Origin of the sequence: Actinophytocola sp. (assembly GCF_035634895.1) — a bacterium.
Lineage (GTDB): Bacteria > Actinomycetota > Actinomycetes > Mycobacteriales > Pseudonocardiaceae > Actinophytocola.
In genome coordinates, this window is sequence record NZ_DASQCC010000211.1 from 1 (window position 1) to 55,583 (window position 55,583).

At 71.3% G+C, this 55,583-nt stretch carries 54 protein-coding genes, 1 tRNA gene and 2 pseudogenes (1 of these 57 running past the window's edge); 30 read left to right on the forward strand and 27 right to left on the reverse strand.

The features are described 5' to 3' along the window. Window positions 1-282, reverse strand: a 282-nt coding sequence (locus VET29_RS32035) for a hypothetical protein (protein WP_324927665.1), incomplete at its 3' end; no start/stop codon positions are given. Between the two features lie 280 nt (window positions 283-562). On the opposite strand from VET29_RS32035, the gene VET29_RS32040 reads away from it, so the two are divergent. Next, window positions 563-2,143 (forward strand): amidase, encoded by a 1,581-nt coding sequence (locus VET29_RS32040; RefSeq protein WP_414636674.1) that lies wholly within the window; start codon window positions 563-565, stop codon window positions 2,141-2,143. Here the strand turns inward: VET29_RS32040 and VET29_RS32045 are convergent. Then, window positions 2,107-2,313, reverse strand: coding sequence for a hypothetical protein (locus VET29_RS32045; protein ID WP_324927667.1), 207 nt, complete (start codon window positions 2,311-2,313; stop codon window positions 2,107-2,109). The genes VET29_RS32040 and VET29_RS32045 overlap by 37 nt on opposite strands. A 246-nt stretch (window positions 2,314-2,559) precedes the next feature. Between VET29_RS32045 and VET29_RS32050 the strand changes: the two genes are divergently transcribed. The 5 genes from VET29_RS32050 to VET29_RS32070 all read left to right on the forward strand — a co-directional run bounded on the left by VET29_RS32050 (window position 2,560) and on the right by VET29_RS32070 (window position 6,430). Next, window positions 2,560-2,787, forward strand: a complete 228-nt coding sequence (locus tag VET29_RS32050) for a DUF397 domain-containing protein (RefSeq protein WP_324927669.1) — start codon at window positions 2,560-2,562, stop codon at window positions 2,785-2,787. A 114-nt stretch (window positions 2,788-2,901) separates the two neighbouring features. After that, on the forward strand, window positions 2,902-3,759 hold the full coding sequence (locus VET29_RS32055; RefSeq protein WP_324927777.1) for a helix-turn-helix transcriptional regulator: 858 nt from the start codon (window positions 2,902-2,904) through the stop codon (window positions 3,757-3,759). A gap of 23 nt (window positions 3,760-3,782) precedes the next feature. Beyond that, the gene (locus VET29_RS32060) at window positions 3,783-4,655 is read left to right on the forward strand and encodes an SAM-dependent methyltransferase (RefSeq protein ID WP_324927671.1); all 873 of its coding nucleotides are present in this window, start codon (window positions 3,783-3,785) and stop codon (window positions 4,653-4,655) included. Between the two features lie 87 nt (window positions 4,656-4,742). Then, window positions 4,743-5,579 carry an SAM-dependent methyltransferase gene (locus VET29_RS32065; protein ID WP_324927673.1) on the forward strand — a complete coding sequence of 279 codons (837 nt, stop codon included), beginning with the start codon at window positions 4,743-4,745 and terminating at the stop codon, window positions 5,577-5,579. Then, complete coding sequence (locus VET29_RS32070) at window positions 5,579-6,430, forward strand: oxygenase MpaB family protein (RefSeq protein ID WP_324927675.1); 852 nt, start codon at window positions 5,579-5,581, stop codon at window positions 6,428-6,430. The genes VET29_RS32065 and VET29_RS32070 overlap by 1 nt, the downstream gene beginning before the upstream one ends. Window positions 6,431-6,526: 96 nt before the next feature. On the opposite strand, the gene ligA is transcribed toward VET29_RS32070, so the two are convergent. Together ligA and VET29_RS32080 are read right to left on the reverse strand one after the other, a co-directional pair. Beyond that, window positions 6,527-8,512 (reverse strand): NAD-dependent DNA ligase LigA, encoded by a 1,986-nt coding sequence (gene ligA / locus VET29_RS32075; RefSeq protein WP_324927677.1) that lies wholly within the window; start codon window positions 8,510-8,512, stop codon window positions 6,527-6,529. A gap of 40 nt (window positions 8,513-8,552) precedes the next feature. Further along, window positions 8,553-9,617: a cobalamin-independent methionine synthase II family protein gene (locus VET29_RS32080; RefSeq protein ID WP_324927679.1), complete on the reverse strand. Its 1,065-nt coding sequence runs from the start codon at window positions 9,615-9,617 to the stop codon at window positions 8,553-8,555. A 112-nt stretch (window positions 9,618-9,729) separates the two neighbouring features. Between VET29_RS32080 and VET29_RS32085 the strand changes: the two genes are divergently transcribed. The 5 genes from VET29_RS32085 to VET29_RS32105 all read left to right on the forward strand — a co-directional run bounded on the left by VET29_RS32085 (window position 9,730) and on the right by VET29_RS32105 (window position 12,796). Beyond that, window positions 9,730-10,200: a helix-turn-helix domain-containing protein gene (locus VET29_RS32085; protein WP_324927681.1), complete on the forward strand. Its 471-nt coding sequence runs from the start codon at window positions 9,730-9,732 to the stop codon at window positions 10,198-10,200. A 77-nt stretch (window positions 10,201-10,277) separates the two neighbouring features. Further along, window positions 10,278-11,486, forward strand: a complete 1,209-nt coding sequence (locus VET29_RS32090; RefSeq protein ID WP_324927683.1) for an ABC transporter ATP-binding protein — start codon at window positions 10,278-10,280, stop codon at window positions 11,484-11,486. After that, window positions 11,375-12,043 (forward strand): ABC transporter ATP-binding protein, encoded by a 669-nt coding sequence (locus tag VET29_RS32095; protein ID WP_324927686.1) that lies wholly within the window; start codon window positions 11,375-11,377, stop codon window positions 12,041-12,043. Before VET29_RS32090 ends, VET29_RS32095 begins: the two co-directional genes overlap by 112 nt. 16 nt (window positions 12,044-12,059) lie before the next feature. After that, window positions 12,060-12,494, forward strand: coding sequence for a MarR family winged helix-turn-helix transcriptional regulator (locus VET29_RS32100; protein WP_324927688.1), 435 nt, complete (start codon window positions 12,060-12,062; stop codon window positions 12,492-12,494). A 59-nt stretch (window positions 12,495-12,553) separates the two neighbouring features. Further along, window positions 12,554-12,796 carry a hypothetical protein gene (locus VET29_RS32105; RefSeq protein WP_324927691.1) on the forward strand — a complete coding sequence of 81 codons (243 nt, stop codon included), beginning with the start codon at window positions 12,554-12,556 and terminating at the stop codon, window positions 12,794-12,796. A gap of 35 nt (window positions 12,797-12,831) precedes the next feature. Here the strand turns inward: VET29_RS32105 and VET29_RS32110 are convergent, their stop codons facing one another. Beyond that, window positions 12,832-13,203 (reverse strand): PASTA domain-containing protein, encoded by a 372-nt coding sequence (locus tag VET29_RS32110; protein ID WP_324927693.1) that lies wholly within the window; start codon window positions 13,201-13,203, stop codon window positions 12,832-12,834. A gap of 46 nt (window positions 13,204-13,249) precedes the next feature. Further along, window positions 13,250-14,362, reverse strand: a complete 1,113-nt coding sequence (locus VET29_RS32115; protein ID WP_324927694.1) for a low temperature requirement protein A — start codon at window positions 14,360-14,362, stop codon at window positions 13,250-13,252. A gap of 227 nt (window positions 14,363-14,589) precedes the next feature. Here VET29_RS32115 and VET29_RS32120 point away from each other — a divergent pair, with 227 nt between their 5' ends. Then, entirely contained in the window at window positions 14,590-16,545 is a 1,956-nt protein-coding gene (locus VET29_RS32120; protein WP_324927696.1) for a methyltransferase domain-containing protein, read from the forward strand. 28 nt (window positions 16,546-16,573) lie between these two features. Here VET29_RS32120 and VET29_RS32125 read toward each other — a convergent pair. The 4 genes from VET29_RS32125 to VET29_RS32140 form a co-directional block, all read right to left on the reverse strand. Next, window positions 16,574-16,650, reverse strand: a tRNA-His gene (locus tag VET29_RS32125). A 317-nt stretch (window positions 16,651-16,967) separates the two neighbouring features. Beyond that, window positions 16,968-18,458, reverse strand: coding sequence for an FAD-dependent oxidoreductase (locus VET29_RS32130; RefSeq protein ID WP_324927698.1), 1,491 nt, complete (start codon window positions 18,456-18,458; stop codon window positions 16,968-16,970). A gap of 137 nt (window positions 18,459-18,595) precedes the next feature. After that, window positions 18,596-19,054, reverse strand: coding sequence for a roadblock/LC7 domain-containing protein (locus tag VET29_RS32135; protein WP_324927700.1), 459 nt, complete (start codon window positions 19,052-19,054; stop codon window positions 18,596-18,598). A 102-nt stretch (window positions 19,055-19,156) separates the two neighbouring features. Next, complete coding sequence (locus tag VET29_RS32140) at window positions 19,157-21,223, reverse strand: ATP-binding protein (protein WP_324927702.1); 2,067 nt, start codon at window positions 21,221-21,223, stop codon at window positions 19,157-19,159. A gap of 129 nt (window positions 21,224-21,352) precedes the next feature. Between VET29_RS32140 and VET29_RS32145 the strand changes: the two genes are divergently transcribed. The 4 genes from VET29_RS32145 (at window position 21,353) to VET29_RS32160 (ending at window position 25,081) form a co-directional block, all read left to right on the forward strand. Then, window positions 21,353-22,456 carry a sensor histidine kinase gene (locus tag VET29_RS32145; RefSeq protein WP_414636675.1) on the forward strand — a complete coding sequence of 368 codons (1,104 nt, stop codon included), beginning with the start codon at window positions 21,353-21,355 and terminating at the stop codon, window positions 22,454-22,456. After that, window positions 22,453-23,121 (forward strand): response regulator transcription factor, encoded by a 669-nt coding sequence (locus tag VET29_RS32150; RefSeq protein ID WP_324927706.1) that lies wholly within the window; start codon window positions 22,453-22,455, stop codon window positions 23,119-23,121. Before VET29_RS32145 ends, VET29_RS32150 begins: the two co-directional genes overlap by 4 nt. Window positions 23,122-23,151: 30 nt before the next feature. Then, complete coding sequence (locus VET29_RS32155) at window positions 23,152-23,367, forward strand: EF-hand domain-containing protein (RefSeq protein WP_324927708.1); 216 nt, start codon at window positions 23,152-23,154, stop codon at window positions 23,365-23,367. A 316-nt stretch (window positions 23,368-23,683) separates the two neighbouring features. After that, a complete protein-coding gene (locus VET29_RS32160) occupies window positions 23,684-25,081 on the forward strand; it encodes an alkaline phosphatase (protein ID WP_324927711.1) in 1,398 nt (465 codons plus the stop codon). Window positions 25,082-25,145: 64 nt separating this feature from the next. On the opposite strand, the gene VET29_RS32165 is transcribed toward VET29_RS32160, so the two are convergent. Both VET29_RS32165 and VET29_RS32170 read right to left on the reverse strand, forming a co-directional pair. Then, a complete protein-coding gene (locus tag VET29_RS32165) occupies window positions 25,146-26,264 on the reverse strand; it encodes a hypothetical protein (RefSeq protein WP_324927713.1) in 1,119 nt (372 codons plus the stop codon). Window positions 26,265-26,410: 146 nt separating this feature from the next. Continuing rightward, window positions 26,411-27,109, reverse strand: a complete 699-nt coding sequence (locus VET29_RS32170; RefSeq protein ID WP_324927715.1) for an SDR family NAD(P)-dependent oxidoreductase — start codon at window positions 27,107-27,109, stop codon at window positions 26,411-26,413. Window positions 27,110-27,210: 101 nt separating this feature from the next. Here VET29_RS32170 and VET29_RS32175 point away from each other — a divergent pair, with 101 nt between their 5' ends. Together VET29_RS32175 and VET29_RS32180 are read left to right on the forward strand one after the other, a co-directional pair. Then, window positions 27,211-28,059 carry a helix-turn-helix transcriptional regulator gene (locus VET29_RS32175; protein WP_324927717.1) on the forward strand — a complete coding sequence of 283 codons (849 nt, stop codon included), beginning with the start codon at window positions 27,211-27,213 and terminating at the stop codon, window positions 28,057-28,059. A 243-nt stretch (window positions 28,060-28,302) separates the two neighbouring features. Then, window positions 28,303-28,938: a DUF4232 domain-containing protein gene (locus VET29_RS32180; RefSeq protein WP_324927719.1), complete on the forward strand. Its 636-nt coding sequence runs from the start codon at window positions 28,303-28,305 to the stop codon at window positions 28,936-28,938. 48 nt (window positions 28,939-28,986) lie between these two features. Here the strand turns inward: VET29_RS32180 and VET29_RS32185 are convergent, their stop codons facing one another. Continuing rightward, window positions 28,987-30,681, reverse strand: coding sequence for an alpha/beta fold hydrolase (locus VET29_RS32185; protein WP_324927722.1), 1,695 nt, complete (start codon window positions 30,679-30,681; stop codon window positions 28,987-28,989). Window positions 30,682-30,835: 154 nt separating this feature from the next. Here VET29_RS32185 and VET29_RS32190 point away from each other — a divergent pair. After that, window positions 30,836-31,676: pseudogene (locus tag VET29_RS32190) on the forward strand (IS701 family transposase). Next, window positions 31,673-31,837 carry a hypothetical protein gene (locus VET29_RS32195; RefSeq protein ID WP_324927724.1) on the forward strand — a complete coding sequence of 55 codons (165 nt, stop codon included), beginning with the start codon at window positions 31,673-31,675 and terminating at the stop codon, window positions 31,835-31,837. Before VET29_RS32190 ends, VET29_RS32195 begins: the two are co-directional and overlap by 4 nt. 58 nt (window positions 31,838-31,895) lie before the next feature. Here the strand turns inward: VET29_RS32195 and VET29_RS32200 are convergent, their stop codons facing one another. From VET29_RS32200 to VET29_RS32215, 4 genes are all read right to left on the reverse strand, one after another. Continuing rightward, window positions 31,896-32,723, reverse strand: coding sequence for an alpha/beta hydrolase (locus VET29_RS32200; protein WP_324927726.1), 828 nt, complete (start codon window positions 32,721-32,723; stop codon window positions 31,896-31,898). Window positions 32,724-32,822: 99 nt separating this feature from the next. Then, on the reverse strand, window positions 32,823-33,737 hold the full coding sequence (locus tag VET29_RS32205) for a sulfite exporter TauE/SafE family protein (RefSeq protein WP_324927728.1): 915 nt from the start codon (window positions 33,735-33,737) through the stop codon (window positions 32,823-32,825). Between the two features lie 172 nt (window positions 33,738-33,909). After that, window positions 33,910-34,266, reverse strand: a complete 357-nt coding sequence (locus VET29_RS32210) for a cupin domain-containing protein (protein ID WP_324927730.1) — start codon at window positions 34,264-34,266, stop codon at window positions 33,910-33,912. After that, window positions 34,263-35,111 (reverse strand): alpha/beta hydrolase, encoded by an 849-nt coding sequence (locus VET29_RS32215; RefSeq protein ID WP_324927732.1) that lies wholly within the window; start codon window positions 35,109-35,111, stop codon window positions 34,263-34,265. Before VET29_RS32215 ends, VET29_RS32210 begins: the two co-directional genes overlap by 4 nt. 214 nt (window positions 35,112-35,325) lie before the next feature. Here VET29_RS32215 and VET29_RS32220 point away from each other — a divergent pair, with 214 nt between their 5' ends. Beyond that, complete coding sequence (locus VET29_RS32220) at window positions 35,326-35,682, forward strand: response regulator transcription factor (protein ID WP_324927734.1); 357 nt, start codon at window positions 35,326-35,328, stop codon at window positions 35,680-35,682. Further along, complete coding sequence (locus VET29_RS32225; protein ID WP_324927736.1) at window positions 35,675-36,355, forward strand: response regulator transcription factor; 681 nt, start codon at window positions 35,675-35,677, stop codon at window positions 36,353-36,355. Before VET29_RS32220 ends, VET29_RS32225 begins: the two co-directional genes overlap by 8 nt. 80 nt (window positions 36,356-36,435) lie before the next feature. Here the strand turns inward: VET29_RS32225 and VET29_RS32230 are convergent, their stop codons facing one another. The 3 genes from VET29_RS32230 to VET29_RS32240 all read right to left on the reverse strand — a co-directional run bounded on the left by VET29_RS32230 (window position 36,436) and on the right by VET29_RS32240 (window position 40,665). Then, on the reverse strand, window positions 36,436-38,598 hold the full coding sequence (locus tag VET29_RS32230; protein ID WP_324927738.1) for a GAF domain-containing sensor histidine kinase: 2,163 nt from the start codon (window positions 38,596-38,598) through the stop codon (window positions 36,436-36,438). Window positions 38,599-38,890: 292 nt separating this feature from the next. Beyond that, entirely contained in the window at window positions 38,891-39,628 is a 738-nt protein-coding gene (locus VET29_RS32235; RefSeq protein ID WP_324927740.1) for an NADPH-dependent F420 reductase, read from the reverse strand. Window positions 39,629-39,633: 5 nt separating this feature from the next. Continuing rightward, window positions 39,634-40,665, reverse strand: coding sequence for an LLM class flavin-dependent oxidoreductase (locus VET29_RS32240; RefSeq protein ID WP_324927742.1), 1,032 nt, complete (start codon window positions 40,663-40,665; stop codon window positions 39,634-39,636). A gap of 83 nt (window positions 40,666-40,748) precedes the next feature. Between VET29_RS32240 and VET29_RS32245 the strand changes: the two genes are divergently transcribed. Then, window positions 40,749-41,240 (forward strand): MarR family winged helix-turn-helix transcriptional regulator, encoded by a 492-nt coding sequence (locus tag VET29_RS32245; protein WP_324927744.1) that lies wholly within the window; start codon window positions 40,749-40,751, stop codon window positions 41,238-41,240. A gap of 142 nt (window positions 41,241-41,382) precedes the next feature. Next, a complete protein-coding gene (locus VET29_RS32250; RefSeq protein ID WP_324927747.1) occupies window positions 41,383-43,002 on the forward strand; it encodes a hypothetical protein in 1,620 nt (539 codons plus the stop codon). Window positions 43,003-43,054: 52 nt separating this feature from the next. On the opposite strand, the gene VET29_RS32255 is transcribed toward VET29_RS32250, so the two are convergent. Beyond that, window positions 43,055-44,257: an oxygenase MpaB family protein gene (locus VET29_RS32255; protein ID WP_324927749.1), complete on the reverse strand. Its 1,203-nt coding sequence runs from the start codon at window positions 44,255-44,257 to the stop codon at window positions 43,055-43,057. Between the two features lie 280 nt (window positions 44,258-44,537). Here VET29_RS32255 and VET29_RS32260 point away from each other — a divergent pair, with 280 nt between their 5' ends. Then, complete coding sequence (locus VET29_RS32260; RefSeq protein ID WP_324927751.1) at window positions 44,538-45,701, forward strand: TetR/AcrR family transcriptional regulator; 1,164 nt, start codon at window positions 44,538-44,540, stop codon at window positions 45,699-45,701. Between the two features lie 169 nt (window positions 45,702-45,870). On the opposite strand, the gene VET29_RS32265 is transcribed toward VET29_RS32260, so the two are convergent. Further along, window positions 45,871-46,416, reverse strand: coding sequence for a helix-turn-helix domain-containing protein (locus tag VET29_RS32265; protein WP_324927753.1), 546 nt, complete (start codon window positions 46,414-46,416; stop codon window positions 45,871-45,873). A gap of 99 nt (window positions 46,417-46,515) precedes the next feature. On the opposite strand from VET29_RS32265, the gene VET29_RS32270 reads away from it, so the two are divergent. Continuing rightward, window positions 46,516-47,355, forward strand: a complete 840-nt coding sequence (locus VET29_RS32270; RefSeq protein ID WP_324927755.1) for an aldo/keto reductase — start codon at window positions 46,516-46,518, stop codon at window positions 47,353-47,355. A gap of 57 nt (window positions 47,356-47,412) precedes the next feature. Here VET29_RS32270 and VET29_RS32275 read toward each other — a convergent pair whose 3' ends face one another. Both VET29_RS32275 and VET29_RS32280 read right to left on the reverse strand, forming a co-directional pair. Next, window positions 47,413-47,880: a hypothetical protein gene (locus VET29_RS32275; protein WP_324927756.1), complete on the reverse strand. Its 468-nt coding sequence runs from the start codon at window positions 47,878-47,880 to the stop codon at window positions 47,413-47,415. A gap of 111 nt (window positions 47,881-47,991) precedes the next feature. Then, window positions 47,992-51,051, reverse strand: a complete 3,060-nt coding sequence (locus VET29_RS32280; RefSeq protein WP_324927758.1) for an AfsR/SARP family transcriptional regulator — start codon at window positions 51,049-51,051, stop codon at window positions 47,992-47,994. 291 nt (window positions 51,052-51,342) lie between these two features. Between VET29_RS32280 and VET29_RS32285 the strand changes: the two genes are divergently transcribed. Next, entirely contained in the window at window positions 51,343-51,858 is a 516-nt protein-coding gene (locus VET29_RS32285) for a DUF5994 family protein (protein ID WP_324927760.1), read from the forward strand. Between the two features lie 34 nt (window positions 51,859-51,892). Continuing rightward, a complete protein-coding gene (locus VET29_RS32290; RefSeq protein WP_324927762.1) occupies window positions 51,893-52,750 on the forward strand; it encodes a slipin family protein in 858 nt (285 codons plus the stop codon). Window positions 52,751-52,770: 20 nt separating this feature from the next. On the opposite strand, the gene VET29_RS32295 is transcribed toward VET29_RS32290, so the two are convergent. Continuing rightward, window positions 52,771-52,956: a DUF1707 domain-containing protein gene (locus tag VET29_RS32295; protein WP_324927764.1), complete on the reverse strand. Its 186-nt coding sequence runs from the start codon at window positions 52,954-52,956 to the stop codon at window positions 52,771-52,773. A gap of 83 nt (window positions 52,957-53,039) precedes the next feature. On the opposite strand from VET29_RS32295, the pseudogene VET29_RS32300 reads away from it, so the two are divergent. Together VET29_RS32300 and VET29_RS32305 are read left to right on the forward strand one after the other, a co-directional pair. Further along, window positions 53,040-53,411 (forward strand): annotated as a pseudogene (locus VET29_RS32300) (hypothetical protein); the annotation flags it as partial. Window positions 53,412-53,578: 167 nt separating this feature from the next. Continuing rightward, complete coding sequence (locus VET29_RS32305) at window positions 53,579-54,478, forward strand: universal stress protein (RefSeq protein ID WP_324927766.1); 900 nt, start codon at window positions 53,579-53,581, stop codon at window positions 54,476-54,478. A 23-nt stretch (window positions 54,479-54,501) separates the two neighbouring features. Here VET29_RS32305 and VET29_RS32310 read toward each other — a convergent pair whose 3' ends face one another. Together VET29_RS32310 and VET29_RS32315 are read right to left on the reverse strand one after the other, a co-directional pair. Beyond that, window positions 54,502-54,648 carry a hypothetical protein gene (locus VET29_RS32310; protein WP_324927768.1) on the reverse strand — a complete coding sequence of 49 codons (147 nt, stop codon included), beginning with the start codon at window positions 54,646-54,648 and terminating at the stop codon, window positions 54,502-54,504. Between the two features lie 76 nt (window positions 54,649-54,724). Continuing rightward, window positions 54,725-55,583, reverse strand: partial view of a hypothetical protein gene (locus tag VET29_RS32315; protein WP_324927771.1) — the 3' portion only. 812 nt of this gene lie beyond the right edge of the window; the window shows 859 of its 1,671 coding nt (coding positions 813-1,671); its start codon lies off the right edge, out of view; it ends in the stop codon at window positions 54,725-54,727.

A 55,583-nucleotide genomic window follows, 5' to 3' on the forward strand; every position in this document is an offset into this window, starting at 1 on the left:
GGTGGCCGGCGTGGTGGTGGCCGGCGTGGTGGTGGCCGGCGTGGTGGTGGCCGGCGTGGTGGTGGCCGGCGCGGCCGAGGCGGGACCGGCGGGCGCCGGCACGGGATCCGGGCCGAGGTGCAGACCGCCACCGAGTTGGCGTGCGACCGTCGTGCCCCCGGCGGGAGCCGGGACCGGACCCGTCGGGCCGAGGTCGGCGAGCGACCGGTTGCCCAGTGCCCGGTACAGGCCCCGCACGGGGTCCGGTGCGGGGCCGCGCACGGGTTCGAGATCGGGTGCCACCGCCCCCTCCCGCTCAGCGGCATGTGTAACACCGAAAAACGCCATGTCCTGCCTTCCCGCCAGTGACCCCCCGGGGGGGTATCGAGACACGCCGGCGCCATATAAGGGCTCGTTACGCAGGTGTGACCATGCCCGCCTTTCGTCCACAATGGACCGTATGGCGTGGTTCAGGCCTGCCGCGACGGGAGTCGGCAAGCTCGCCCGGCCGGGACCGGTCAGGCCATCAGCTGGGCAGGAATCCTGCGAATGGGGCTAGCTTTGCGCTCTCCGGTGGAGTGGCATGGCTGGCATGCCTCGAATGCGTCTGCCGGTCGCCGTCGTCGCTCTCGTCGTGCTCGCCGTGCTGCCCGAGGCGGCCACCGCGGAGGATGACCACGCCGGTGGACCGCTCGGGTTCGACCTCAACGCGGCCACCATTCCCGACCTGCAACAGCGGATGGCTCACGGGCGCCTCACCTCCGTCGAGCTGACCACCGCCTACCTGCACCGGGCCGAGTCGGTCGAGCCGAAGGTGCACTCGATCGTCGCCGTCAACGGGCACGCGCTCGCCGAGGCCGCGGCCAGCGACGCACGCCGGCGCGCGGGACACCTGCGTGGACCGCTCGACGGCATTCCGGTGCTGCTCAAGGACAACATCGACACCCGCGACCTGCCCACCACCGCGGGTTCGCGGGTGTTCCACGGCAGCCGCCCCCAGGCCGACGCTCACCTCGTCGCCCGGCTTCGCCGGGCCGGGGCCGTGGTCCTCGGCAAGACCAACCTCTCCGAGTGGGCCAACTTCCGCTCCACCCACTCCACCTCCGGCTGGTCGGGTGTCGGTGGTCAGACCAACAACCCCTACGTACTGGACCGCAACCCCTGCGGCTCCTCCTCCGGCTCCGGGGCCGCCATCGCCGCCTCGCTCGCCCAGGTCGCAGTCGGCACCGAGACCGACGGCTCCATCGTCTGCCCGGCCGGCGCCAACGACATCGTCGGGCACAAGCCGACGCTCGGGCTCGTCAGCCGGACCGGTGTCGTCCCGATCTCGGCCGAGCAGGACACCGCGGGGCCCATGACCCGCCACGTGGTCGACGCGGCCATCACCCTGTCTGTGCTGCAGGGACGCGACCCCGCCGATCCGGCGACCCGGAATATTCCCGCCGGCCAACCCACGGACTACGCAGCCCTGCTGCGGCCGGGTGCCTTGCGCGGCAAGCGGATCGGTGTCTGGCGGCTGTCCGGCGTCGACGCCGGCGTCGACCGGGTGGTCGGCGAGTCGGTCGCCGTGCTGACGGCCCGGGGCGCCACCGTCGTCGACGTCGACCTGCCCTACCAGGACGTGGTCAACGACAACGAGCTGCCCGCGCTGCTCACCGAGTTCCGCCGCGACCTCGGCGGGTACCTCGCCGCCCGGCCCGGCGCCCCGGACACGCTCGCGGACGTGATCGCCTTCAACGAACGGGATCCCGTCGAGCTGTCCAGGTTCGGGCAGGAGCTGTTCGAGCAGGCCGAGGCCGCGCCCGCGCCGACCGACCCCGTCTACCTGGAGCGACGCCGGACCGCCACCGACGCCGCGCGCCGGTCCATCGACGAGACGATGGACCGGCACGACCTCGACGCGATCATGGCGCCGACCAACGGCCCGGCCTGGCGAACCGACTACGCCACCGGCGACGCGTTCGAACTCGGCTCGTCGACACCGGCCGCCGTCGCGGGATATCCCAACGTCTCGGTGCCCGCGGGATACGCCGGCCCGCTACCGATCGGCATCTCGTTCTTCGCCGAACGTTGGGCCGACGCCAAGGTTCTCGCCCTGGCGGCGGCCTTCGAGCGAGCCCATCCGGCCTACCAGCCGCCCGCGTTCATCCCCAGCATCGGCTGAGACCGGCCCGTCAGCACGCACCGCTCGCACGGCATGCCGGCGAACCGCGGCAACCACTGAAGATCACCGGCGACCAGTGCGACACCGCAGCGCGCCCGCACCACGGCGTCGTGCAGCAGGTCTGTCACCAGCGCGAACACGTGCACGACCCGACGGGTCTCGGACGCCATCCCTGGCTTGAGCCGACCGAGGACTATTACCTCCTCGGAATAATCATTCGGTGGCGCGGCGGCTCTGCTCGGGCAGGTCCTCGGCTTCGCGATCAGTTCCCCGTAACCGGCAGGCCCGACATCGACTGTCAGGTGCCCTGCGACGTCTACCACCTCGCGTCACCTCCCCGACTCTTGATTCGAGATTAATCTTGGTGCACGATTAATCCTGCGTCAAGGGGAGAGTTGATCATTGGGGAGTGCGACATGACCATGCACGATGCCTTGCCCGACAACACCTGGAAGACGGCGACCTACTGCGGACCCAACGGCGGCAACTGCGTCGAGGTGAACCTCGGCGGTGCGCCAGGAGTGGTCGGGATCCGCGACACCAAACCGGAAGCGAGCCCGGTCCTGGTCTTCGGCGACGCGAGCTGGGGCGCGTTTCTCGCCGTGACCAGGACCGGCACCGGTCCGACCGCCCGAGGTCTCTAGGTCGGCGATTATTCTGTGGGAGACGCCGGCACGACCGCCTGAACTACTGTGGTGGCGAGGGTGGACTAAGGTGATCCACTCGTTGGCCCCATGAGCGGAGAGCGGGAGACGCCGGTGTCGAGCACGGTGACGTCGCGGCGCAGACAGCTCGGCAACGAGATTCGTCGTGCGCGGCTGGCGGCCGGCATGACCCAGCAGGAAGTCGCCGAGCTTCTCGGCTGCGGGCAAGGGAAGATCAACAAGATCGAGGCGGGGGCCGTCTCGGTCAAGCAGGCCGACCTCAAGCAGATGCTGGATGCCTTCGGGGCCAGCAAGACCGAGGTCGACATGATGACCGAGCTCGCACGCTCCAGCGTGCAGCGCGGCCAGTGGGCCGGGTACCGGTCCGCTGTGCCGCACTGGTTCCGCACGTTCACCGACCTCGAACCCGCCGCCTCGGAGATCCTCAGCTGGCACGGCGAACGCATTCCCGGACCGTTGCAGTCCGAGCACTACATGCTCAAGCAGTTCAGCGAGGCCCGCGCGACCGACGTCACCGCGCTGGTCCGCAACCGGTTGGAGCGCAGGCAGGTCTTCGACCTCAAGCGGCCGCCGTTCTACCGGTTCATCCTCGGTGAGGCCGCGTTCCGCCGGATGCCCGGCGGCCCGAACGCCTCGGTCGCGCTCGACCAGGCCCAGCACCTGCTCGACCTGGAACAGCGCTACCAGCGGACGTTCGTGCACATCCTTCCGTTCGACACGAAACTCTCCTTCGTCCCGAACGACTTCACGATCATGCGGTTCTCCGACGCCACCAAGGACTTCGTCTTCATCGAGCACGCCGCCGGCGGCACCTACATCGACGACGAGGGTGACTTCGAGCTGTTCGTCGACGCGTGGGACCGGCTGCGCGGCGCGGCACTGGAACGCGGCGAGACCGCGGAGTTCCTGGAGAAGATGAGCCAGGAGCTCCGCACCCGGATCCGGGTGTGACAAGCAGGAGGGAAGGACCAGAAGTGACCGACGCCGAGCAGGACGACCCTTTCCCGCCCCAGGGAGTCGACCTCGAGCGCCCCAGCGTGGCCCGCGTGTACGACTGGTACCTGGGCGGCACCGCGAACTGGGCGATCGACCGCGAGTTCGGTGAGCGCGCCGTGTCCATGTTTCCGCTGCTGCGCCAGATCGCGGTCGCCAACCGGCTGTTCCTGCACAAGATGGTGCGACACCTCGTTGGCAAGGGGGTCAGGCAGTTCGTCGACATCGGCGCCGGCGTGCCGACCATGGGCAACACCCACCAGGTCGCCGACGAGGTGGCGCCGGAGTCGAAGGTCGTCTACATCGACAACGAGCCGGTCGCGGTCGCCCACTCCCAGGTGCTGCTGGAGGAGAACGGCGACCCCAACCGGCACGCGGTGATCAACGCCGACCTGCGCAACCCGGACCGCCTGTGGCAGCGGGTCATCGAGACCGGTGTGATCGACATGGACCAGCCGATCGCGCTCATGTTCATCGCCGTGCTGCACGTACTGCAGTTCGACACAGACGGCGTGGACGTCACCCAGCGCGCGTTGGCACGGTACCGGGAGCTGCTGCCCGCCGGCTCGTACCTGGCCATCTCCCACGGCACCGCGGACGGCGTGCCCGACGACATCGCCGAGCAGCTCGCCGAGCTCAAGCGGATGTACGACACGTCGAGCAGCCCGGTGCTCTGGCGCCCGCGGGACGAGATCCGCAAGTACTTCGGCGACTTCGAGCTGCTGTCACCGGGTATGAGCTGGTCCCAGTCCTGGCACCCGGAGGAGGCCGGCCCGAACTCCCCGGTCATCGAGTTCGACCAGCCGAACCAGGCCGTGATCTGGGGCGGGGTGGGCCGCAAACCCCAGCACTAGGCCCCGTCCCGGGAGACACCCCACCGCGCCACCCCCGTACCATCGCCGGGACGCGACCCACACACAGAACTCCGGGGAGGCGGATCGATGGACGCCATGCGGAGCCTGGAAGGCAGTCTGGACCGCCCGTCCGCGGCGCGGGTGTACGACTACTTCCTCGGCGGCACGCGCAACTACGCGATCGACCGGGTGTTCGCGGACAAGGTGCGCGCCGCCCTGCCGATCATCGCCCCGGCGGCCCGTACCTGCCGCCAGTTCCTGGGCCGTGCCGTGCACCACTGCGTCGACGCCGGGATCCGCCAGTTCGTCGACCTCGGGTCCGGACTGCCGACCGAGGGCAACGTGCACGAGGTGGCGGACACGGCGAGCGGCGCGGGCGACACCCGGGTCGTGTACGTCGACAACGAGCCGGTGGCGCTGGCCCACTCCCAGATCCTGCTGGCCGAGACGGCCGATCCGACCCGGCACCACGCCATCGCCGGCGACCTCCTGCGGCCCCGGGAGCTGTGGAAGGAGATCCGGAAGACCGGCCTCGTCACCCCGGACGAGCCGGTCGGGCTGGTGATCAACGCGGTCCTGCACTTCATCGACGACGACCAGGACCCGGCCGGCGCGCTGGACTACTACCGCGCACAGCTGCCACCGGGCTCGATGCTCGTGCTGTCGCACATCACCACGCAGAACCCCGTCGACGACGCGGAACGCGAGGCGATGGACTACGTGGCCGCACAGTACGAGAGCACCACCAACCCGGGGCTGAGCCGCACGGCGGCGCAGTTCGCGCGGTTCTTCGGGGACTGGCCGCTGGAGGAGCCCGGGGTCGTGTACGCGCCCGCGTGGCACCCGGACGACCGCACGCTGTTCGCCGACGATCCGCCGCGCACGCACGTGCTCGCCGGTGTCGCCAGGAAGACCGCCGCCTGATGCTGGGGCGGTACCGGCGCGCGCGGTACATCCAGACCCTGGACCCCGAACGCGACCACGCGGAGATCTGCCGGCTCGTCACCCGCTACGAGTTCCCGTGGGACTATCGCGTGGGTTTCCAGTTCTCCGTCATGACCGACCTGCTCATCCCGTCGATCAGCCACGTGCTGGCCAAGAGCCGCAACTTCGCCGACGAGGGCCAGAAACGCTTCGACGACACGATGTTGGCGGAGTACGAGATCAAGCGGCACGGTCCGGACAGCCCGCACGGGCGGGACACCGTGCGGGTGGTCAACAACATCCACCGCAGCTACCGCATCACCAACGACGAGTTCCTGTACGTCCTGGTGTCCCAGACCCTCTCCCCCATCGACTGGATCGACTCCTACGCCTGGCGGCGGCTGTCCGAGAAGGAGATCGAGGCGCTCGTGCACAGCGCGCGGCGGCAGGGCGAGCTGATGGGGATCAGCGGGATTCCGGAGGACTACGCGGGTTTCCGGCGGCTGCTCGAGAAGACGCGTGCCGAGCACGCCGTGTTCGACCCGGTGAACCGCGAGGTCGCCGACCACATCCTCGCCGTGATCGTCGGCTGGTTCCCCGCGCCGCTGCGGCCGCTCGTCGGCCGGATCGTGCCGTACGCGATCGCCGCGTTCCTGGACCCGCCGCTGCGCACGGTGCTCGGGCTGCCCGCCCCGCGCCGCTGGTTCGTCCAGCTGGTGCGCGGGACCATGCGGGCACGCGGACTGCTGTTCCGGCAGCTGCCACCCCGGCGGGAGAGCCGGCCCTACCTCCCCCGCCCGCGCAGCTACCGCCGAGGGTGGACGATCCAGCACCTCGGCCCCAGCCGCTAGGACCTCTCGACGGCGGCCGGCGGTTTCCGCCAGGTGCTCACCCGGTGGCGCCAGAACTTCCAGAACCGGTTCGGCTTTCGCGACACAGCGCGAGTTCTAGGCTATGCCGGCCGCGATCAGCTGTTGCCAGATCTCGCCCTGGTCGACGACCTGGACTCCCAGTTTCTCGGCTTTGGTCAGCTTGGCGGCGCCGACGTCGGCGCCGGTGATCAGCAGGTCGGTGTTCGCAGAGACCGACGTCGCGGTGGTCGCGCCGGCCTTCTCGCACAGCCGCTGGAAGGTCGGGCGGGGCACCTTCTCACCGGAGCGGGGGTCGTTGATCGCGCCGGTGACCACCACCGTCCTGCCGGCCAGCGGGGCGTCGGACGCCACGACCGGCGGGAGGTCCTCCTCGCGCACGTCCAGCGAGACGCCCCGCGCCCGCAGCCGCGCCAGTTCCGGGCGCAGGCGCGTCAGGTGCTCGATCAGCGACGCGGCCACCTTCGGACCGATGTCCTCCACCGCGACGAGTGCCTCCTCGCCCGCGTCGGCCACCTCCTCCAGTGAGCCGAAACCCGCGCGGCACAAGCGGGTCGCGGTGCCCTCGGACGCCATCGGGATCGCCAGCCCGATGAGCGCCCGGCGCAGGCCGACGGCACGGCTCACGTCGATCGACTCGATCATGCGTGCGGCCGACACCTCACCGATGCGGTCGAACTCCAGCAGCGTCTGCGCGGTCAGCGTGTAGAAGTCCGACGGGTGCTCGAGAATCCCGGCCTCGGCGAGCCGTTCGATCCACACGCCACCGACCGCCTCGATGTCCGCCGCCGCCCGCGACGCCCAGTGGATCAACCGGCGCACGGTCTGGGCGGGACAGGCCACGTTGGTGCAGAACAGTTCGCGGCTGTTGCCCTGCTCCGTGAGATGGTGCGCGCACGACGGGCACGTGCTCGGCGGCACGATCTCCCGCTCCGCACCCGTGCGCCTGGACGCGTCCAGCACCCCGGCCACGAACGGGATCACGTCACCGGCGCGGCGCACCAGCACCGTGTCCCCGATCCTGATGCCGCGGGCCCGGATCACCTCCTGGTTGGCCAGCGTCGCCCTGGTGACCGTGGTGCCGCCCACGAACACCGGCTTCAGGTGGGCGACCGGCGCGATCTTGCCCGTCTTGCCGACGTCCCAGACGACGTCGTCCAGCACGGTCGTCTTCTCCTCGGCCGCGAACTTGTACGCCAGCGCGCCCCGCGGCGACGAGGATCGGGTCCCTGCCGCCGCGAACGCGTCCCGGTTGGCCAGCCGCAGCACGGCGCCGTCCAGGTCGTAGTCCAGGTCGTTCCGCCCGGCCTCGATCGAGGCGATCACCGTCTGCGCGGCGGCCGCGTCGGTGCGGTGCCGCATGTCCGCGACCGTGAACCCGAGCGTCGACAGCGCCTCCGCCAGGTCGCTCCCGGCGCCGTCCGAGGACAGGTCGAAGGCGAAGAACCGCAGGCGCCGCTCGGCGACCGTGGCCGGGTCCTTCGCCCGCAGGGTGCCGGCCGCGGCGCCCCGCGGGTTGATCAGCGGCCGGTCCGGGTGCGCGGCGTTGTAGGCCGCGAACGTCGAGCGCAGCATCACCGCCTCGCCACGCACCTCGACCCGGCCCGGCGCGCCGATCCGCCCCGGGATCCCGTCGGTCAGCGCCCGCACCAGGACGGTCACGTCCTCGCCGGTCGTGCCGTCGCCGCGGGTGACCGCCCGGACGAGCCGGCCGTCCTCGTAGACCAGCGCCAGCGACAGCCCGTCCAGCTTCGGCATCACCACCACCGGCTGGCCGGGGAAGCGGTCGAAGAACGCCACCACCTGCTCGGGGCGGGTCGCCTTCTCCAATGACAGCATCGGCCGCGAGTGGCGGACCGGCGCGTGCAGCACCGCGGGCGCGCCCACCTGGTCGAGCGGGTTCGGGTCAGGCGCCAGGTCAGGGTGCGCCGCGATCAGCCCACGCAGCTCGTCCTCGATCGCGTCGTACTCGGCGTCCGCCACGGTCGGCGCACCCTGGTAGTACGCGTCCCGCAGCGCGACCACCTGGCCGGCGAGCTCCTCAATCCGTTCCCGAGCGTTCACGGCGCACACGTTACCGACCACCACCGACAACCGAGCCGGGTCAGACCCCGAGCGCCGCCGCGGCGAGACGGGTGCCCTCGATGCGGGCCTCGATCTTGGCGAAGGCGGTCTCGCGTGAGGTCGAGACGTCGTCGGCGAACGGGGCGAACCCGCAGTCGTCGCAGGTGCCGAGGCGTTCGACGGGGATGTAACCGGCGGCCTCGACGACCCGGTCGCGCACCTCCTCCGCGGTCTCCACCCTCGGGTCGATCGGGTCGATCACGCCGACGAAGATCCGCTGGTCCGCCCGGGAGTGCTCCTTGACGATGCCGAGCACCCGCGCCCGGTCCGGCTCGCTGGCGAGCTGGAGGTAGAAGGTGCCGGCGTGCAGCCGGAAGAGGTCCGGCAGCAGCTCCGCGTAGTCGACGTCCAGGCTGTGCACCGAGTCCTGGTCGCCGCCGGGACAGGTGTGCACCCCGATCCTGGCGCGTTCCGCCGCGGTGAACCGGTCGAGCACCGTGTTGTTCAGGTCGACGAAGTCCCGTAGCACGCCCTTGGACGGGTCGAGCTTGACCGACAGCCGGCCCTCCGTGAAGTCGAGCTGGACCGAATCCGCTCCCCCGGCCAGGCACTGCCGGATGTCGGCCTCCGCCTGGTCGGCCAGGTCCGCCAGGAACGCCTCGCGCGGGTAGCCGTCGATCCCGTCCGCCGGGTACAGCAGGCTCAGCGCCGACGGCGCGATCACCGGCTGCTTGACCGGCCGGGTGGCGATCTTCCGCGCCGCGGCGAGGTAGGACGCCGCGAACTCGCCGTACCGGAAGGGTCCCGCCGTCAGCCGGGGCAGCTGCCGGGTGTGCCCGTCCGCGAACGGGATGACCACGCCGTCCGGCGCGAGGGCGCCGAGCCCCCGCAGCGGGTAGGTGGCGAAGCTGGGCTTGGTCTGTTCCCCGTCGGTCACCACCGGGGAGCCCAGGGCCTCGAGTCTCTCGATGGTGTCGGTCAGTGCCCGCGTCGCCAGTGCGTCGAGACCGGCCGGGTCCAGTTCCCCCGCGGCGGCCCGCGCCATGCCGTCCAGTAGGTAGTCGGGTCGTGGAATGCTGCCGATCAGCTCGGTGGTGATGGACATCGACGTCCCTCCCGGTAGTCACCCTCTCCTCAACCGTAACCACCTGATCGCGAGGACGGCATCCGCCGAGAGTGGGGTGTCTGACTTGCATCACACAAGTACCATGGTGTCCATGTTGGGTCGGCTGTACGAACGCGAGAACTGCTCGGCGGCACGCGCGCTGGAGCTGGTGGGCGAGCGGTGGAGCCTGCTGATCGTCCGCAACGCCGTCTTCGCCGGGATGACCCGTTTCTCGGAGTTCGAGCGCCGGCTCGGCATCGCGCCGAACATCCTCGCCAAGCGGCTGGAGGGGTTCGTCTCCGCCGGACTGATGAGGCCGCGCCCGACCGGCGACGGGGCCAACGAGTACGTCCTCACCAGGAAGGGACGCGAGCTCGGGAGCGTGATCATGGCCCTGACGGAGTGGGGCGACCGCTGGGAGGCCCCGGACGGCCCACCGATCCTCTTCGAACACGGCGAGTGCGGTGGCGCCGTCCACGTGTCGACCAGCTGCGCGGCATGCGGAGAGTCCCCGGAGATGGCGGACGTCCTCGCGGTACCCGGCCCCGGCGCGACCCCCGAGAGCGAACGGCTACCGCACTAGTAAACACATATTGACCAAATCCGCCACTTTGACAATCCGCTAGCAGCTCACTGAGCGTGATTAGTACGCTCATGTTTATGACTTCACTCGGCGAGGCGAAGCAGGACGCGGACCAGCGCGTGCCGCTGAACCGGATCCTCGCGTTGTTCCGGCCGTACCGGGCGCGGCTCGCGGGACTGCTGGCGCTACTCCTGCTCCAGGCCGGGCTCGGTGTGGCGTCCCCGTTGTTCCTGCGGGAGATCCTGGACACCGCGCTGCCGCGACAGGACACCGTGCTGCTGAGCCTGCTGGCCATGGGGATGCTCGGCTCGGCGCTGAGCAGCGGCGCGCTGAGCGTCGCGACGACCGGGGTGGCCAACACGATCGGCCAGCTGGTCATGAACGACCTGCGCACGTCCGTGTACGGCCACCTGCAGCGGATGCCGCTCTCCTTCTTCACCAGGACGCGGACCGGCGAGGTCCTCTCGCGGGTGTTCAACGACGTCGGCGGCGTGGACAACGTCGTCAACACGACGGTCAGCTCGGTGGCACAGAACGGGTTCACGACGCTGGCCATCGCGGTGACACTGCTGATCCTGGACTGGCAGCTGGCGGTCCTCGGCCTCGTCGTCGTGCCGCTGTTCCTGCTGCTGACGCTGAGGCTCGGCCGCAGGCGCCGGGCGCTGGCCGGCAGCCGGCAACGCATGCTCGCGCGGCTGACCACGCTGGTCGAGGAGTCCCTGTCGGTGGCCGGCATCCTGCTCACCAGGACCACCGGCAACGCGCGGGCGCTGCGGGACCGGTTCGCCGGCGAGTCACGCGAGATCTCCCGTGTCGCGCGGGAGGCGGCGCTCGCCGGGCGGTGGCAGACGGCGTCCCGGCGCAGTGCGCTGACCGCCGTGCCGGCGCTGGTGTACTGGGTCGCCGGCCTGGCGCTGGCCTACGGCGCGAACCCGGCCAGCATCGGCACGATCGTGGCGTTCACCAGCATGTTGAACCGGCTGGTCGGTCCGGCCACCGCCATGCAGTCGGTCGGTCAGGAGTTCGCCGTGTCGACCGCCCTGTTCGCGCGGATCTTCGAGGTGCTGGACCTGCCCGTGGAGATCGACGACCGCCCGGCGCGACGGAGCTGGCGGTTCGGGGTGGGACGGTGCGGCTGGCGGGCGTGTCGTTCCGGTACGAGGACGCGTGGACGTTGCGCGACATCGACCTGGAGATTCCGGCCGGCACGACGACCGCGCTGGTGGGCGCCACCGGGTCCGGGAAGACGACGCTCGCGTACCTGGTGGCGAGGCTGTACGAGGTGACCGAGGGCGCGGTCCTGGTCGACGGCGTCGACATCCGGGACGTCACGCTGGACTCGCTCGCCGCCGCGGTGGGCCTGGTGTCGCAGGAGACGTACCTGTTCCACGCGAGCGTGCGGGAGAACCTGAGCTTCGCCAGGCCGGACGCGACCGACGAGCAGATCGAGGCCGCCGCACGCGCGGCGCACGTGCACGACACCCTCGTCGCGCTGGACGACGGCTACGACACCATCGTCGGTCAGCGCGGCTACCGGTTCTCCGGGGGCGAGCGGCAACGCCTGGCGATCGCCAGGATCCTGCTGCGCAACCCGCCGATCCTGATCCTGGACGAGGCGACGAGCGCGCTGGACAACCGGACGGAACGCTCGGTGCAGGCGGAGCTGGACCGCCTGGCCGCACGCCGCACGACGATCACCATCGCGCACCGGCTGTCGACGGTCGTGAACGCGGACCAGATCGTGGTGCTGGACGCCGGGCGGATCGTCGAGCGCGGGACCCACGAGGAGCTGCTGGTACGGGACGGGCACTATGCCCGGCTGGTCCGGGGCGCGACGACCTGACGGCTAGATTCGGACCATGCGCCCCGAACAGGATCTGGCCGAGCTCTCGCGACTGGTTCGCGAGGGCGTCGGGAGGCTGAACTGGCGGATGCGTGCGGCGCGCGAGCGCGGCGGTCCGAGCCCGCTGGAGCTGGCGGTGCTGAGGCGGCTGCACCGGGCGGGCACGCACACCCCGAAGGCGCTGGCGGAGGCGGAGCGCATCCATCCCCAGTCGCTGACCCGCGTACTGGCGGCGCTGGACCGGGAGGAGCTGGTCACCCGCCGCCGCGACCCGAGCGACGGGCGGCAGATGCTGGTGGAGATCAGCACGACGGGCCTGCGGACGCTGCGCGCGTACAGCGAAGCGCGAGAGCAGTGGCTGGCGGCGGCGATGGCCGAGACCCTGAGCGAGACGGAGCAGGAGCTGCTGGGCCTGGCGGCGAAGCTGATGATGCGGGTGGCCGACTCGTAATCGAACAAGAGTTCGGTATACTGGGGTGAGGTACCGGCACAGCCGGAAGGACATCCCGTATGAAGAGCGACCGAGTGGAGATCGTGGTCGACGCCGGCGACGCGACCCGAACCTACGACGTGGTGGCCACGAGAGCGGGCCGCCGGGTGGAGGTGACGATCGGGCGTGGGGTGGTCGAGGTCGCGGAGGTCACCCGCAACGGCACCCCGGTGCGCACCGCCCGCTTCATGGCCAGCAAGATCCTGGCGCTGGTCGAACACCCGGCGGACGCCCACCCGCTGCCCGACGAACGAGACTCCTGAGCGACCCGAAGCCACGGACCGGTGAACGCGGGCCGTCAGGGGCAGGACTCGCCGGTCTTGACGACGCCGAAGTCGATCTTGGCGGTCATGGTGACCGCCCCGCCTGGCGCGATGTTCTGGGTGCAGACCTTCCAGTTGGCGTCCACCACCTGGTTCCGGCCCTGGCCGGAGAGGTCGTGGGACCTGGTGTAGAAGACCCGGTCGCCGGTCAGCTTCTGGATCTGGTCCTGCGCGTCCTGCAGGTCCTTGCCGACCAGGTCGGGCATCGGCCACTGCCTGGCGGCCGGTGTCGCCGAGCCCGGCGACGACGGATCCGGCGACGGGTTCCGGAACGGCGTGGTCTCGCAGCCGGTCGTCACCGCGGCGACGACGCAGGCGACCGACACGATCGTCGCGATGGTTCGCACCTGGTCCTCCAGTGGGCAGCCGGTCGACCCAGTATGACGGGCGGCGCTAGGCGTGTGCGCTGCGGCGGACTCGGTACAGCTCAACGACATTGAGGACGACCAGCGCGGCGGCCAGCAGCAGGATCGCCGCCGGCGCCGGCAACAGCCAGGCGACCGACAGCAGGGCCAGCACGACGACCGCGGCGACGAGCCTGGTCGTCGACACCAGGTGGAACATCATCCAGCGGGTGTAGCCGAACGTCGCCAGGAACATCGCCGCGCCGCCGTACAGCAGGCCCAGGTACCCCCAACCGAGCCGGTGCGTCGGCTCGGCGACGGTCTCCGCCATGCCGACCGCGATCGCCACGATCGAGCCGATGAACACCACGTGCCCGTACGACAGGACGTGCCGGGTGATGGTCAGCTGCACCGGGGCGACGGTCAGCGCGTGCCGCATGGCGTCGTTCGCGAAGTGGAAGTACACCCACCACAACGCACAGCACAGCAGGAACGCGGCACACGCCGCACACAGTGTCGCCACGCCGACCGGCTCGCCCGAGTTGGCCACCGGCGCGCCGACCGCGACCACCGACTCCCCCAGCGCGATCAGGACGAACAGTCCGAACCGCTCGGTCAGGTGCGCGGCGTCGAAGTGCATGCTGGCGAGCCTGCGCCGCAGCAGCGACGGCATCGCCAGGTCGACCAGGGCGCCGGCCAGCCACAGGATCTCCCGTGCCGGGCCGTCCAGGAACGCACCCACCAGCAGCACGGGTCCGGTGAAGGCGATGCTCACCGAGAACGGCTGGAGGTACCGCAGTTCCCGGCGGAAGACGAACACGCCGTAACCGATGCGCGCGGCCCAGTATGCCCCCGCGAACAGCAGCCCCCGGTTGTCGTACGCCTGCGGCACGGCGAACGCCATCACCAACCCGCACAACGCGACGAAGAAGATCGCGATCCGCTCCGCGGGCTGTTCGAGGTCCCGCCGGTTGGCCTGCATGGTCGTGCCGACCCAGACCCAGTAGATCGGCAGGAACAGCACGACGGTGGCGCCGACACCGTGCCACCCGTGGTCGTGGTGCACGAACGCGGCAAGCTGCGTGATCGCGAACACGAACACCAGGTCGAAGAACAGCTCCGCCCAGCTGACCCGCTTTCCCTCGGCCTCCGGTTCACTCACGCGGTCAGCCTAGACAAGCGGATCTCCGCCCGGCCGCATGCCGGTCCGCCGCGGCGCGGGTCGGCACTCACGGCCCCGAGCGGGCCTCCCGCAGCTCCAGGGAGAAGTGGCCGCGGGCGGAACGCCAAGCGGGCGCCGGAGTTCCCGCCGCGCCGAGCCGCACATGCCGCTGCCCCCGGCGGTCAATGGTTGGATTGGCGTCACCAGTGGCGCGGGGAGGGGGGTCGATGACCGTACTGCTGCCGTTCACCCCGGTCGATGAGCTGGGCTGCCACGTCGACAGCGCGGCCGAACCCAACGGCATCCACCTCGAGGTGCGGGTCGACGGGCACCTCGACGCGGCCCGGCTGCGCGCGGCCGTGCTGGCCTCGCTCGCCGCGCACCCGCTGGCCAGGGCGCTGCGGGTGCGGTGGCGTGGCTGGCACCGGCGGTTCACCTGGGCGATCGCCGACGCGCCTGCGGTGGCGCCGCTCGACGAGGTGCGGTGGCGGACCGAGGACGACCTGGCCGGGCACCGGGCGTCGCTGCTCGCCGCGGCGCCGCCGCTCGACCTGGGTCCGCCGTTGCGGTTCCGGCACGCGGTCGGTCCGGACCAGGACGTGCTGTTCCTCAACGTGCACCACGCGGCCATGGACGGGATGTCGTGCCTGCGCCTGCTGCGCTCGGTCGCCCGCCGCTACGCCGGACTGCCGGACCCGCCCGTCGCCGATCCACTGGCCGTCCGGGCGGTGGCCGGCAGAACCGTGACCGCGCAGCACACCCGGTACCCACGGCAGGCCACCCGGATCGCGGTGGACACCGCCGCCCCGGGGCCCGGCAGCGGTTTCCACCTGACGTCCCTGCCGCTCGGGGTCCGAGACGGACTCACGAAGTCCGCCACCGTCAACGACGTCCTCATCGCCGCGCTCGTGCTGGCGGTCGAGACGTGGAACCGGGAACACGGTCACGACGCCGGGGCGGTCCGGATCACCATGCCGGTCAACGCACGCGCGACGCCCGGCGCCGAGGAACCGTTGGGCAACCTGTCCAGGCTGACCGTGGTCACCGGCATGCCGCCGGCCGAGGGGCGCTCGCCGGACGGGCTGCTGGCCGACATCACCGGACAGACCGCCGCGACCAAACTCGGCGGCGGACCGCAGATCGACGCGGTGAGCCGGTTGTTCGCCACGCCGTGGCTGCCGGTCGCCGTGAAGGCACGGCTGCTGGCGCTGGCCCGGCGGCTGATCCCGGTCGGCGACACCGCCATGCTGTCCAACCTCGGCCGGATCGGCGGACCACTGGACTTCGGTCCCGGCGCGCCGGCCGTCGGAGTGTGGTTCTCCCCGCCGGTCCGGCTGCCCGCCGGCCTGGCCGTCGGCGTGGTCACGCTCGACGGCCGGCTCAACCTGTGCTTCCGCTACCGGCACGCCCTGTTGGACCCGCGGACCGCCGCCCGGTTCGCGGAGACCTTCCGCACCGCGCTCGACTCACTCGACGACCCCCGGCTCGCGACGCTGAGGCCGTCCGGCGCCGACTGTTCACCCGGGACCGAATCCTGGAAAGGCATCCACACCATGATCGACGATCCCGACGCGCACGCCCGTGGGCTGGCCGCCGCGAGCGACAGCCCGACCGGTTGGTTCGAACAGCTCTACAGTCAGGCCGAGCGGGGTGACGCGATCGTCCCGTGGGACCGCGGCACCCCGCATGCCCTGCTGGCCGACTGGGCACGGGACCGCGACGGCACCGGCCAGCGCGCGCTCGTCATCGGCTGCGGCCTCGGCAGGGACTCCGAGTACCTCGCGTCGCTGCGCTACGACACCGTGGCGTTCGACGTCTCCCCCACCGCGGTCGAGTCGACGAGGAACCGCTTCCCCGAGACGGTGGTCGACTACCGGGTGGCGGACCTGCTCGACCCACCCGCCGAATGGCACCACGCCTTCGATCTGGTCGTGGAAAGCCTTACCGTGCAAGCACTTCCGCCCGACCTGCACGATGCGGCCATCGAAAGTGTGACGTCACTCGTCGCACCCGGCGGCACCCTGCTCGTCATCTCGGCCGCCGGCGACGGCGACCCCGCCGCCCAGGGCCCACCGTGGCCACTGACGCGGGCCGAGATCGAGTCCTTCGCGACCGGCGGCCTCACCATCCACGCCATCGACAACGACGAGTCCCGCTGGCGCGCGGAGTTCCGCAGGTCGTGACGGCGGATCGGGTGCCGCGCAACGGAGATGGTGTGGCCGACCGGACTCGCACCGGCTTCGCCTGGATTCACGGTCCAGGGCCTCGTCTACCTCGGCTTCGGCCACAGTCGTCCCGCCAGGGGTTGAACCTGGGACCTTTGTTCCGGCCCGCTGGTTTCTCCGCTATCCCTTTGCCTTTCCTCCGGGAAGGGCGGCCAGGAGCGTGCCGAGGCCCCGCACACCCAACTCGACGAGCCGGGCGCGGGCGAGAATCGCGGCGGTCTCCCCGCGTCGGCGCACGGTGCGCAGGTCGCGCCTGGCCTGCCGCTGGAGGCGTTTGAACTCGCGCTGTGCACTGCCGCGACGACGCTCGGCGTCGTGGCGAACGACGCGGGATGATCAGTCCGAAGTGGACATTGGATTTCTCGATTCCGTCTCGGGGTTCAGGAGGTCCGAACGCCGACGCGCCGGAGGTAGGCCTCGACCGCCGCCACGCGGTCGGTGACGCCCGCGACATACCCGTCCGGGCGGACGAGCACCCACTCGCCCGGTTCGAGGCCGTAGGTGTCGCGGACCTGGCCGTCGGTGTCGCGGAGGTCGCCGCGGGCGGCGCCGATCAGGTGGATGTGCAGGCCGGCCCGCGCCGCGGGCGCCGACTCGCGGTCGGTCTCGTAGCCGAGCAGGGTCCAGTGCGGGCCCTGGAAAAGGCTGAACAGCCGGGTGGGCAGGCCGCCCGCGCCGGTGACGGGTGCGTCCGGGGCGCGGTCGCCGGCCAGCACACCCTTGTTCCGGTCCGGGTCGGCCGCGGCCAGCGACGAGTGCGGGTAGCCGAGGTCGAGCTGGCTGCCCTCGCGGCCGCGGACCATGCGCTCCCGGTCGGTGCGCAGCAGCCGGGCGGACAGCCCGAGGACCTCCTCGGCGACCGGCTTGCGCTCCTCCTCGTACGTGGCGAGCAGGGACTCGTCGGCGCCGCCGAGCACTGCCGCGAGCTTCCAGCCGAGGTTGTAGGCGTCCTGGAGGCTGGTGTTCAGGCCCTGCCCGCCGGTCGGCGGGTGCACGTGTGCGGCGTCGCCGGCCAGGAGGACCCGACCCTGCCGGTAGGTGTCGGCCAGCCGCGCGTTCATGGAGAACACCGACGCCCACGACACGGACGTGATCGTGACGCCGTCGTTGCCGCTGCGCTCACGCAGGAACGCGGTGAGCCCCGCCGCCGACAGGTCGAAGTCCACGTCGAACGGGACCGGCGCCTGCAGCTGGAACATCTCGGTGCCGTACAGCGGGCACATCGACACCTGCGACGGTGTGTCGTCGCCCCACCGGTGCCAGACGTCCGCGCCGAGGCCCTCGGCGTACACGTCGGCCACGATCGCCCGCACGCCGAGTGTCCTGCCCTCGAAGCCGATGCCGAGCCCTTTACGGACGAAGCTCGATCCGCCGTCGGCGCCCACCAGGTAGCCGGCGTGCACGGTCAGCTCGCCGTCCGGGGTCGTCAGTCGGGCGGTGACGCCGTTCTCGTCCTGCGCGAAGCCGGTGATCTCGTGGCCGTAGCGTGGGGCGTGGCCCAGCTCGGCCAGCCGGTCGCGCAGCACGCGTTCGGTCAGGAACTGCGGCACCAGCAACGGGATCTGGTACGGCTCGGACGGCGTCGCCAGCGACAGCTCCACGGTCGGCCGGTCCACCGTGCCGTCCTCGGTGTAGTACCGCTGCGGCGGGTACTCGCCGCCGGCGGCCACGATCCGGTCGATCACGCCGAGGTCCTCGAAGACCTCCTGGCTCCTCGGCTGGATGCCCTTGCCGCGGGACCCGACGAACGGCCGCGACGCCTTGTCGACCAGCACGAACGGCACCTGCCTGCGGGCGAGGTCGATCGCCAGCGTCAGCCCGGCCGCGCCCGCGCCGCCCACCAGCACCCCGGTCTCCAGAACGTCCGCCATGACTCCTCCAGCTCGCTCAATTATGTGCGTATTGCACACGTTATCGAGCAAGCTTCTCGGCGTCAACGGTGCGGGCATGTCAAGGCGATCGAATATGCGTGCAGATTGCACATTCGATCCGCGGTGTGGAACGTCTGCTACGCAGGCACGTCGACGATCTCCGCGCCATGGCGGTCCGCGAGGCCGGCCGGCGCCCGCTCACCGCCGAAGTCACGCGCGGGTGGGGCGAGCATGCGGCCGACCTGGTCGACGAGCAGCGTCATCTCGTAGGCGATCTCGCCGAGGTCGTGGGCGGCGTCGGCGAGCACGGTGAGGCTCGAACCGTCCCCCAGGGACATCACGAGCATCACGCCCGCGTCCATCTCCACGATCGTGTCGTGCACCTCGCCCGCGTCGAAGCAGCGTGCCGCGCAGTCGGTCAGGCTGACCAGACCGCTGGTCAGGGCGGCGAGCTGGGCTCTCCCCTCGGCCGGCAGGCTGTCCGACGCCGCCAGCACCAGGCCGTCGGCGGACACGGCCATGCCGTGCACCACCCCGGGCACCCTGCCGGCGAAGTCGTCGATGAGCCAGCCGTACCTGTCGTCGCTCCCCCGCATCGCGCTCGCACTCCTTTCGACCGGTTCCGGTCCACAGTTACCCGCCGGCCGGCCTCGCGGGTGGTGTTCTGGACGTTTGGTCAACGACGGTGCCCGAATGGCTCAACCCGGCGGTAACCGGTCGAGCGCGGCAAGTGCCTGGTCACGACGGCCGGCCGGCGCCGCGTCGCCGTAGGCGTCCAGTGCGTACCGCACACATTCCCGTGCCAGGGCGTGCTCCCCCGCCGCCAGCCACGCCTCGCCCTCGTTGAGCGCCGCGTCCGCGTCCTGGCCCGCGGCGCCCATGGCCACCAGCACCTCGCGGGTCTCGCGGAACGCCTCCGCCGCGCGCCGCCACTCCCCCTTCGCGAACAGGCAGCGACCGACCTCGACGCGGGTCAGCGTCGCCTGCCACCGCCGCTGCTCCGCGGAGACCTCACCACCGCGGGTGAGCGTGTCCGCGAGCAGGACGCTGTGCACGACGAACGCCTCGTCCCACCGGCCCAGCGCCTGGAAGATCCGGCCCAGCCGGTTGCGCACCGGCACCTGCGCCACCCAGAAGCCGAACTCCCTGGCCAGCGTGCTCGCCTGCCGCACGTGGTCGAGCGCGGCGTCGAGCCGGCCCTGGCGGCGCAGCACCGACGCGAGGTGCGCGTGTGCCCAGGCCTGTTCGAGCCGGTCGTCCGCGACCGCCAGCGCCTGCCGGTGGGTGCCGAGCGCGGCGTCGGGGTCGGCGTCGCAGACGAGCTGGGACCAGCCGAGGAGGTTGAGCAGCCGCGCCTCGTCGCCGCGGTCGCCGAGCGCGCGGGCGGCGGACACGCCGAGGCCGAAGATCTCGGTCCACGGCGGTCCCGTCCACCGGGTGTCGGCGTACCGGTGCAGGGCCTTGGCCAGGTCCACCACCTCGCGGTGCCGGCCGAGGACGGCCGCGTGCCGAAGCGCGGCGACCCAGCTCGACTCCTCCCGCACCAGCCAGTCGGCCGTGTCGTCCCCGGACTCGGGGGCGACCGCCCGGCCGGCCGCCGTCGCGGTGGCGAGCAGGTGGTCGAGGACGGCGTGCGCCGCCTTCTCGTCCTCGTCCGACCGGTTCTCGGTCGCGAAGCCGCGGACCAGGTCGTGGCACCGGTACCGGCCCGGAGCAGGTGTCCGCTGGAGCAGACCGGCGTCCGCCAGCTCGTCGAGACCGTCGGTCCTGCCGGCGGCCGCCTCCGCGAGCTCGGCGCCGAAGTCCACGCCGGGCAGGGCGGCCACCCGCCGCAGCAGCAGCCGCGCGCCCTCGGAGAGTCGGTCGCAGGACAGTTCGAGCACCGCACGCAGGCCCGCGTGCTCGTGGTGCAGCCGGGCGGCAAGGCCGGCGACCGACCAGTGTGGCCGAGCCACGAGCCAGCTGCCCGCGATCCGCACGGCCAGTGGCAGGTTCCCGCACAACGCCACCAGCTCCTCGGCCGCGGCCGGCTCGGCACGGACCCGGCGCGGCCCGGCGATCCTGGCGAGCAGCTCGACCGCGTCGGCGGCGTCGAGCGGGTCCAGCCGCCGTGCCGTCGCCAGACCGTCGAGCGAACGGCGGCAGGTGACCAGGGTCAGGCAGCCCGGCGTGGCCGTGACCAGCGGGCGGACCTGTGCCTCGCCGGCGGCGTCGTCCAGCAGCACCAGGACTTTCCGCCGCGTCAGCATCGTGCGGTACAGGGCCTCCCGGTCCGCCTCCGGCCCCGGGATCCAGGACGCCGGCACGCCCAGCGCCCGCAACAGCCGTTCGAGCGCGGCGCGGGCGGTCAGCGGCCGGTCGCCCGTGCCCCGCAGGTCCACCATGAAGCATCCGTCGGGGAACTCCGGCCGCAACCGGTTCGCGACCGCGACGGCCAAGGTGGTCTTGCCGACGCCCGGTTCGCCGGCCACCACGGTCAGCCGGTCGTCCGCGCGGAACCGCGCGAGGTCCCTGCCCACCAGGTCGGACGGCGCCGGCGGCACCCGCGACGACGTGGTGGCGCGGTGCGCCGCCGGCGGCAGCTCCTCCCGCTCACCCCCGACCAGCTCCACCGCCGAGTGCGGCGCGGCAGGACCACGGCGGCGGAGGGCGTGCACGCTCATCGCGGCGGCCTCGGCCAGGTCCTCCTGAGGCAGTCCCAACGCGCTGCGGTACCGGAGCAGCAGCTCGCCGAACGTGGCCGCGTCGTTCTCCAGGGACTTCATGGCATGGAAGCTAAATGGCCGGGCCGGCCCACGTCGTCGCTCCACGGCGGCAACTTCGTCTACCCCCGTGGGGGTAGACGCAAATACCCCGCGGGGTTCGCGACAGCGCGAGTCCTGCCTGATTACGGTATGCGCGTGACGACGATCAGGAGGCCGGCCGGCGGCGACCTGCTGCTCGCGGGCGTACTGACCGCGATCACCTTCGCGACGATGCACCACGGTCCCGTGCTCGCCTACGTGCTCGCCACGCTCACCGCCGCCCCGGTCGCGCTCCGCCAGGTCGCCCCGGTGTTGACCGTTGCCGTCATCGAGGCCGCCCTCACCGTGCACACGGTGTTGCACTACCGGGAGTTCCCCAACGGCGGCGTCGGTGTCCTCATCGGACTGTTCAGCGTCGCGACGCTGAGGCCCCGGGGCGTCGCCATCGCCGTCGCGGCCGGCACGGTCGTGCTCATGGGCGTGACGTACGGCTCCCTGCCCGGCCCGTTCCGGTGGCCGGACCTGGTCCAGGACACCATGGTGATCGCGTGCGTGTGGGTGCTCGGGGAGAGCACGCGGCGCTGGGGGGAACGCAACCGCCGGCTCGCCGAGGACGCGGCCCGCGCGGCCGGGAACGAACGGGTCCGCATCGCGCGTGAGCTGCACGACGTCGTCGCGCACCACATGTCGGTCATCTCGCTGCAGGCCGGCGTCGCGGGGTACGTGCTCGACACCGACCTGCCGACCGCGCGCTCGGCGATCACCGCCGTCGGCGACTCGACCCGCGAGGCGCTGCTCGAGATGCGCAGGCTGCTGGACGTGCTGCGCGTCGACCCCAGTGGTGAGCCGGACGTCGCGCCGCAACCCGGCCTGGCGCTGCTGGACGAGCTGGCCGACCGCATCCGCGCCGCGGGACTGCCGGTCGAGGTCGTGGTCACCGGCGAGCCGCGACCGCTCCCGTCCGGCACGGACCTGTGCGCGTACCGGATCCTGCAGGAGTCGCTGACCAACACCCTGAAGCACGCCGGTCCGGCCAGCGCCAGGGTGGAGATCGGGTACGGCGAGCGCACCCTCACGCTGCGGGTGAGCGACGACGGCCGGGCCGGCCGGGCGCCGGTCGTGGTGTCGGGGTCGCACGGCATCCGCGGCATGTCCGAGCGTGCTGAACTGTACGGGGGCGTGCTCACCGCCGGCCCTGCCGAGAAGGGTGGTTTCCACGTGGTCGCGCGCCTGCCGATGACGGACCTGCCATGACGATCCGCGTGCTGGTCGCCGACGACCAGGCCCTGATCCGGACCGGGCTCGCCGCGCTGGTGAACGCCGCGCCGGGCCTGGAGATCGCGGGCGAGGCGGCCGACGGGGAGCAGGCGGTGGCGCTGACGGCCCGGACGCGCCCGGACGTCGTGCTCATGGATGTCAAGATGCCGGTGCTGGACGGGATCGCCGCCACCCGGCGGATCCTGGCCGAGCCAGAGCCGCCGCACGTCATCGTGCTGACCACGTTCGACCTGCCGGAGTACATCTACACGGCGCTCGGGGAGGGGGCGTCCGGGTTCCTGCTGAAGGACACGCCGCCGGACCGGATCATCGCGGCCATCCATACGGTCGTGGCGGGGGACATCCTCATCGCGCCCCGGATCACGCAGCAGCTCATCGACACCTACGCCAGCCACCACCGCACGGCCGCGGCCGACGCGCCGACGCTGTCGACGCTGACCGCGCGGGAGACCGAGGTGCTGTGCCTGGTGGGCAACGGCCTGTCGAACGCGCAGATCGCGGCGCGGCTGGTGCTGAGCGAGGCGACGGTGAAGACGCATGTCAAACGGCTCATGGGGAAGCTCCGGCTGACGAGCCGGGCGCAGGCCGTCGTGGTGGCGTACGAGACCGGCCTGGTCGTCCCCGCCAACCGGCGCCGCTAGCATCTGTGCCTCTACCCGAGGAGGCCTTTCGTGGACAGCGAGCTCACCGACACCTTCGCCGAACTCGACGTCAACGGCGACGGACAGATCACGGGCGCGGAGTTCCACGCGGCCATGGCCGCCCGCGGCGAGCCGGTCACCAAGGAAGAGATCGAGTCGATCTTCGCCGACGCCGACACCAACCACGACGGCAAGATCTCGTTCACCGAGTTCGCCGCCGCCTGGCGCCGCGCCGACCCCGCCTGACCTCCCCCGCCGCCCGGCCGGACCCCGTTGCCACCCCGCGACGGGGTCCCCCCGGCACGGGCCGCTTCCACCGCGTCCTGACGATCCGGCGCGGTGTCCGCTTCGCGCCTTTCCGGCGAACAAGTCCGTCCGTCCCGGCGAATTGGAGTCGCGTGTGGACGGTCAGTGATGCCGTCTTGGTCGTGGTTTGTGCCATTTGTCAGAGAAGTCCCTGATCATCGGCGCGTCCGTCATGTGCTGGCCTCCTTGTGGTCACCTCTTGTCTCCTGATGGGGCATAACGTCCGGCCGGTCCCAATCTTTGCGAAAGGCGTGACATGAACAGACGTGGCGCGGTTGCCGTGCTCGCAGTCGGCGCGGCCGCGGTCGCGGTCGTGGCCAGCACCGTCGTGGCGGACGGGTCGCCAGGCCGTTCCGACAACGAGCGTGAGATCGAGCAGGCGTTGCACGACCACCACCCGAGGAACGTCATCCTCCTCATCGGTGACGGCATGGGCACGCAGGAGATCACAGCCGCCCGGTACTACCAGGGCGTGCACAACAAGCTCAACGTGGACCGGATGCCGCTGACCGGGTTCGACACGACCTGGTCGGTGAAGGCGGCGCCGAAGGCGCCCTACCTGCCCGACTACGACCCCGACTCGGCGTCGACCGGCACGATGTGGGCGACCGGCGTGAAGACCCTCGACGAGCGGATCTCCCAGGGCCCGAGCAGCGCGATCGACGTGCCGGGCCGCAACTACGAGTCGGTGATGGAGAAGGCCCACCGGCGCGGGCTGAGGACCGGCAACGTCTCGACCGCGGAGATCACCGACGCGACGCCGGCCGTGCAGGGCTCGCACATCTCGCTGCGTGGCTGCCAGGGCCCGGCCGACACGGCCAACTCGTGCAAGAAGGAGACCAAGGACGCCGGCGGCCTCGGTTCGATCGCCGAGCAGGAGGTCGACAACCACTTCGACGTCATCCTCGGCGGTGGCCGCGGCCGGTTCGAGCAGACCATCACGGGCGGCCGTGACAAGGGCAAAACGGTGGTGGACTCGGCCAAGCGGCAGGGCTACCAGTACGTCACCGACGCGAACGGCCTGCGTGGGGTCCGCGACGACAAGCCGGTGCTCGGCCTGTTCAGCGCCGGCAACATGTCACTCGAGTGGACCGGCCCGGCCGCCTCGACGGGCAAGGGCAACGCCCCGGCCCCGTGCGTGGAGAACCAGCGCCAGGCGGCCGAGCCGAGCCTCGCGGACATGACCTCGAAGGCCATCAGGCTCCTGGAGAACCGCAAGGGCTTCTTCCTCCAGGTCGAGGGCGCGTCGATCGACAAGCAGGACCACGCCACCAACGCGTGCGGCCAGCTCGGCGAGACCGTGGCGTTCGACAAGGCCATCGGCGTCGCGCTGGACTACCAGCGGTCGCACCCCGACACGCTGGTCATCGCCACCGCCGACCACTCGCACACGAGCCAGATCGTGTCCGAGGACGCCGGCGGCTCGGGCCTGCCGACGGGTTACTCGACCAACGTCACCACCAAGGACGGCCAGACCCTGACGCTGACCTACGGCACCGCGGGCTTCGGCGGCGCCGGCACGGCTCCGGTGGCGGCCCCGCCGAGCCAGCAGCACACGGGCGCCACCGTCCCCGTCTGGGGCATCGGCCCCAACGCGACGGAGATCCTCGGCACCAACGACCACACGGACCTGTTCCACACCCTGGGAGGCTGACCGCGTGAACCACGGGGGCCGGCGGGTTCGTCCCGCCGGCCCTACCGGGCTCGCGGCGTCGACGTCAGCTGAGGACGCCGGTCAGCGGGTCGTAGCGCAGGACCTCGTGGCGGCTGTGGGACCGGTTTCCCAGCCCGTCGGTCCGGACGACCAGGAGGCCCATCTTCAGCAGGTCCCTTGTGGTGACTCGCAACCATGGTTCGCCGCCGCGCAGTACCGTCACCTCGTCGAGGAGGTTCCCGTTGCGGCCGGCGGCGATCGCGTAGGTCCGGCCGTCCGGGGTCGCGATGTCGAGGCCGCCGTCCGCGCGGATGGTGATGGTGACGACGAGGTCGCCGCGGCCGTTGTTGGCGTCGCCGATGAAGTCGTAGATGGGGGCCGGCTCGTCGACGTGGTACTTCAGGCGGCCCAGACCGGTCACGTCCATGCCGTTGTAGAAGTTGCCGCCCTCGGTGTTGAGCCAGAGGTGCGGGTTGTGGGTCTTTGCGTTGAAGTCCGGGCCGGAGTTGTACGAGATGTGCCAGTGCGGCGGGTTGTCGGCGTGCAGGGTGTTGTTGGTCTCGAAGCCCAGCAACGCGAAGCGGTGGCCCTTGGCCGCGGCCACCTGGGGCATGCCGGAGTCGGTGAAGATGGCCCGCGCCGCGATGAGCTGGTGGATGACCGACCGGGTCTCGCCCTCGGGCCAGGCCACGGAGGTCCACGGGCCGGCCACCCGGTCGGCGTCGTTGTGCTCGATGGACATGAACACGCCCGGCCCGACGTCCGGGTTGCTCCACACCTGCAGCGTCGGCTGGTTCGCGTCGGCCGAGGGCTGGGTCACGGGCAGGGTGAAGCTCACGCCCTCACGGTCGCGGCGCAGGTGCAGCCGCGTCTCCTGGTGGACGACGGCGCGGATCGGCACATCGGGCCAGTCGACCCGGATCTCGATGCCGTCGGCCCGCGGGCCGCGGACGAAGGTGTAGTACTCCGCGCGACTGGCCACGGAGTAGTTGGCACCCGGAAGGATCTCGTACCCCGCCGGCAGGGTGATCTGTGGTGTCGCCGGGTCACCGGGGCAGGCCCGCACCACGCGGAAGGCCGCGTAGGCGAGCGTCTGGGCGGCCGCCATGCCGGGCAGGGCGACCGCCAGCCCGGCCGCGGACGCGCCGGCAAGCAGGGTTCTCCGACTCAGTTGTGTGGACATGTCCCCAGCCCTCGCCTCAAATGGTCAGTTTCCAACCATCATGGCGTGGCACACCACCGAGCACCAGAACGAATATCCGGACGCTGGGTCAGGTCGGTGGGCAAGGCGGGCCCGGATTCTGGGCCCGAGGCCGTGACCAGGCGCGGCTAGGACCAGGCGACCTCGCCGGCGCGCTCGACGAGGCGGCCGGAGCCGGCGCCGGGCTTCTCGGTGGCGAGGCGGACGATCGCGTCCGTCCCTTCCGTGACCGTCTGCGGGCCGCTGTGCCCGTTCAGGTCGGTCGCGGTGTAGCCCGGGTCGGCGGCGTTGACCCGAATGTCGGTGAAGGCCTTCGCGTACTGCGTCGTCAGCATCGTCAGTGCCGCCTTCGACGCGGTGTACAGCGGCGCGACGACCTTCGACTCCGGACGTGACGGGTCGTGGGTGTACGCGAGCGAGCCCATGCCGCTGCTCACGTTGATGATGAGCGGGTCCGCCGACCGCCGCAGCAGCGGCAGGAACGCGTTCGTCGTGCGGACCACGCCGGCCAGGTTCACGTCGAACACGGCCAGCGCCTCGGCACCCGTCAGGGAGCCGGGGTCACCGACCGGGCCGTGGATGCCGGCGTTGTTGATCAGCACGTCGACCGAGCCCTCGTGTGCGGCCACGTTCGCGGCCGCGGCCGTGACGGACGCGTCGTCGGTCACGTCGACCGGGACGAACCGGGCGCCCAGCGCGGCGGCGGCCTCCGCGCCCCGCTCGGCGTCGCGGGCGCCGACCAGCACGGTGTGGCCCAGTTCGACGAGCCGGCGCGCGGTCTCGCGGCCCAGCCCCTTGTTCGCTCCGGTGATGAAGGTGATCGTCATGAGCCCAGTGTTCGTCCGCCACGCGGCACCGGCCAGGGACGGTTCGACGGTAGGAACGCCAGTACCACCCTCGCCGCCGGATGATGCGACAGGATGGGTTCATGACATCCGACGCCGGTCTCGGTGCGATGATCCGCACCTGGCGGGACCGGCTGCCGCCGTCGGCCGCCGCGCTGCCGGTCGGCAGGTCCCGCCGCGCGGTCGGGCTGCGCCGCGAGGAGCTCGCCGACCTCGCCGGTGTGTCGGTCGACTACCTGGTCCGCCTCGAACAGGGCCGGGCCACGACGCCGTCGGCGCCGGTCGTCGCCTCGCTCGCCCGTGCCCTGCAACTGTCCACAGCGGAACGGGATCACCTGTACCGGCTGGCCGGTCTCGCCGCACCGGCGGACGACTCGATCTCCGACCACATCCCGCCCGGCGTGCACCGCGTGCTCACCCGTCTGGGTGATGCTGCCGTCGCCGTGTTCGCGGCGGACTGGCAGCTGGTCTGGTGGAACCGCGGTTGGGCCGCGCTGCTGGGCGATCCCGGCGCCCAGCCACCTCGGCTGCGCAACTTCGCCCGCGACCGGTTCCCCGTCGACGACACGCCGCCCAGTCTCGCGCGGTGGCCGGTGACCGAGGACGACACCGGCGCCACCGACGCGGCCGTCGTGTCCGACCTGCGCCGCGCGACCGGCCGCTTCCCGCACGACACCCGCCTGGCCGAGCTGATCCGGGTGCTGAGGACGAACCAGCGCTTCGCCGAACTGTGGGCGACCGGCACCGTGGCCGCCCACCGCGAGGACCACAAGACGATCGAGCACCCCTCGGTCGGACCGGTCACAGTGGACTGTGACGTGCTTTCCGACGACGACCTCAAGATCGTGATCATGACCGCCGCGCCGGGCAGCGAGGACGAGACCAAACTCCGGCTCGCCGCGATCGCCGGCCACCACGAGACGCTGAGGTAGCGGGAGACACGACCACGCGGACCACCGTCGACCACGTACTCGCCCGGGCCGCGACGAACGCCGCCCGCTGCCGGGGCGACAACCGCTGCCAGAAGCCACGTCCGGGCCAACCACCAGCTCGACGCCGGGTGACGGCACGCGAGCACGGGCTGGATTTCGTTGCGGAGCAACCCAAACGGCCGTGATGCGTCTGTTCAGGGTGAAAGCGTCCAGAGGAGTCGGGGCCAGACGGAGGCGATCACCATGTTGCGAAGCGTCATCAGCAAAGGCGTTCTCATCGCCGGTGGAGCGGCGGCCACGCTGCTGCTCGCCGGATGTCAGGGCGGGACCGACCCGGCGGAGCCGGACGTCGCCACGACGAGCCCGTCGCCGACGACCCTCGCGCAGCCGTTGCCGGGGTCGGCATCCCCCACGTCGGCGGCCGCGCGAGACGCCTCGCCCGGGGGCACGGAGTGCAAGGTCGCCGACCTCGGCCTCCGTCTCAGCGACGGCGAAGGCACCGCGGGGACCTACTACCGCGCTCTCATCTTCACCAACAAGGGCAAGCGCACCTGCACGATCCAGGGTTTCCCTGGCGTGTCGTACGTGACGGGCGACGACGGCCACCAGGTCGGCCAGGCCGCCGAGCGGAACGGCGCGAAGAAGCCGGCGGTCACGCTCGATCCTGGCGAGAGCGCCAACGTCACCATCGGGTTCCGGGACATCGATGCCTTCGACGAAGCCAGCTGCGAGCCGACCGAGACCCGTGGGCTGCGGGTCTACCCACCGCACGAGTACGACTCGGTGTTCGTGCCCGCCAACGGACGCGGCTGCGCCGGGAAAGTCCCGGAGAGCCAGCTGACCGTCACGTCGATGACGCCGGGAACCGAACCAGCCTGACTCCACACAGGACTGTGGGGGCCGCGAACCGCGGCCCCCACAGTCGGCTCAGCGTCCGTTCACCGTCGCTATGCGGTCCTGAAGCCCGGCACGCAGCGACGACTCGGCCGGCACCGCCAGCGCGGCGGCCGCCGCGGACCCGGCCGGCACCGGACCGGGCACGGGGTACACCGCGTCCTCCCCCGGTAGCGGCACGCCGGGACAGACAGTGTTGCCGGGCCTGGAGTTCCGCAGCAGGAACACGTTCACCATCCCGTCGACACACGGGTTCCCCTGCAGCGCGTACTGACCGTGGAACGGCGAGTCAGCCACCGAGACCAGGTGCACGCCGGGCGCGGCGCGGACCGCTCCCTTCGCCTGCTCGTAGCCCGTCTGCGGGTCGAACTCGCCCTGTACCACCAGAACCCGACCGGCCACCTCGGACGGCAGCGTCGGCAGCGCCTGCCGCGGCGGGTCCGACCAGTATCCGCACGGCTCGGAAAGCCCGTAGGCCCAACCGAACAACGGATACGCCGGCCCCTGGCGATCGCTGAGACCCTTGTACCACGCCGCGGAGCGCGTCGGCTGGTCACCGCACGCGACCGCGTACCGGGTGCCCGACACGTAGGTGTAGTCCTCACGCAGTGCCGCCGCGGCGGTCCGCGTGGTCAGCCGGGACAGGGGCACGCCGAACGTCGCCAGCGACCGGTCCTCGAACACCGGGCGCAGCGACGCCGGGATCGCCGGCTGTGTGCCGTGCAGCTCCCCCGCGCCGAGCAGGACGATCAACGCGCCAAGAACCCACCTGATGCCGCTGCCCATGCCGGTGAACACACCGTCGTAGGTGTCGGGTGGGAGGATCTTCTCCTCCGCGAACAACGCCCGCACCTGCTCCCAGGTCCGCTTGGCCTCGGCGGGGGTCGCGCCGACGTCCGCCGGGAACTGCCTGGCGAGCCAGGGCAGGAACACGTCGTCGAACATCCGCTGGTTGATGGGCGGCCACGCCTCGAAGTCCGCCTGGAGCCGGCCCTGCCAGTTCACGCTGGAGTCCAGCACCATCTTGCCGGCGCCCGCGGGGAACAGCGACGCGTACTTGGCGCCGAGCCAGGTGCCGTAGGAGTACCCGAGGTAGTTCAGCGCCGACTCCCCCAGCAGGCGCCGGATCAGCTCCATGTCGTGCGCGGTCTGCCACGTCGTGATGTACGGGGTGAGCGCGTCGCTCTGGCACGCCTCCGCGACGGCCCGGGGCGCCTTCCGGTGCTCGGCGATGCTGTCCGCCGACCGGTCCCGCGCGTCGAGGTCGGTCCGCTGCGACAGCCGGTCCACCGGCACGGCACAGGTGAACGGTGCGGTACCGCCTTCCTGCCCGGTCCCGCGGGGGTCCATGCCGATGAGGTCGTAACGCTCGTTCAGGGCCGGCTGCAGTCCGGCGATCGCGCCGGCCAGCGAGGTGCCCTGCCCACCGGGCCCACCCGGGTTCAGGAGGACCACGCCGAGCCGGTCGTCCGTCGTCGCCACCACCCGGCTGACGGCGACGGTGAGATCCACGCCCGCACCGGGCGCGGCCCAGTCACGCGGCACGGTGACCAGCGCACACTCCGCCGGCCGAGCCCCCTCCGCCGGCGTGAAGGGACACGGCCCCCAGCTCAGCTCCTGCTGCTCGTACTGCTGGAACGGATCATCGTCCGCGGCGCCCGCGGGCGGCACCCCGGTGACCACCAGGGCCACGATCGACGTCACGACGGTCCACAAACGGCGGCGCACGGCGCTCCCCTCCACGGCAGGGTTCGGTGAGCACCCATGTTCACCGGGTCACGAGCCACGGGCCATCGGCCGTGCGGACGGAATCCGGCCGGGCGCCCGTCCGAAAGTACTAGTAGCGCAACGGCACTCGGGTGGTCTGTGGTAGATCATCGTGGTGGTGGTCGATGTGGTGGTTGGAGCAGCTGGACCGGGTGCATGAGCGGACCGCAGGCCGGTTCACGCGGTCGGAGCCGCGGGCGAGGGCGCGGGAGCAAATGTCCGGGCTGGTCGCCGGGGTTGGAGCGGGAGACGGCTGGACACTGACCGAGCAAGCCGGTGAAGTCGCCGGATGGGCTGCAACGGTTGCTGCGCCGGGCGGACTGGGACATCGATGGGTCCGCGATGATGTGCGCGACTATGTGGTCGTGCGTCTCGGCGAGCCCGGTGGCGTGCCGATCGTGGACGACACCGGGTCCTGAAGAAAGGCATCCGGTCGGCGGGGGTGCAGCGGCGGTACTCCGGGACCGCTGGCCGGATCGAGAACTGCCAGATCGGCACATTCCTGGCCTGTGCCTCGCCTCGTGGGCCTGCGTTGATCGACCGGTCGTTGTATCTGCCCGAGCCGTGGATCGCCGATCGGGAGCGATGCCGGCGGGCCGGTATCCCGGACGGGACCGAGTCGAGACGAAGCCGCGGCAGGCGATGGCGATGCTGGCGCGGGCACTGGCTGCTCGCCCGCCACTCGCTCTCGGCTCCGAGCGAGGTCGCCTACTACGTCTGCTACGGGACCCCGCCGCTCGACCCTGCTGGATTTGGCCTGGATCGCCGGGACCCGCGGGAGGATCGAGGAATGCTTCCAGCAGGCCAAGAACGAAGCCGGGCTCGACCACCGCCAGGTCCGGTCCTGGCGCGCGTGGTATGCCCACATCACCCTGTCGATGCTGGCCCACGCCTGGCTCGCCGTGTCCCGATCCGTGCCTTACAAAGGGGAATCGGTGCCGGCGAACCAGGCATGATCGGATTCACGCTACCGGAGAGCCGCCGCCTGATCACCAAACTCGTCCTGCGTGTCACCGACGCCGCCGAGCACGTCTGGGCGTGGTCATCCTTCCGCCGCCGACGACGACACCAAGCCCGCCTCGGCCGCAACAAACGAGGCGGCTACCCACTCACCTGACTGCCGTTACAGTATTGGGCTGTCGCTGATCCGCAGGATGCGATCGCGGTGACTTGGCTCAGGACTTGATGAAGTCGAGCAGGTCGTTGTTGAAGGTGTCCTTGTAGGCGGTGGTCTGGGCCAGGCCGTGTGGGGCGCCGGGATAGACCTTCAGGGTCGCGTTCGGGATGATCTTTGCTGATTTCAGTGCCGCGGCGGCGATGGGGACGATCTGGTCGTCGTCGCCGTGGATGATCAGGGTTGGCACATCGAACTTCTTGAGGTCCTCGGTGGTGTCGGTTTCGGAGAAGGCCTTGATGCAGTCGTAGGCGCCTTTCTCGCCCACGGTCATGCTCAGCAGCCAGAACGAATCGCGCAGGCCCTGCGAGACGGTGCTGCCGTCGCGGTTGGCGCCGTAGAACGGCTCGCTGAGGTCCTGGTAGAACTGGGACCGGTCGGCGGCCAGGCTGGCCCGTAGGCCGTCGAAAACCTCCAGGGGCTGGCCCTCGGGGTTGGCGCTTGTCTTGAGCATCAGCGGCGGGATCGCGCTGAGCAGCACCGCCTTGGCCACCCGGGAGGTGCCGTGGCGGCCGATGTAGCGGGCGACCTCCCCGCCACCGGTGGAATGGCCAACCAGGACCGCGTCGTGCAGGTCGAGGGCGTCGATGACCGCGGCCAGGTCATCGGCGTAGGTGTCCAGGTTGTTGCCGTCCCAGGGCTGGCCGGACCGGCCGCCGCCACGGCGGTCGTGCGCGATGGCGCGGTAGCCGTTGGAGGCCAGCAGGAACAGCTGATCATCCCAGGCGTCGGCGGTCAGGGGCCAGCCGTGGCTGAAGACGACTGGCCGGCCGGCCCCCCAGTCCTTGTAGAAGATCTCCGTACCGTCGGTGGCGGTGACAGTGCCCATCGTTCTCTCCTTCTCTCCTGATTGCCCAGAACCAGGCCGTTCAGGGCAGGGACGTCTCTTGATGCCCAGGCAGGGACAGGGCGGGGTCGCCTGATGCGCTCACCTGTGACTCGGCGACCGCCCGGTGGCCGCTGCCTGGATCCGCTGGACGGACAGCGCCTTGACGACTAGTTGGACGGCGACGGCCAGCAGCAGCGCCGCGAACAAGATTCCCGACAGGGCGGGAGGGATCACCAGCGCGGCGTACACGGCTGGTACCGAGGTGGCGGCGGCCGCGGTACCAGCGACAAGTCCGGCGCGGACATCAACCAGGCCGCCACGCCGGCTGGTCACGGTGCCGGCCACGCTGGCCGGGATGCTGACCAGAAGCGCCGTGCCCTTCGCGGTCAGGTCGCTGACGGCGAAGCCGGAGATCAGGAGCGGCACGGCGATGATCCCGCCGCCGATGCCGAACAGGCCGGAGGCGATCCCGACCAACAGGCCGAGGCCGAGATAGCCGAGCGCTACGCCCGCTGTCAGGTGGACCGGGTGGCCGCGCTCGGGCGCGACGGCCAGCAGGCGGACCGCATTCGCGACGATGAAGGCGATGAACGTCCACCGCAGCCAGGCCAGCGGCAGGCGCCGCAGGAGGCGGCTGCCGGCGACCGCCCCGGCGATCACGCCCGGCGCCAGTAGTGCGGCGCCCGCGATGCTGACGTCGCCGTGAGCCAGGTAGGAGGCCGAACTGACAACGGCGGCGGGGATGACGGCCACCAGCGAGATCGCCGCGGCCTGCCGCTGGCCGAGATGGGCACGCCACATCAGCAGGGGAACCATCAAGATACCGCCCCCAATCGCAAACAGCCCTGACAGCACACCCCCGACTGCCCCGATCGCGGCCAGGGTGGCCCAATACCCGCGGCCGTGCCCCTGCGGTCCACTGGGCAATTGCGCGGAAGCAGCTGGCGCCGCGGTCGCCTCATCGCCCCGCCCCGGGGCGGCAGAGTCGCCCCGACCATTCCATGCTCTGCTCATCGACTGCTCCTCATCAGGCCAGCCGCTTCTCGGCCAGGATGTCCGCCCGCCCGGTCGGGAACGAGGGCGTTCAGGGTCGGCAGTGATCGGCTGAGCCGATCACTGCGTCGGGCCCGGTAAGGTCTCACCCTTCCGTCGCTACCGCGATGTGCGGCGTGGATGTAGTCCGTCGTCATGGCTTGGTGAACATGGCCAGCGGCTTTCCCGGTTCGACGATGTAGGTGGAAAGCATGCGGCCCGTTTCGGGGCCGAGGTCCGTGGCGTTGTGCGGCGTCCCGGGCGGGATGAGGAAGCCATCGCCGGCGTGCAGGGTGAGCGTGGGCTGGGCCTGGACCTCGATGCGCACGGTGCCGGCCACGATGAAGCCGACCTCTTCACCGGGATGCTGGTGCCAGCCGGACTGCACGCCGGCCGGGATCTCGGTGAGCACCTGGACGATCTCGCGGTCAGGGATCGAGGACGCGGCGCGCTGCAGTTCGATCCGCTTGAGTGTCCCGGCGAGGTCATCGCGGGAGTCGGGGCTGGTCATGGCGTCGGCGCGGTGTCGCGCAGGAAGGCGAGCAGCTCGCGGTTGACTTCTTCGGCATGGGTGACGCCCATGACGTGCGGGCCACCGTCGATCTCGGCGTACCGCGCCGCGGGCAGCGCGGCGTGCAGGCGACGGCCCTGACCGTTGATCGGCAGGATCCGGTCGGCGGTGCCGTGCAGGATCAGCGTCGGGATGTCGATCTTGGTGATGTCGTCGCTGAAGTCCGTCAGCCAGCCGGGCGGGCACGCCCAGGTCGCCCACGGTGAGGCATCGGCACCGGCGTTCCAGATGGCGCGAACAGTCTGTTCGCTCACCCGTTCGCCGAGGTAGTCGTCGAGGTTGAGCAGGTTCTCGACCAGCCCGGTCAGCCAGGCGAACCGGTCGTCCAGGATCGCCTGCTGTACGCCGGCCACCCCGGCCTGGTCGACGCCCTCGGGGTTTTCGTCGGACTTGGCAAACGACGGCGCCAGGGTCTCGATGAAGACGCAGCTCTTCAGCCGTCCCGTGCCGTGGGTGCCGATGTAGCGGGCCAGCTCGCCGGTCCCCAGCGAGAAGCCGATCAGCGTCACCTCGCGTAGGTCGAGCTCGGTCAGCAGCTGGTGAAGATCATCGGTCAGGGCGTCGAAGTCATAGCCCTCGGTTGGCCGGCTCGACCGGCCGAACCCGCGGCGGTCGTAGGCAATTACGCGGTGCCCCACTTCCAGGAGGGAGTGAACCTGCGGTTCCCAGGACCGGCTGTCCAGCGGCCAGCCGGCCAGCAAGACGACCGGGTCGCCGCTTCCGTGGTCCTCGTAGTACAGCTCGATAGGAGTGGAATTTTCCTGGCCGACGGTCATGGTGCCCATGGCGCCCTCCCGGGAGGCTCGCTGTCACAGGCAGCCTGTCAGCGGGGCGCGGCCACGCCCAAGACCCCTGGCCCGACAGCAGGGTCGTGCTCGCCCGCGAGTGGGCTACGGCTAGCCCTACCGTGCTGGTCGGGCTAGCCGTGACCTGGCCAACCCGCCGAGATTTCCGGCTAGCCCTACCCTGCCGGGCCAACCGGGCTGGAAAGATGTTGCCATGCCCCGGTCGGTTCTCGTCGTCGACGATGACTCGTCCTTTCGTGAGCTTGCGATCGGGCTCCTGCGCTCGTGGGGCCACGATGTCGTCGGGGAAGCCGGCAGCGTCGCGGAGGCAGTGGAGCGGGTTACCGAGCTCCGTCCCGATACCGTGCTGATCGACATCGGGCTACCGGACGGCGACGGTTTCCAGTTGATCGCGCGCATGCGGCTGATGTCGTGGCAGCCCCGTGTGGTGCTGATTTCATCCGATTCCAGCGCGGCCACCGATTCCGAGGCCCGGCAGGCGGGCGCTGTCGGCTTCGTCCCGAAGACGGACATGGCCGGATCGCAGTTCCGCCGGATGCTCGATGGGTGAGACGGACCGCGCCGTGCGCGTGGTCGTCGGCGAGGACGACGTCCTGATGCGTGAGGGAATCGTGCGCCTGCTGGCGGAGGCCGGGCTTGAGGTCCTGGCCCAGGCCGGGGACGCCGAAGACCTGCTCCGCAAGGTGGTGGCCTACAGTCCGGACGTCGTCATCGTGGATGTCCAGATGCCGCCCCACCGAGGCGATGACGGGCTGGTCGCGGCCATGGAGCTGCGACGCCGCCAGCCCGCGCTCGGGGTTCTGGTCCTCTCGCAGTTCAACGAGGAATCCTATGCCCTGGACCTCATCGGGGACCGGCCCGAAGGGGTGGGCTACCTGCTCAAGGAGCGGGTCGGGGATGTCGAGACATTCGTCAGCGCCATCCGGCGGGTCGCGTCCGGGGGGACCGCCCTGGATGCCGCGGTCGTGCGCCGCATGCTGGGCCGCGATCGCCGGGACGACCCGTTGCGTCAGCTCACGGTCCGCGAGCGGGCCGTGCTCGCCGTGATGGCCGAGGGCAAGTCGAATGCGGGCGTCGCCGCGACGCTTGCTGTCAGCGAGGCGGCCGTGGAAAAGCACGTGACCGCCATCTTCCGCAAGCTCCACATCGGCGCCGAAAGCACCGAACATCGTCGGGTCCTCGCCGTACTGGCCTACGTGCGGAACGCCGGGCCACGCTTGTAGGCCCGCGCTGAGGATCGGCCGCCTGGCGGCGGCCCTCCGCGCCGCTGTCTTGCTCGCGAAGCGATCATCATGGCGCACAGCTAATGGGGCATTCCCGGCGTGGACGGGAGCGGTTCGCCAACCGGCACCGTAGCCTCCACCGTGGTCCCCATTCCCGCTGGACTGGTGATGCGAAGCGCGCCGCCGCGTGCCTCGACCCGGTCGAAGAGCCCGGTCAGACCAGAGCCCGTTCCGGCCCGAGCTCCGCCGACTCCGTCGTCACCCACCTCGATGCGCACCGCGCCGTCGCTGAGGCTGGCGCGAACCCAGGTGCGGCTGGCGCGGGCGTGCTTGACGACGTTGGTCAGCGCCTCGGCGACAACAAAATAGGCGGTGGTCTCGATCTCCGCGGGCAGCCGGGGCATGTCGACAATGGCGTCGACCGGCAGCGGCAGGTCAGCCAGCAACGACTCCACTCCGCCGCGCAAGCCCTTGCGGGTCAGCCCCGCCGGGAGAATCCCGCTGACGAGCTCACGCAGTTCATCAGTAGCGCGCTGAGCGTGCTTGAGTGCTTCCTCGACACGGTCGATGCCGGCCTGCACATCGCGATCGGCGAATGACTGCCTGGCCAGCTTCAAGGTGATGACCGTCTGGACCAGACGCTGCTGCGCACCGTCATGAACGTCACGCTGCAGCCGCCGCCGCGTCTCGTCGGCCGTCGACAGGACCCGGGCGCGCGAGGCGATCAGCTGCGCGCGGCTCGCCGCGTTACTCACCGCGGTGCCGGCCAGGTTGGCGAACTGCTGAAGACGATCCTCGACCCCGCGCGCCAGCGGCCCGTCGGCCGAGGTGGCGGTGAGCATTCCCCACACGCGGCTCTCCAGCGCGATCGGTGCGGCGACCGCGGCGGAGAAGCCAAACTCCCGAGCAAGGGAGGCGTCGGGTTCGACGCCGAAGTCGTCCACGCGCTCCGGTCGCCCCGTCCGCCGGACGCGGTCGGGCAACGTGCCGGACGCGTAGGCGATGCGCGTCCCGGGCGGCGCAGGACCGCCGCTGCGGCTTACCACCACCAGCGCCGCGTCCTCCTCGAAGCGGACGAGTGTCATCGGCTGGCCGCCGAGAAGCTGCTGAGCCTCGGCGGCCACCGCCGCGAAGATCGCGTCGGGCGGTCCGCCGCGGGCCACCTGCTCGGCGACGCGCAGCAGCGCCGCCTGCTCGTCAGCCAGCGCCTGGACGTCGGCACGCGCCTGGGAACTGGCAATCGCCGTGCCGGCCAGCTCGGCGAAACGCGAAAGCTGTTCTTCGATCCGAGGCGGCAAAGCCCCCCTCCCGGCTGCCACCAGAGCGCCCCACAGCCGGTCCTCGGCCAGGACCGGCGCCGCAGCGCTCGACGAGTATCCCTGGCTCGCGGCCAGCCGCGGCCACGCGCCCGACATGGCCGTCAGCTGGTCGGTGCGGGCCGGCCGCCGGGTCCGCCAGACGCGCTGGGTGGCGCCGTCACCGTCGCCCGAGGCACGCATCCCCACTGTCACGCCGTCCGGCGGATCGTGGATCGCAACCACCTCGGTCGCTCCGTCAGGCTCAAAGCGCAACAACGTGGTGAAGGCGACGCCGACCAGACGCGAAGCTTCGGTGACCACCGCCTCGAGCACCTCGTCAGGCGGAGCGTCGTGCACCGCGAGCTCGGCCACCCGCCGCAGCGCGGCCTGCTCGGCGGCGAGCTGCTCAAGCCCCTCGCGGCTCTGCTCGTTGGCGATCGCGATAGCCAGCAGTTCGGTGAACGCCGCCAGCTGGTCCTCCGTCCCGGGCGGGAGCTCCTGGTCGTTCGCCGAACCGACGGCGGTAAGACCCCACACGGTTCCATCGACGATTACCGGCGCACCGACTGACGATCGCCAGCCCCAGCCGCGGATCATCTCGGCCAGCGAACCCGATGAGCCCTTGTAACTCGTGATCCGGCTCGGACGTTTACCGTCCCAGATCAGCCGGGCCAGGGTGCCAGAGCCGAACGGGTGCCGAACCCCGATGCCCTGGTAGCCATCGGACTCGTTCCAGCGCCCGATCATGGTCACCGTCTCGTCGTCGTGCAACCGCACCAGGGCCGCGTCGGTCGCGGATATCAGCAGGCCCACCTCGGTCACCAGTGCCTCGAAGACCTCAGCACGAGCGGCCCCCCGCGCCACCAGTGTCGCCACTCGCCGCAAGGCGACATGCTCGGCAGCCGAACGTCGAAGATCGCCGGGATTCTTCGTGGAGGGTTCCATGGGCTCATCCGGGGGTGCCGGGCGTAGCGCCCACTTCGGTCACTCCAGCGACAGTACCCATTGGCAGGCCGGGCGACCAGACAGAAGCTCCCAGCGACATGAGCCAGGTGGGGCGCTGCGCATCGTCGCTCGAACCGCCCAAGACCGGGGATGCAGCCGCCGCTGGCCCGGCGGCACGGTCGTCTGGGCAGTCCTCACGACAACCGGCCAGCACGTTCCGAGCAGGCAGCCCTGACCGGTCCAGGGCTCAGGGTCCCGCCGCGGTCACCGTCTCCGCCCAAGCTTCGCCAGCTCACGCGGTCGCGCGTCTGGCAGTCCGGCTCTGCGCCGGATCGGAGATGACGTCTGCACCCGGCTCCGCTCGGGCCCGTGCGACCTGTTGTCCGCGCTCGGAGGTCGGGAAGCGGTCGAGCCTGGCGCGGACCTCGTCGGCGGGCACGTCGGCGCCGAAGAGCTCGGTCCCTGGTTCGAAGCGGATGCCTTCCGCGAGCGGACCGGCGTCGACGGGGTCGAAGCCCAGCCGGTCGACGAGGCCGGCCACGGTGGCGACGTCGCCGGGGTCGTCGCCGGCGATCGCCACCGCGATGCGGTCCGGGTGGCCGGCGGGGCGGGCCTGGTCCTCGATGTCGTGGTATCCCACGTGGTTGAACGCCTTGACCACGCGTGCGCCGGGCAGGAACGACCGCACGGTCTCGCTCGTCGACGTGCGTGGGTCGGTCAGGTCGGCGCGGTGGCCGTCGACCTCCCACCAGTAGTTCATCGCGTCGACGACCAGCTTGCCGCGCAACGCGTCCACCGGCACGGTGCGGTACTTTCCCAACGGCAGGGCCAGGATGACGACGTCCGCACGCGCGGCCGCCGCCGCGGCCGTGACGGCGACCGCGCCAGGGGTGAGCACCTCCACCGTGAGGGCGATGTTCCCGGGGTCGCCCGAGCCGGCGACGAGCACCCGGTACCCGGCGCCCAGCGCGAGCCTCGCCAGCACCGTGCCCAGCCTGCCCGCGCCCAGGATCCCGACGGTCTCAACCATGTGGGTCAGTCCGCGAGGATGTCGCGGACCATGGGGATCACCTTGCCGCCGTACAGTTCCACGGCACGCATCCGCGCGCTGACGGGCTGTGCGCCCGCCGTGTAGATGAGGTCGAACCGGCCCACGCCCAGGGCACCGACCGCGGCGGCGATCTTGCGGGCGACGGTCTCCGGCGAGCCGATGTACAGCGACCCGCGCTCGATCTCCGCGGCGAACTCGGTGCGGGTGATCGGCGGCCAGCCGCGCAGCGCACCGATCCGGTCGCGCATCACCTGGTAGTGCGGCCAGAACACCTCCTTCGCCTCCTCGTCGGTGTCGGCGACGAAGCCCGGCGAGTGCATGCCCACCGGGTACGCGGCCGTGCCGAACTTCTCGGCGGCCTTCCGGTACAGGTCGAGGTACGGCGCGAAGCGCTTGGCCGGCCCGCCGATGATCGCCAGCATGAGTGGCAGGCCGTAGCGCGCGGTGCGGACGACCGACTGCGGCGAACCGCCGACACCGACCCAGGTGGACAGTCGGCCCGACTCGGTCTTCGGGTACACGTCGGCGTTCTCGAGCGAGGCACGCATGGTGCCCTGCCACGTGACGGGCTTCTCGTCGAGCAGCCTCGCGAACAGCTCGATCTTCTCCTCGAACAGCGTGTCGTAGTCGGCCAGGTCGTAGCCGAACAGCGGGAACGACTCGGTGAACGAGCCCCGCCCGAGGATCACCTCGGCGCGGCCGTTCGACAGCGCGTCCACCGTGGCGAACCGTTGGAACACCCGGACCGGGTCGTCCGAGCTGAGCACGGTCACGCCGGACGCGAGCTTGATGCGCGAGGTCCGGCCGGCGATCCCGGCGAGCACGGTCTCCGGGCTGGAGATCGAGTACTCCGGCCGGTGGTGCTCGCCGAGCGCGATGGCGTCGACGCCCAGCTCGTCCGCCAGCACCGCCTCGTCGACGACCTGGCGGATCGCGGCGGCGTGGGACAGCGGCGCCCCCGCGTCGTCCTCCGGCACGTCGCCGAACGTGTCGATGCCGAACACGAGACCAGACATGGCAACCTCCTCCGCGCGCAGCCTCCAGGTAGCTGACATGTCAAGTATCTATGTTATGGTTGACATGTCAATCAGGAGGCCCGATGACGGTGGACACACCCGGCCGGCGGCGCAGGCGCCCGCTGCTGACCGCGGAGGAGCTGCGGATCTGGCGGGAGTTCATCGAGGCGGCGGAGGCGCTCCGCACCGAGCTCGCGTCCCGGCTGCAGAGCGAGTCGGGTTTGTCTGCGGGCGACTACGCGGTACTGCTGGCCCTCAGCGAGGCACCCGGCCGGCGGCTGCGCTCGTCCGACCTGGCGGCGAACATCGGCTGGGAACGCAGCCGCCTGTCCCACCACCTGGGCCGCATGGAACGACGCGGCCTCATCCAGCGCGAGGAGTGCGGTGTGGACGGTCGAGGAGCCGAGGCCGTCCTGGCACCAAGCGGCGCGGAGGCGTTCCGCCGCGCGTCCGTCCCGCATCTGCGCGCCGTGCGCGAACTCTTCGTCGACGCGCTGACCCCGGCGCAGCTCGTCGCGGCGGGCGAGGTCACCAGGGCACTGCGCACCCGCCTCGACCCGGGCCGCACCACCTGACGCCGGGACAGAACAGGCCGCACCCGGATCGCATGGTCTCCGCGCCACGATCGGTGGTTTTCACCGTGTTCGGGGGGAGGCGAACAGCTAACGTACCCCCAACCACGATGTTGGGAGACGCACAGCCATGGAGCCACAGCCCGTGCCTCGACAGTCACGGCCGCCGGCCACCGGGACGGCCGCCGCCAGGGTGACCGGTTGGCTGCTGCTGGTTCCCGCGGTAGTGCTGACCGTGCTCACTCTCGTGGTCCCGACCGTACGGACGGTCGTCACCAGCTTTCACGCGGAGACCTTCCTCCCCGGGAGCGAGTCCAGGAACGTCGGTCTCGACAACTACGACGCCCTGCCCGGGTTCTGGACATCACTGTGGTTCGCGCTGTCGCTCGTGGTGGTGCCGATGATCGTGGCCGTCGTCGTGGCGCCGCTGGTGGCCGCCGCGCTCGACTGGGCCGGCACGTGGGCCCGCTGGGCCGCGCGGATCGTGCTGTCGCTGACAGTGGTGCTGTTCTCGCCGGTGGCGCTGACCATCGCGTGGCAGCGCGACCTCCGGGACGACCCCACCAGCCTCACCGACATCGACCTGGTCGGCGGCACGATCCGGTCGGTGACGGCGATGACGACCTTCGGTGTGGTGCTCGCCGTCGGGCTGATGATCTTCCTGCCGGTCTTCCGCGCACGCGAGCGGCGGCGTTCCCTGTGGCCGGCGCTGTTCGCCACCGCGGCGGTGGCGGTGCTGGCCATGGTCGCCATCGGGCTGCAGCAGTTCACGGTCCCGTTCCTGACGACGCGGTTCGGGCCGAGGGACGCCACGAACACGCCGATGGGCCTGATGTACACGAGCTCCTTCCAGCAGATGCGGCTCGGCGTCGGCGCGGCGGCCGCGACCATCGTGCTGGCGATCCTGGCCGTCCTGGGCATCGTGGCGGTGCTCATCGTCGTCCTGACCCGGCTGCGCGTCAGCCTCCTGCCGTCGCGGCAGGCGCCCTCGGCCGTCCCGCGGCCCGTGCACCCCGGCGCGATCGTGCTCGCGGCGCTGGTGCTGGCCGCGGTGGTGACCGCCATCGTGCTGAACGCCCTGCCGTGGCTGGACGCGCTGGGCGGCACGACGCCGGAAGGCCGGCCGGGCACACAGGCCAGAACCTGGGGCCCGGCACTCAACGGGGCGCTGGTGTCGGTCGGCGCCGCGTACCTGGCCGCGCTCGGCATCAGCGGGCTGCGCCCGCTGGGCCGGCACAGCGAGTGGCTCCTGATGGCGTTCGCGCCCTGGCTGTTCGTCGGCCTGGCGCCGCTGTCGGTCGAGTTCTTCAGGTCCGTACAGGAGAACGGCGACGTCGACACGACGGGCGCGCTGACGCCGCGGATCCTGGTCAGCACCGTGTCGCTGGTGATCATCGCCGTGCTGTGCCGCGGGCAGTCGGAGCGGTGGCGGCGGCAGGTGGCCGGCGGGGCGCCCGCGGGCGCCTCGTTCCTCGGCACTGTGGTGGTGCCGACGCTGCCGCTGGCCGGACTCCTGTTCGTGGTGGCCCTTTTCCTCAACGCGCAGGACCTGTTGTGGCCACTGCTGGTCTCCACCACGCCGGAACACGACACGGTGACGCTGACCTTGTACCGGCTCACCGAGGGCTTCCGCCAGTCGGACTTCTCCGTGGCCGCGGCGACCCCGCTGCTGGCGGTCGTCCTCGGCGCGCTCGCCGTGGTCGCCGTCCAGGTGCTGCACCTGGACCGCATGGTCGCGGCCACGGGCGCCTCGGAGGACTCGTAGCGGTGGTGATCCCCTTGTCTCCCAAGGGGATCACCACGGGATCACCACGGGCTCAGGCGCCGGGACGGTTCGCGGTGGGGATGGTGATGAGGGTGGCCGTCGGTGAGGTGCCCTTGTTGAGGAACAGCATCGCCAGCGCGCGGATGAACTGGTCGAACATGTAGAACCCGACGGGCATGATCGGCAGCAGCCCTTCCCGGAACGCGATGTAGGCGGGCCATCCCGTGCGCACCAGGGCCGCCGCCGCGTAGTCGCGCGGGAGCCGGAGCCAGTCGCCGATCTCGTCGCTGAGCACGTAGCGCACGAACTCGTTGAGGAAGCCGCGGGTGACGCCCAGGTCGATCTGTGCGGTCAGCCCGAGCAGGTCCTCGGCCAGCTCCCTGCCCTCGAACGACGGCGTGAGGATCGGGGTCAGCACCCGCGCCGACTGCGCGTCCGCGGCGGCCCACGTCTGGGGGATGAACTCGTCCCGCACGCCCAGCAGATGCATGGCGACCTGCCACGAGTGCAGGAAGGCGGCCTCCTCCGCGGCCGTCATCGGGACGTGCCACTCGATCAGCTTCCTGTGCACGAAGGTGCCGAGGCTGTGGAACGTGACCAGGATGTCGCCGTTGCTGATCGGGACCTCCTCGTCCGCGACCGACTGCCAGTGCCGCGACCCCGGCAGCAGCTGTCGCACCGCCGCGTGCACCAGGCGCGTCTTGTTGGCCGTGACCACGAACTGGCCCGTTGGCTCGAAGGCGTTCAGCTCACCCAGGTCGTAGCCGAAGGTGAAGGTCTTGGCCGCGCGGTCCTGCATGTCGGCCCCGCCCGCGGACCAGTACACCGACCTGGCCTCGCGCGGGATGACCGTGCTCATGATGCCGCTGCCGAGCCCGTACAGCATGAACAGGTAGGTGTCCTTGCGCCGGTTGAAGTCGGCGGCGAGACGCAGCTTGGCGCGGTCGGCCCAGGAGGGCAGCGCGTTGGCCTGCCGCAGGTGGGCGGTGAGGTCGGCCGGCAGGCCGCTCGGCAACGGGTCGCCGTTGTTCTTCCACGACCGCAGCGCGGTGTTCACCGCCGGGACCTGGCCGGCGTCGAGAAGTCCCGCCATCAGCCGGTCCACCTCGTCGTCCCAGGTCCACCACGGGTCGGTGCCCGCGGCGGGCACGGCCGTCGAGCCCGCCGTGGCCGCGGCGGCGGTAGCGCCGGCCACGCTCACCAGGCCCAGCGCGACGCCCAGTGAGAGTACGTTCCTTCTGCTGAGATTGCTCATTTACTTACCTAGCTTCCTTGGTAGGCATGTGCGCCGCTTCTGCAGGGTTTCGCGGTAGCAAACCAGCCCGGTTCCCGCGTGCTTCAACACGAGAATCTCCATTAACATATCGAAGCGGGTCACCCACGGGCAAGGGCGTCGCGACCTGAATCGGTCCGCTGCGACCGCGCCATCGCACGCGCCTTCGGTGACGCAACATGTGAATCGGGAGTCACGGTGTGGCCGGGTCGCGGAGACATGGTTGACTTGCGCGTATGGCCCCGTTCCGCGGATGGCCGCGATGACCGCCGGGTCGACCGCGGCCATCCGGCCGCGCAACCGCAGGCAGCTCATCGTCGAGGCGGCCGGTCGCGTGTTCAGCGAGCACGGCTACCACGCGGCGTCCATGGAGGAGATCGCCGCCGGCGTGGGCATCACCGCGGCGGCCCTGTACCGGCACTTCCCGAACAAGTACGCGTTGTTCGCCGAGTGCGCGAACGTGATGGTGGACCGGCTCGTCGCCGCGCTCGACGAGGTGCCGCCTGAGGCGTCCCTGGCGGACACGCTCGCCGCCGTCACCCGTGTCACCGTCGCCCACCGGGCGTCGGGCGGGGTGTACCGCTGGGAGGCCCGCTACCTCGACGGCGAGGACCGCCGGGTGCTCAGGGCCAAGTTCGCGCACGTCGTCGGGCGGGTGACCGAGTTGGTGCGGCGCGAGCACCCGCCGCCCGAGGAGCACCTGCGGGCCGCGGCGGCCCTCGGGGTGATCGGGTCCATCACGATGCACCGCACCTCGATCGCGCAGCGGCGCGTCGAGGAGCTGCTGCTGGCGTCGGCCGTACGCGTGGCCGCGACCGACCCGACGGCGGCCACCGGTAGCGCACGCGTCGTCGAACTGCCCACTCAGCCCGTGCCACGCACGCGGCGCGCGGAGATTCTCGCCGCGGCCGTCCCGCTGTTCGAACGGGACGGGTTCGCCACCGTCACGAACGGCCGGATCGCCGAGGCCGTGGGGCTGGTCCCGTCCGCGCTCTACCGCTACTTCCCCGGCAAGGCCGACATCCTGGCGGCGGCCTGCCTGCAGGCCGGCGGGCTGCTGGCCCAGGCGGTGGAACAGAACCTTCGCGGGGTGGCCGACCCCCATGACGCCGTGGTCGCGCTGGCGGCGACCTACGTGGCCTACAGCTTCGAGCACACGGCACTCACCAGCGTCGCGAACGCCGAGCTCGTCGGCCTGCCGGCCAACCTGCAACGCCCGCTGGTCATCGCGCAACGTGAGCACATCGCCGTGTGGGAGCAGCAACTGCGGTCGGCCCGCCCGGAGCTCGACTCGCGCCAGGCCAGGGTGCTGGTGCACGCCGGGTTCGGCGTGGTCGTCGAGGCGGGTCGCGGACTGCGGTGGCAGGACTCCCCCGGCCACCGTGACGCGGTCGCCGCGTTGGTCGTGGGCGCCCTGGGCCTGTGAGCCGCTAGTGTCCCGCGCCGGAAATCAGGCAACTAGTTCGGCGGCCCAGCTTCCTGCTGGCGGCGTTGCCGGTTCGCCCAGGTACGACCCAGTACGAGGGCGAACCGGCGCCTTGCCAGCAGAAACCCGGATCCACCGACTTAATCACCGCATTCCCGGGCGCGGGACACTAGTGGGCGCGTAGCCCCGCCATCAGCAGGTCCAGCAGGCGGTTCGCCTGGTCGCGTTGTCCCGGGTCGCCGCAGATGAGGAAGATGCCGACCAGGCTGACGACCACGTCCTCCGGGCGGACGTCGGCGCGGATGGTGCCGGCGGCGGCGCCGGCGTCCAGCAGCGTCGCCGCGGCGCCCGACAGTTGCTCGCGGGCCTCGGACGGCGTGACGGCGCCCGAGGCGATGATCCTGCGCAGCGTGTCGGCCATGTCGCGTTTGAGGGCCACGTAGTCGGCGAACTGGTCCATCCACGCACGCAGGGCGTCGTCCGGGCGGTGGGTGGCGAGCAGCTCGTCGGCGCTGTCGCACAGCCTGTCGCGCTCGGCCCGGTAGACGGCCTCGACCAGGGCCTCCCGGGTGGGGAAGTGCCGGTACAGGGTGCCGATGCCCACGCCGGCGTCCCTCGCGATCGCCTCCAGCGCCACGGCGGCGTCACCGGCCGTGAACGCGCGGCGGGCGGCTGCCAGCAGGTTCTCCCGGTTGCGCTGTGCGTCGGCACGCACGGTCCTGCCCGGGCCTCGACCTTTAATCGGAGGCTCCTCCGTTTCTGCTACGGTAATAGCGGAGGAACCTCCGCTTGTTCTCACTATAGGAGCGTGCACATGAGCACGACCATCGCCGGCCGCCCGGTCAACCGGATCGGGTACGGCGCCATGCACCTGTCCCGCCTCGACCAGCAGGACGCCGTCGCGTTCCTGCGCCATGTCGTCGCGCGGGGGATCAACCACCTCGACACCGCGCAGTTCTACGAGACGAGCAACGCGGTGATCCGCGCGGCACTGCACCCGTACCCGGACGACCTGGTGCTGGCCACCAAGGTCGGCGCGGAGCACGTCGGCGATGAGCTGGTCCTCGCACAGCGGCCCGAGCAGCTGCGGGCGAGCCTGGAGGCCAACCTCGCCACCCTGGGGACCGACCACGTGGCCGTGGTCAACCTGCGCCGCGCCGACGCGCCGCCCGGCCTCCTGGCCGAGGGGGACCAGCGGGTGGACCTGGACAGTCAGCTCGCGGAGCTGGTCGCCCTGCGTGACGCGGGCAAGGTCGGCGGGATCGGGCTGAGCAACGTGAGTCCCGAGCAGCTGACGGCGGCCCTGCCGGCCGGCATCGTGTGCGTGCAGAACTCGCACAGTGTCCTCGACCGGGTGAGCGACCCGGTCCTCGAGGCGTGCCGGGCGAACGACATCCCGTGGGTGCCGTTCTTCTCGCTGGGGTCCGCGTTCCCCGGCTTCCCGAAGGTGACCGAGCATCCCACCGTCGTCGAGATCGCGAAGTCACTCGGCACCGCGCCCGCGACCGTCGGCCTGGCCTGGCAGCTCACGCACTACGCGCACACGCTCGTCATCCCGGGCACCACCGACCGGGGCCACCTCGACGACAACCTCGCCGCGGACGGTCTTCACCTCGACCCGGCGACGATGGCGCGGCTCGACGACCTGGCGTGACGCCGCGCCGCCAGGTCGGTGGCGATCCACCGGCCTGGCGCGTCTCGTCCCGTCGAGTCAGTCGGTGAGGAGCCGGTACCGGCGCGGCAGGAACGACCGCGCGGCGTCGTCGTGCGGAAAGTCGATGGTCCGGTGCACGGTCCCGGTTCCTCGCGCGTGCTCGAACGCCCAGCACGACAGGCGAGAGGCGTCGACCCACTCGTGGAAGAGGGCGACGTGGGCCGGGGACTCCGTCCGCAGCAGCGCGTCCCCGGCCCGCAGCTCCGGCGCCGGGATCCGGTCGCTCACCGCGGCCAGCCCGGCGATGTCGAGCCCGCCGTGGCGGATGGGCGGTACCCCCAGCACCGCCCATGCCATCGACACGTACCCGGGAGCGTCCGTGCGATAGATGCCGTACTCGTTGTGGTGGAAGCGATTCCGGTGATGGGGAACCGGCGGGACGAGCCAGCTCTCCGCGCGCAGCACGATCTCGCTGCGCCGGATCCCGGAACCGTTGTGCCACGCGGAGCCACGGCCACCGACCATGCCCGTACCTCGCCTTCGGTGTCGCTTCGTGGTGACACCGAAAGAATCGCGCGTCGCGCTACAAACGCCCTCCACGCGGCCCGCACGCCGGCTTCGCGCCCTACAAGACGCCTACAAACGGGGTGGTAGGGCCACCTCGGCGAGCCAGGCCGCCGGGGTGCGGACCGCCAGCTCACCCGACTCCCGGGCCTTCCTGGGGATGCACAGCTCCCGTGCCCGGTTCCACTGTGCCCCAGCGGTTTCCGGATCGTCGGTCACCGTCGCGGCCGCCAGGTCGCGGAGGGTCCGCGCCTGCCACAGGGGCAGGTCCAGCTCCGTCCACAGGCGCAGGGCCGCGCCCAGCGTCGCCCGCGCCCCCGGCAGGTCGCCGGTGGCCAGGTGCAGCTCGCCGATCGTGCGGGTCATCAGCGCCACGCCGAACCGGTCGCGCATGCGGGCACAGGTGTAGAGGCACTCGTCGAGCGTCGCCGCGACGGTCGCGGTGTCGTGCCCGAGGCGCAGCGCCGCCTTGGCCCACGACTGGCGGGCGTAGGCCGTGCCGAGCTCGTCGCCGATGTCGGTCAGGATCGTGACGGCTCGCGCGGCGAGGTCCTCGGCGCCCGCGTGGTCGGCGACCGCGCGGTGGCAGAGGGACAGGCCACGCAGCGCCAACCCCACGCCCCGCTGGTCGCGCACCTCGCGGTACTCGTCGGCGCAGCGGGTGAGCCGTTCGGTGGCCTCGGCGATGTCGCCGTGGTCGCGGCTGATCGCACCGAGGCCGTAGTTCGCCGCCGCCACGATGTCCCGGTGCCCGGTCCGCTCACCGAGCTCCGCCGCGGCGCGCAGGTCACGGACCGCCGCGTCGAACTCGGCGAGCTCGAGGTAGGCGTTGCCGGTGCCGAGCAGCGCCAGTGCGACGGTGTCGTCGTCGCCGACCGCCTCGGCCAGGTCGCGGGCCCGCCGCAGGTGGTCGAGGGCGGTCGGGAAGTCGTCCTTCTTGGCGTGCACGTCGCCGACGCCGGCCAGCATGACCGCCTCCGCCGCCGGGTCCGCACTCGCCACGGCCGCCGAGAGCGCGGCCTCGTTGGTGCGTTGCCAGGCGTCGAACTCGTTGCGGGTGGCGAACGGCGCGGTCAGCAGGGAGGCCAGCGAGATCACGATGCCGTGCGCGACCCCGAGGTCGTGTGCCCGCTCGACCACGCGCACGACCGCGGCGGCCTCGGCCGCGAGCCATGCGGCCGGTTCCTCCACGGCGTCCTCGACCAGCGCCGGATCGACGTCGATGGCCGGGACGGACACCCGGGCCGGTGGGATGGTGACCCGAGGCAGCTCACGGGTGGTGGTCGCGACGAGCACCATCCAGGTCTCCAGCGTCCGCGTCACCGCGGCCGCCACGTCCTCCTCGACGGCCTGCTCGCTCCCGAACAGCTGCACGAGGTCGTGCAGCCGGTACCGGACCCGGCCGATGGCATCGACCCCGGCGACGTCCACGAGACGCAGGTCGACCAGGTGCTCCACGATGTCCTCGGCGTCCTGCGGTGGCACGCCGAGCAGCGGCACCACCGGCCACCAGCCGAAGTCCGGCAGGTCGAGCAGGCACAGCAGGTGGAACGCACGCCGCTGCCGGTCGTCCAGCTCGGCGTAGTTCAACCCGAGGCTCGACCGGATCGCCAGGTCGCCCACGGTCAGCTCGTCCAGCCTGCGGCGCTCGTCGGCGAGCCGGACGACCAGCGACCTCAGCGGCCAGTGCGGCCGGGCCAGCAGCTTCGCCCCGGCGGCCCGGACCGCGAGCGGGACCCCGCCGCACAGCGCGGCGATCCGTTCGGCGTCCGTGCGCTGGGCGGCCACCCGGTCCGCGCCGATGATCTTGCCGAGCATCGCGATCGCGGACTCCTCGGCCAGGAAGTCCAGCTCGATGGACGTCATGCTCTCCAGCCCGGTCAGGCGCGAACGACTGGTGATCACGACCAGGCTGCCCGGGGCGCCGGGGAGCAGCGGGCGCACCTGGTGCTCGCTCCTGGCGTTGTCCAGCACGATGATCAGCCGGCGGCCGGCGACCCGGGACCGGTACTGCTCGACACGCTCGTCCGTGGAGGCCGGCACCGCGGCGGCGGGCATGCCCATCGCCTGCAGGAAACGGGCGAGCACCTCGTGGGCGTCCAGGTCACGGCCGGCGCCACGCAGGTCGGCGAACAGCTGGCCGTCCGGGAACCGGTCGCTCAGCAGGTGCGCGGCGTGGACGGCCAGCGCGGACTTCCCCACGCCACCGAACCCGGACACCACCACCGTCCGCTTGTCCGGCTCGGCGCCCATCCGCAGCAGCGCGGCCAGGTCCTCGTCGCGGCCGGTGAAGTCGCCGATGTCCGGCGGGAGGTTCCTCGGCGCCGCGTAGTCGTCCGGGCGGGGCGCCGGGCCGGCGACCCGGGTCCGGACCGGCGTGGGCCGGCGGGAGGGCCCGGCGAGGATCTCGGTGTGCAGTGCCCGCAACCGTTCGCCCGGCTCGATCCCCAACTCGTCGAGCAGCTGCGAACGGCCGGTGCGGTAGACCTCCAACGCCTCGGCCTGCCGGCCGCTGACGTGCAGCGCCCGCATCAGCAGCCCCCGGCTCTCCTCCCGAAGGGGATGTGCCGCGACCAGACGGGTCAGGCCGGCGACGACCTCGCTCGCGCGCCCCAGCTCCAGACCGACCCGCGCCCGGCCCTCCTCGGCGTCGAGCCGTTCGGACAGCAGCGTCGCGGCCCAGGTGCGGGCGAACCCCGCGTCCACACCGCCCAGCGCCGGGCCGCGCCAGAGGTCCAGTGCCGCGTCGTAAGACTCGGCCGCGTGCGGGAAGTCCCCCGCACGCTCCGCGTGCCGGGCCCGCTCGACGTGGTCGGTGAAGTCACCGAGGTCGGTGTCGCCGGCGGACACGTCCAGCAGGTAGCCGGGCGCACGGGTGGCCAGCGTGGCCTCGGTCCCGCCGGCGGCGACGATCCCCCGCCGCAACGCGGAAACGTAGGTGTGCACCGAAGCATGCGCCGACGACGGCGGCGACTCGTCCCAGATCAGGTCGACGATCTGTGCCCGGGACACGACATGTCCGCGCTGCTGCAACAACGCCAGCAGCAACGCCTTCGGCTTCGGCCCGCCCAGCGGCACTCGCGTGCCGTCCGCTGTGGTCAGCTCGACAGGGCCAAGGACCAGAATGCGCACAACCGTCAGTTCCCCCAGCACTACACCCGACCCGTGGAACACCTCGATTCTGGCACAGTGGAAGGCCACGTGGAGCGTGGTCGCGCACGGCCGGACGGCAGAACCGCCGATCGGGAGCACCACGGCGCCGAGAACACGACGGCGGCCCGCGTTCGCTCGTGCGTGCTCACCTCGTGAGTGGGTGTAGTCTCGGGGTTACCGAGAGCACTTCGCACGCCGGCGGTTGAGCCGGCGTCGTCCTCGGCGAGGTCCTACGCCGGCCGTCAGCGGACCGGGGACAGGAGCACCGACGTGACGTCGGGCTCACACACTGACATCACCGACAGCACCGCACAGGCCACCGTGGACGCACCGCTGCGACTGTGGCTCAAGCCGAACGCCCCGCCGACCGGACACGTCGACGGCGCCTGGTGGCCACGATCTCGTGCGCTCACCGACGAGCTGGCGGCGCTGATCGACGTGCTCACCAGCCGGCTGGGTCCGGTCACCCGGGTGGCGTTCGCCGCCGACGCGTGGCACCCGGTCGCCGTGGCCGATCGAGCGGTTCGGCTGACGGCCCTTCGCCCGCGGGAGAAGAACATCGTGCGAGTGTCCGGATCGGACGGACGGCAGCTCACGTTGCTGGTCGTGCCACCGGAAGCGCCCGCCGAGGCCGGCCATGACGCCGTCATGCTGGCGGCACGGCGTGCCAACTCGGCCGAACCCGCCGACATCCTGGCCGCCGCGGGCCTGCTTCCCGTTGTCCCGCAACAGAAAGTCCACCGGGCCTGGCGTCCCCGGCTGCGTACCCGTCACCCGCACAGGTAACCACTCCCACCAGTTCACTCGTCTGGAACACCTCATGGTCGCTGTCATCGTTCTCATCATCGTCTTCGTCGTACTGATAGTGCCGGCGTCCGCCGTGCGCATGGTGCAGCAGTACGAGAAAGGCGTCGTGCTGCGCTTCGGGCGGCTGCTCCCGGCCATCCGGGAACCCGGGCTACGCCTGATAATCCCGATCGCCGACCGGATGCGGAAGGTGTCGATGCAGACCATCGTCATGCCGATCCCCGCACAGGGCGCCATCACGAAGGACAACGTCACACTGACCGTCGACGCGGTCGTCTACTACCGGGTCGCCGACCCGGTCAAGGCCATCATCAACGTCGAGCACTATCCCACGGCCGTCTCCCAGGTGGCCCAGACCTCGCTACGGTCGGTGATCGGCCGCGCGGACCTGGACACCCTGCTGTCCGACCGCGACCAGATCAACGCCGAGCTGCAGGCCGTCATCGACGCGCCCACCGAAGGGCCGTGGGGCCTGCACATCGACCGCGTCGAGGTCAAGGACGTCGCGCTGCCGGAAGGAATGAAGCGTTCGATGTCACGGCAGGCCGAAGCGGAGCGGGAACGCCGCGCCAGGGTCATCGCCGCCGACGGCGAGTTCCAGGCGTCGGCCAAGCTCGCGGACGCGGCCAGGGCGATGGCCGACACGCCGGGAGCCCTGCAGCTGCGCCTGCTGCAGACCGTGGTCGACGTGGCCGCCGAGAAGAACAGCACCCTCGTCATGCCGTTCCCGGTCGAGCTGCTGCGGTTCTTCGAGCGGGCGACACAGACCGACGATCCCACGGCGGCGGAGACCAACGGCCACCGGCAGGACGCCATGCTGAGGACCGACGCCGTCACCCGGCTCGGCGACGTCACCGACGGCAAGGAATGAGCCTCCGGGCCGGTGCCGGCTCACCACAGGCTGCGAGGCAGATCGGCCGTCAGCTCGGCCAGCTCCTGGCGGGTCCTGGCCTGGTGCGCGACCGCGACGCGTTCCTCGAACTCCGCCATGGAGATACGGCCCTCCCCCACCGCGTGCTCGAGCCGCTGCACGACCGCCGCGCGCTCGGCGTCGGAGGCCCGAAGCTCTCGATGCATGACAACCACCCTCCTCGCCGGCAGACCGACGACCCGCACCACCGACGGTACGGGAAGACCAGCACACGAAAGGACGTACGGAGATGACCACCTGGCGTGACGTGATCAACTACGTCCGGACCAAGTACGAGATCATGGAAGAGACGGACGACTGGCTGCGTTTCCGGCTCGGCACGGGCGAGCAGCAGGTGACCGTCCATCATCTGCCCGACGCGGACGGCTCGGCGTGGGTCGAGATCTCCTCGCCGGTCGGCCGGGCCGACGACATCGACCTGCGGCGCCTTCTCGAGCTCGCCGGCACGTCGGTCGTCGGCGGCGCCGCGGTGGTGTACGGCGTCGCGTTGCTCAAGCACACCGTGCCGCTGGCGGACCTGAGCGTTCACGCGGAGTTCGAACACCCGCTGCGGCTGGTCGTCGCCCACGCCGACGCGTTCGAACGCGAGCTCGCGCGCGCCGGCCGTCCACCGCGACCCGCACACGCCGGCGAGGGGCGTCTGCTGGCAGAGGTCAACGCTCCAGCGCTGGCCGCGTTCTCCCGGGGCTGAGAGCGATGCTCGCCGTCCGAGTTCGGCCGAGGTCACGACGCGGACGACTCGGCCACCGAGAGCGTCAGGAGTAGGCGATGACCGTCCCGGAACAGACCATCGTGGTCGGTGTCGACGGCTCGGCCGGCTCGGACGAGGCCGTCCTGTGGGCGGTCGGGCTGGCCGCCAACCGCGGGCTACGACTGCACGTCGTGCACGCGCTCCGCCTCACGGTGCCGTGGCAGGGCGTCGGTATCGCGGAGGCCACCGTCCTGGTCGACTCGTTCCGGGACAACGGCGAGCGGCTCCTCCGTGACGCCGTCGGGTTGGCACATGGGGTGGACGAGTCGGTCACGGTCACGACCGACATGCCGACCGGGCCGCCCGTCCCGTTGTTGATCGAGCTGTCCCGGTCGGTGCGGATGGTCGTGGTCGGACACACCGGCGTGGGCGGTTTCTCCGACATGCTCCTCGGTTCCACCGCGGCGGCCGTCGTGAGCCACGCCCACTGCCCGGTGCTGGTGGTTCGCGGCCGGTTCGGTCCGGCAGGCGTGCCCGAGGAGGGTCCGGTGATCGTCGGCATCGACGGGAGTCCGGTCAGCGAGGTGGCGGTGGCGCTGGCGTTCGACGAGGCGTCGCTGCGTGGGGTGGCGCTGATCGCGCTGCACGCGTGGTACGACGACACCTACGGGGCCAGGTACAGCAGCGGGCAGTACCTCATGGAATGGGACTCGATCAAGGACGGCGAGCTGCTGCTCCTGGCCGAACGGCTCGCCGGTTGGCAGGAGAAGTACCCCGATGTCGAGGTGCGCCGGGAGCTCGTGGGCGCACGGCCCCGGCACGCGCTGCTGGAGTGGTCCGCCAGAGCACAGCTCGTCGTGGTGGGAAGCCGAGGACGTGGCGGGTTCCGGAGCATGCTGCTCGGCTCCACCAGCCAGGCCCTCGTGCACCACGCCCAGTGCCCGGTGCTCGTCGCGCGCCCCCTGCCGGGCGAGTAGCGGCCTGCTTCCGGGCGCCGGCCTCAGCGCTTGCGGCGAAGCCGCTGGGCGGCCTGCCGGACGCGCTCGCGGTTACGCGGGTCCTTCGCCAGCTCGCGTCCCTTGTTCGTCAGCTGCTGCCCCTTGGGACTCCGCAGGAAATTCTTGATCCGGTCGAAAAAGCCCGCCATCGGACGCTCCTCTGCTCGGTTCGCGACACAGGCGTACCCCGCGCGACCGGCCCCCAACCCGCCATCGGGCATCGCGCTAACCCAGCACGAGCACGTCGTAGTAGTCGAGGCGGTCGACGGTCGCGGTCAGCCTGCCGTGGTGGCACGAGAAGGGCGGCGACTTCGACCCGGGGAAGTCGGGCGAGACCATGGTGACCCGCGCCGGGCAGGTACGGACGGCCACGCTCACGCTGAGGTCGGTCCGTGGCGTGATGCCCTGGTCGTAGTCGTGGTTGACCAGGTGCACGGTCCGTGCCCCGGTGCCCCGCTGGACGAGCACGCCGCCCGAGACGTTCCCCGCGCCGACGCGCACCGCCTGTGGGCTGTGGTCGTTGGCCCGGAACAGGTTCGCGTGGTCCGCGAAGAACCGGGCGTACTCCTGGAAGAACGGCAGCGTGCCGGACTGCTCCGCGGTCGGGCCGCCCACCGTGTCCCTCAGGTGCAGCGCGGGGAACAGCCCGTTGGCGTACGCCTCGGCCCCGAAGATCCGCCAGTAGTCCTTCTTCTCGGACAGCGGCAGGTTCAGGTACGCCGTCATCATGTCCGTCGGCCAGTCGATGAACACCACCGCGGGCACGTCCCCGGCGATCCGGCGGTTGCGGTCCTTGAGGTACCGGTAGTTGGCCTGCAACGACTTCGCGCCGTCGAGGTGACCGCCGACGGTCGGGACGTAGTTGGCACCCCGCCCGTCCGGGGTCTGCTCGTCGGGGTTCCACGGGTACATCCCGACGCTGTTGAAGTCGACGTACGGCAGCAAACCGTTGGAGGTGATCAGGATCCGACGGTGGGCGGTGTTCGCCGCGTACGCCCGCAGCTCGTGCACCATCGTCCGCCAGTAGCGGCGCAGGTACGTCGCGGTGAAGGAGGTGTCGTCGGCGTACAGCCGGTTGTCGGTC

Coding starts and splice junctions, on each gene's coding strand:
- VET29_RS32135 (WP_324927700.1), bottom strand. CDS start 19,054: ATGCGGGGGAGCGACGACAGGTACGGCTGGCTCATCGACGACTTCGCC.
- VET29_RS32200 (WP_324927726.1), bottom strand. CDS start 32,723: ATGGGCACTGTCACCGCCACCGACGGTACGGAGATCTTCTACAAGGAC.
- VET29_RS32145 (WP_414636675.1), top strand. CDS start 21,353: ATGCGCGTGACGACGATCAGGAGGCCGGCCGGCGGCGACCTGCTGCTC.
- VET29_RS32165 (WP_324927713.1), bottom strand. CDS start 26,264: ATGTCCACACAACTGAGTCGGAGAACCCTGCTTGCCGGCGCGTCCGCG.
- VET29_RS32255 (WP_324927749.1), bottom strand. CDS start 44,257: ATGAGCAATCTCAGCAGAAGGAACGTACTCTCACTGGGCGTCGCGCTG.
- VET29_RS32290 (WP_324927762.1), top strand. CDS start 51,893: ATGGTCGCTGTCATCGTTCTCATCATCGTCTTCGTCGTACTGATAGTG.
- VET29_RS32105 (WP_324927691.1), top strand. CDS start 12,554: ATGAAGAGCGACCGAGTGGAGATCGTGGTCGACGCCGGCGACGCGACC.
- VET29_RS32275 (WP_324927756.1), bottom strand. CDS start 47,880: ATGGTCGGTGGCCGTGGCTCCGCGTGGCACAACGGTTCCGGGATCCGG.
- VET29_RS32240 (WP_324927742.1), bottom strand. CDS start 40,665: ATGTCTGGTCTCGTGTTCGGCATCGACACGTTCGGCGACGTGCCGGAG.
- VET29_RS32205 (WP_324927728.1), bottom strand. CDS start 33,737: ATGAGCAGAGCATGGAATGGTCGGGGCGACTCTGCCGCCCCGGGGCGG.
- VET29_RS32215 (WP_324927732.1), bottom strand. CDS start 35,111: ATGGGCACCATGACCGTCGGCCAGGAAAATTCCACTCCTATCGAGCTG.
- VET29_RS32310 (WP_324927768.1), bottom strand. CDS start 54,648: ATGGCGGGCTTTTTCGACCGGATCAAGAATTTCCTGCGGAGTCCCAAG.
- VET29_RS32090 (WP_324927683.1), top strand. CDS start 10,278: ATGACTTCACTCGGCGAGGCGAAGCAGGACGCGGACCAGCGCGTGCCG.
- VET29_RS32170 (WP_324927715.1), bottom strand. CDS start 27,109: ATGACGATCACCTTCATCACCGGAGCGAACAAGGGGCTGGGCCGCGAG.
- VET29_RS32065 (WP_324927673.1), top strand. CDS start 4,743: ATGGACGCCATGCGGAGCCTGGAAGGCAGTCTGGACCGCCCGTCCGCG.
- VET29_RS32150 (WP_324927706.1), top strand. CDS start 22,453: ATGACGATCCGCGTGCTGGTCGCCGACGACCAGGCCCTGATCCGGACC.
- VET29_RS32235 (WP_324927740.1), bottom strand. CDS start 39,628: ATGGTTGAGACCGTCGGGATCCTGGGCGCGGGCAGGCTGGGCACGGTG.
- VET29_RS32080 (WP_324927679.1), bottom strand. CDS start 9,617: ATGTCCATCACCACCGAGCTGATCGGCAGCATTCCACGACCCGACTAC.
- VET29_RS32050 (WP_324927669.1), top strand. CDS start 2,560: ATGACCATGCACGATGCCTTGCCCGACAACACCTGGAAGACGGCGACC.
- VET29_RS32305 (WP_324927766.1), top strand. CDS start 53,579: ATGACCGTCCCGGAACAGACCATCGTGGTCGGTGTCGACGGCTCGGCC.
- VET29_RS32260 (WP_324927751.1), top strand. CDS start 44,538: ATGACCGCCGGGTCGACCGCGGCCATCCGGCCGCGCAACCGCAGGCAG.
- VET29_RS32195 (WP_324927724.1), top strand. CDS start 31,673: ATGATCGGATTCACGCTACCGGAGAGCCGCCGCCTGATCACCAAACTC.
- VET29_RS32220 (WP_324927734.1), top strand. CDS start 35,326: ATGCCCCGGTCGGTTCTCGTCGTCGACGATGACTCGTCCTTTCGTGAG.
- VET29_RS32085 (WP_324927681.1), top strand. CDS start 9,730: ATGTTGGGTCGGCTGTACGAACGCGAGAACTGCTCGGCGGCACGCGCG.
- VET29_RS32210 (WP_324927730.1), bottom strand. CDS start 34,266: ATGACCAGCCCCGACTCCCGCGATGACCTCGCCGGGACACTCAAGCGG.
- VET29_RS32070 (WP_324927675.1), top strand. CDS start 5,579: ATGCTGGGGCGGTACCGGCGCGCGCGGTACATCCAGACCCTGGACCCC.
- VET29_RS32040 (WP_414636674.1), top strand. CDS start 563: ATGGCTGGCATGCCTCGAATGCGTCTGCCGGTCGCCGTCGTCGCTCTC.
- VET29_RS32140 (WP_324927702.1), bottom strand. CDS start 21,223: ATGAAGTCCCTGGAGAACGACGCGGCCACGTTCGGCGAGCTGCTGCTC.
- VET29_RS32270 (WP_324927755.1), top strand. CDS start 46,516: ATGAGCACGACCATCGCCGGCCGCCCGGTCAACCGGATCGGGTACGGC.
- VET29_RS32230 (WP_324927738.1), bottom strand. CDS start 38,598: ATGGAACCCTCCACGAAGAATCCCGGCGATCTTCGACGTTCGGCTGCC.
- VET29_RS32160 (WP_324927711.1), top strand. CDS start 23,684: ATGAACAGACGTGGCGCGGTTGCCGTGCTCGCAGTCGGCGCGGCCGCG.
- VET29_RS32130 (WP_324927698.1), bottom strand. CDS start 18,458: ATGGCGGACGTTCTGGAGACCGGGGTGCTGGTGGGCGGCGCGGGCGCG.
- VET29_RS32175 (WP_324927717.1), top strand. CDS start 27,211: ATGACATCCGACGCCGGTCTCGGTGCGATGATCCGCACCTGGCGGGAC.
- VET29_RS32225 (WP_324927736.1), top strand. CDS start 35,675: ATGGGTGAGACGGACCGCGCCGTGCGCGTGGTCGTCGGCGAGGACGAC.
- VET29_RS32100 (WP_324927688.1), top strand. CDS start 12,060: ATGCGCCCCGAACAGGATCTGGCCGAGCTCTCGCGACTGGTTCGCGAG.
- VET29_RS32295 (WP_324927764.1), bottom strand. CDS start 52,956: ATGCATCGAGAGCTTCGGGCCTCCGACGCCGAGCGCGCGGCGGTCGTG.
- VET29_RS32180 (WP_324927719.1), top strand. CDS start 28,303: ATGTTGCGAAGCGTCATCAGCAAAGGCGTTCTCATCGCCGGTGGAGCG.
- VET29_RS32120 (WP_324927696.1), top strand. CDS start 14,590: ATGACCGTACTGCTGCCGTTCACCCCGGTCGATGAGCTGGGCTGCCAC.
- VET29_RS32045 (WP_324927667.1), bottom strand. CDS start 2,313: ATGGCGTCCGAGACCCGTCGGGTCGTGCACGTGTTCGCGCTGGTGACA.
- VET29_RS32245 (WP_324927744.1), top strand. CDS start 40,749: ATGACGGTGGACACACCCGGCCGGCGGCGCAGGCGCCCGCTGCTGACC.